Raw genomic sequence first — 57,671 nt, 5'->3', positions numbered from 1 at the left:
TTGCATTGAGCAAATCCGCATCATCCGGTCGGCTTTCAAGCTCGACCAGCTGTTCGGACAGTTGCTCTAGAATCTCGCCGGCCTCAACCAGGAAATCCTGAAGGATCTCTTCATCGGCGCCGAAGCTCATTAAGGGGGTGCTCCTACAGGTCTAAAAACCTAAAAAACCTAGAACTCTAAAAACCTAGGCTGGATAGCAAATCGTCCACATCGTCCTGACCGGACACAACGTCTTCTCTTTTATCGGCATGAATCTGCGGACCTTCACCCTGAGAGAGATGTTTTTGTGGATCTTTTTCAGCCAGCATCGCTTCATGGTCATGTTCGATACCCGCAAAGCGGTCGACATGGCTGGCCATGAGCACGAGCTTGAGCAGATTGCTTTCAACTTCGGTGACCAATTGGGTCACGCGCTTGATCACCTGACCGGTGAGGTCCTGGTAATCCTGAGCCAGCAGAATGTCGTTGAGGTTGCTCGACACGATGCGGTTGTCTTCACTGCTGCGGGTCAGGAAACCATCGACCCGCCTGGCCAGTTCACGGAACTCTTCAGCCCCGACTTCGCGACGCATGAACCGTCCCCAATCCGTGCTCAGCGCCTGAGCTTCATCGCTCAGGCTGTTGATCAGCGGCGTGGCGTTTTCCACCAGGTCCATGGTGCGGTTGGCCGCGGCCTCGGTCAGCTTGACCACATAACCCAGGCGCTCAGTGGCATCCGTGATCTGAGACACTTCCTCGGCTTGCGGCATGTGCGGGTCAATCTGAAAATTGACGATCGCGCTATGCAGCTCGCGAGTGAGCTTGCCCACTTCCTGGTACAGGCCGCGGTCACGGGTCTGGTTGAGCTCATGGATCAGTTGCACAGCGTCGCCGAACCTGCCTTTTTCAAGGCTCTCGACCAGTTCGACCGCGTGTTTTTTCAGGGTCGACTCAAAATCGCCCTGTGAAGATTCGTTTTGCTCCATAGCTCCCCCGTGGCGCAGTACATCAACCGATGCGTTCGAAAATCTTCTCGATTTTTTCTTTCAACGCCTGGGCTGTGAAGGGTTTGACCACATAGCCGTTAACACCGGCCTGGGCCGCCTCGATAATTTGCTCGCGCTTGGCTTCAGCGGTCACCATCAGCACCGGCAGGTGCTTGAGCTTTTCATCGGCGCGCACGTGACGCAGCAGATCGATACCGGTCATGCCAGGCATGTTCCAGTCCGTTACCAGAAAGTCGATGCTGCCGCTGTTGAGAACCGGAATGGCAGTGATGCCATCGTCAGCCTCGACCGTGTTGGTGAACCCAAGGTCACGCAACAGGTTTTTTATGATCCGCCGCATCGTTGAGAAGTCATCCACGATGAGGATTTTCATGTTCTTGTCCAATTCGACCTCCAAGCAGTCTTAAACGCGCCCAGCACCTGGACGCGCCATTTCAATCAATCCGGCAAAGCACTCAATGACTGTCTGGAGCACAACAGATCGAGACCGGCGCGGTTCAACACCACACCCGCTCCATTCGCAGTGTCCCCACACTGCCTTCAGCGCGCTCGCCACTCCCCCAAACGCCCCCGCAAACGGGCCGCGCACTGGCTGTGTAACTGGCTGACCCGCGATTCGCTGACCCCCAGGACCTCACCGATTTCCTTGAGATTCAACTCTTCGTCGTAGTACAGCGCCAACACCAGTCGCTCACGCTCCGGCAAATTGGCAATCGCGTCCGCCAGCGCCGCCTGGAAGCGTTCATCTTCCAGATCGCGTGACGGCTCGATATGAGCACTGGCGCCATCCTCATGCAGCCCTTCATGTTCGCCGTCCTGCAACAGATCGTCGAAACTGAATAACCGGCTGCCCAGGGTGTCGTTCAAAATCCCGTAATAATCGTCGAGACTCAATTGGAGTTCGGCCGCAACCTCGTGATCTTTAGCGTCACGGCCGGTTTTAGCTTCAATCGAGCGAATCGCGTCGCTGACCATGCGGGTATTGCGGTGAACCGAACGTGGCGCCCAGTCCCCCTTGCGCACTTCATCGAGCATCGCGCCGCGGATTCGAATGCCCGCGTACGTTTCGAAACTCGCGCCTTTGCTGGCGTCATATTTGGTGGATACTTCAAGCAGGCCGATCATCCCGGCCTGGATCAGATCTTCGACCTGGACGCTGGCGGGCAAACGCGCCAGCAAGTGGTAGGCAATGCGTTTGACCAGTGGCGCGTAACGCTCGATCAGCTCGTACTGCGCGTCACGCGCCGAACTCTTGTAGAGGTTGTAACCGCTGGCTGTCATAGCACGGGTCCTGCCGTTTGTTGCACGAGGCGCTCGACGAAAAATTCCAGATGCCCACGCGGGTTGGCCGGCAGCGGCCAGGTATCGACTTTCTGCGCAATGGCCTTGAACGCCAGGGCGCACTTGGAACGTGGAAAGGCTTCGTAAACGGCCCGCTGCTTCTGCACGGCCTTGCGCACGCTTTCGTCGTAAGGCACCGCGCCAACATATTGCAAGGCGACGTCGAGGAAGCGATCCGTGACCTTGGTCAACTTGGCGAACAGGTTGCGGCCTTCCTGCGGGCTCTGCGCCATGTTGGCCAGGACGCGGAAACGATTCATGCCGTAGTCGCGGTTAAGCAGTTTGATCAGTGCGTAGGCGTCAGTGATCGAGGTCGGTTCGTCGCACACCACCAGCAAGACTTCTTGCGCTGCGCGAACGAAACTGACCACTGAGTCACCAATACCCGCGGCGGTGTCGATCACCAATACGTCGAGATTGTCGCCGATGTCGCTGAAGGCCTGGATCAGGCCGGCATGCTGCGCCGGGCTCAAATGAACCATGCTCTGGGTGCCGGACGCGGCGGGGACGATGCGGATACCGCCAGGCCCTTGCAACAGCACGTCGCGCAGCTCACAGCGGCCTTCGATCACGTCGGCCAGTGTGCGTTTAGGTGTCAGCCCTAGCAGGACGTCGACATTCGCCAGCCCCAGATCGGCATCCAGCAGCATGACGCGCCGGCCGAGCTCAGCGAGAGCCAGGGACAAGTTCACTGACACGTTAGTCTTCCCGACGCCACCTTTGCCGCCGGTCACCGCGATCACCTGTACGGGATGCATGCTGCCCATGTTCTTTCTTTACCTTGTCTTACTTAGACGGAGGCCACATTACTGGCTGCGCGCTCACCAACTGAACAATGCGTGGCAGACCATCGATGTAGGTACAAAAATTATTCATTAATACCTCAGCCAACCCGCTTGGTCGGGCCGTGGTAAAGGTCAGCGAACATATCAGCCATGGCTTCTTCGCTGGGTTCTTCCTGCATTTGCACGCTAACGGCGCGGCTGACCAACTGATGACGACGCGGCAGATGCAAATCATCCGGGATCCGCGGGCCATCGGTCAGGTAAGCCACCGGCAATTCATGACTGATGGCCAGGCTCAACACCTCGCCCAAGCTTGCCGTTTCATCCAGTTTAGTCAGGATGCAGCCGGCAAGGCCGCAACGTTTGTAACTATGATAAGCGGCGGTTAGAACCTGTTTTTGGCTAGTGGTTGCCAAGACCAGATAATTTTTTGATTTGATCCCTCGTCCGGCCAGGCTTTCGAGCTGCATGCGCAGTGCCGGATCGCTGGCCTGCAGGCCGGCGGTATCGATCAGCACTACGCGTTTGCGCAGCAAGGGTTCCAGCGCCTGCACCAGCGATTGACCCGGGTCAACGTGGGTGACCGACACGTTGAGGATGCGGCCCAGGGTCTTGAGCTGTTCCTGAGCACCGATGCGATAGCTGTCCATACTGACCAGCGCGATGTTTTGCGCGCCGTACTTGAGCACGTAACGGGCCGCGAGCTTGGCCAGTGTGGTGGTCTTGCCCATACCCGCCGGGCCGACCATGGCAATCACGCCACCCTCTTCCAGTGGCTCGACTTCTGGAGTGGCGATCATCCGCGCCAGGTGCGCGAGCAACATGCGCCAGGCCTGACGAGGTTCTTCAATGTCGGTAATCAGCGCCAGCAGATCGCGCGACAACGGACCCGACAGACCGATGCGTTGCAGGCGACGCCAAAGGTTGGCCTGGGCCGGGCGGCTGCCTTGCAGCTGATTCCACGCTAAAGAGCCAAGCTGCACTTCCATCAGTTCGCGCAGGCTGTTGAGTTCGAAACGCATCGAGTCGAACGCACGCGGGTCAACGCCGGTCGTTGCCGCAGGCGCGGGTGTCGGGCGCCGGGGCTCGGCCAGGGTCGGCTCGGTCAACGGTTCGGCGGCGGTCAACGGCAGGCCGGCGAACAACTGGCGATTGGTGGTCTGGTCGCTCTCGCCATCGCCACGCAGGCTCAATTCGGCCTGGGCGGTGACGATCCGCGACTGGGTCTTGCGCAACTCGTCCTCGAGCTCCATGTTCGGAACACGCGGGGCCAGCGCCGACAATTTGTAATCCAGGGCAGCCGTCAGCTCAACACCGCCGGCGATCCGGCGATTGCCAATGATGGCGGCATCGGCGCCCAGCTCATCACGAACCAGTTTCATGGCCTGACGCATATCGGCGGCGAAAAAACGCTTAACTTGCATAAACCACTACCTCAGCCGTTGGGCCCTACTGTCGCAACGATGGTCACTTGCTTGTTGTCAGGGATTTCCTGGTAAGCCAACACATGCAAACCCGGGACTGCCAGTCGGCCGAATCGCGAGAGCATCGCGCGAACCGGACCGGCCACCAGCAGAATCACCGGTTGACCTTGCATCTCCTGACGCTGTGCCGCTTCGATCAGCGAGCGTTGCAGTTTCTCTGCCATGCTTGGCTCCAGCAGAACACCCTCTTCCGAGCCTTGTCCTGCCTTCTGAAGACTATTGAGCAATATTTGTTCCAACCTTGGTTCCAAGGTGATTACAGGCAGCTGCGACTCAGTGCCTACAATGCTTTGCACGATTGCGCGGGATACGCCGACGCGCACCGCGGCCACCAAAGCGGCAGTATCTTGACTCTTGGCGGCGTTGTTCGCGATGGCTTCGGCGATGCTGCGAATGTCCCGTACCGGCACTTGTTCGGCGAGCAATGCCTGCAAGACTTTGAGCAATTGCGACAGCGAAACCACCCCAGGCACCAGCTCTTCGGCCAGTTTCGGTGAGCTTTTGGCTAACAACTGCATGAGTTGCTGGACTTCTTCGTGGCCGATCAGCTCGCTGGAGTGCTTGTACAGAATCTGGTTCAAGTGCGTTGCCACTACCGTACTGGCATCGACCACGGTATAGCCGAGGGATTGCGCCTGGGCACGCTGGCTGATTTCGATCCAAACCGCCTCCAGACCAAAAGCCGGATCTTTGGCGGTGATGCCGTTGAGCGTGCCGTAGACCTGCCCCGGGTTGATCGCCAACTCGCGGTCCGGGTAAATCTCGGCCTCGGCCAGGATCACGCCCATCAAGGTCAGGCGGTAGGCGCTGGGCGCCAGGTCGAGGTTGTCACGGATATGCACCGTCGGCATCAGGAAGCCCAGGTCCTGGGAGAGCTTTTTACGCACACCCTTGATCCGCGCCAGCAACTGACCACCCTGATTGCGATCCACCAGCGGGATCAGGCGGTAACCGACTTCCAGGCCGATCATGTCGATCGGCGTCACGTCATCCCAGCCAAGCTCCTTGGTTTCCTGAGCCCGGGCTGGTGATGGCAACAGTTCCTGCTGACGCTTGACCTCTTGCAGGGCCTGAACCTTGACCGCGTTCTGCTTCTTCCAGAACAGGTAAGCGCCGCCGGCCGCCAAGGCTGCCATGCTCAGAAAGGAGAAGTGCGGCATGCCCGGCACCAGCCCCATCACCGCCATCAAACCAGCGGCCACCGCCAGGGCTTTCGGCGAGGCGAACATCTGACGATTGATCTGCTTGCCCATGTCTTCCGAGCCGGAAGCACGGGTCACCATGATCGCGGCGGCAGTCGACAACAGCAGTGATGGCAATTGCGCCACCAAACCGTCACCGATGGTCAACAGCGCATAAACCTTGCCGGCATCACCAAAGCTCATGCCGTGCTGGAAGATACCGACCGCCATGCCGCCGATCAGGTTGATGAACAGAATCAGCAGGCCGGCAATGGCGTCCCCACGCACGAACTTGCTGGCACCGTCCATCGAGCCGTAGAACTCGGCTTCCTGAGCCACTTCCATCCGGCGCAGTTTCGCCTGGTTCTGATCGATCAGACCGGCATTCAAATCAGCGTCGATCGCCATTTGTTTACCGGGCATCGCATCGAGGGTGAAACGCGCGCTCACTTCGGAAATCCGCCCGGCGCCCTTGGTCACCACGACGAAGTTGATGATCATCAAAATCGCGAAGACCACGATACCGACCACGTAGTTACCGCCGATCACCACTTCACCGAAGGCCTGGATCACCTTACCGGCGGCGGCATGGCCGTCCTGACCGTGGAGCATCACCACCCGCGTCGAGGCCACGTTCAGCGCCAGTCGCAGCAACGTCGCCACCAGCAGAATGGTCGGGAACACCGCAAAATCCAGCGGCCGCAGGGCGTACACACAGACCAGCAACACAACGATGGACAAGGCAATGTTGAAGGTGAAAAACACGTCCAGCAGGAACGGCGGCACCGGCAACATCATCATCGCCAGCATGACCAGCAGCAACAGCGGCACACCCAGATTGCCTCGACTGAGGTCGGCAACGTTTGTGCGTGCAGTGTTGATTAACTGAGAGCGATCCACCGGTTTTCCCCGTTCCTTTAAAGCAAACTTTTGACGCCTGAAGCAGGCGCAGGGCGGCTATTGCAAGAAGCCTTCCAACTTTTGCCGGGGGTTGAAATAGAGGTCTGTTTCGGGGATTTGTATTGCTTGAATCGACGCCTTCGCGGGCGGCGTTCCGACTTGCCCGCGAAGAGGCCGGCACTGTCAACGCACAATCAGGAATCGCGGCGCAGATCCGGCGGAATCGGCAGATCGTCCTGGAGCGGATCCGGGCGCTTGCCCTTGCCGGCGCGGTACTGGCGGATCTGGTAGACATAGGCCAATACCTGGGCGACCGCCAGATAGAGCCCGCCGGGAATTTCCTGCTCCAGCTCCGTGGAGTAGTAGATCGAACGCGCCAGCGCCGGCGATTCGAGCAGCAGCACCTTGTTGGCCACGGCGATTTCGCGGATCTTCAGGGCCAGGAAGTCGCTGCCCTTGGCGATCAGCATCGGCGCCCCGCCCTTTTCCGGATCGTACTTGAGGGCTACGGCGTAGTGAGTCGGGTTAGTAATGACCACGTCAGCCTCAGGAATGGCCGCCATCATCCGCCGCTGCGACATCTCGCGCTGCAACTGGCGAATGCGCTGCTTGACCTCCGGTTTACCGTCCTGATCCTTGTGTTCGTCGCGCACTTCCTGCTTGGTCATCAGCAGTTTGTTGCGGCTTTCCCACAACTGCACCGGCACGTCGACCGCAGCGATGATGATCAGCCCACAAGCCATCCACAACGTGCTCCAGCCAACCACTTGCAAGCTGTGAATGATCGCCATGTCCAACGGCTCATGGGCGATGCGCAGCAGATCGTCGATGTCCGACGACAAGACCGCCAACGCCACGAACAAGACGATGAAAAACTTCGCCAGAGCCTTGAGCAATTCAATTAAAGCCTTGGTCGAGAACATCCGTTTCAGGCCTGCGCCGGGGTTCATCCGACTGAACTTGGGCGCCATGGAGCCGGCCGCGAACAGCCAGCCACCGAGGGAGATCGGGCCGATCAACGAAGCCAACAGCAAAGTGATCATCACCGGTTGAATCGCCAACAGGGCAATCTGTCCCGAGTGCAGCAAGAAGGTGCCCATGTTGCGCTGATCCAGAATCACTTCCCGCGACAGCGTGAAGTTCATCCGCATCAGTTCCATCATGTCCTGCGCCAATGCACCACCGAAAATCAGCAGCGCACCGGCGCCGGCGAGCATGACCGCCAGGGTATTGAGCTCCTTGGAGCGCGCAATCTCACCCTTCTCACGGGAGTCCTTTTTGCGTTTCTCGGTGGGGTCTTCTGTTTTGTCCTGACCGCTTTCGCTCTCAGCCATAACTCAGCGCGCCCGTGCCAGTTCGCGTAACAACTGCAAAGCCTCGGAGGCCAGCGGTTGGTACTGATTGAGAATGTCCGCCAGACCGACCCAGACAATGATCAGCCCGAGCACCAGGGTCAGCGGAAAGCCGATCGAGAAGATGTTCAACTGCGGCGCTGCCCGGGTCATCACGCCAAACGCAATGTTGACCACCAGCAACGCAGTGATCGCCGGCAACACCAGCAACAGCGCCGCACCGAACACCCAGCCAAGCTTGCCGGCCAATTCCCAGAAATGATTAACCATCAACCCGCCACCGACGGGCAGCGTGGTGAAGCTCTCGGTAAGGACTTCGAACACCACCAGATGGCCGTTCATCGACAGGAACAGCAGCGTTACCAGCATGGTAAAAAACTGCCCGATCACTGCCACCGACACCCCGTTCGTAGGGTCGATCATCGAGGCGAAACCCATACCCATCTGGATCGCGACAATTTGCCCGGCGACCACGAACGCCTGGAAGAACAACTGCAAGGAGAAACCCAACACCGCGCCAATAATGATTTGCTCGGCGATCAGCAGCAGCGCGCTCAGGTCCAGCGCATTGACCGGCGGCATCGGCGGCAGGCCGGGAGCGATCACGAAGGTGATCGCCAGGGCGAAGTACAGACGCACGCGCTGGGGCACCAGTGTCGTGCCGAAAATCGGCATGACCATCAGCAACGAACCGATGCGAAACAACGGCAACATGAACGTCGCCACCCAAGTGCTGATCTGGGTGTCGGTCAGCTGAAGCAGCGACGACATGGCTTAGCCGATGACCATCGGGATGCTGTGGTACAGCTGGATGATGTATTCCATGAACGTCTGCACCATCCACGGGCCGGCAACGATCAGCGTCACCAGCATCACCAATAGGCGCGGCAGGAAGCTCAGGGTCTGTTCGTTGATCTGGGTCGCCGCCTGGAACATCGCCACCAACAGCCCCACCAGCAAGCTCGGAATCACCAGCACGGCAACCATCATGGTGGTCAGCCACAGCGCTTCGCGAAAGATATCTACGGCAACTTCCGGCGTCATGGTGAAACGCCGCCGAAGCTGCTGGCCAAGGTGCCGATGATCAACGCCCAACCATCCACCAGCACGAACAGCATGATCTTGAACGGTAGGGAAATAATCAGCGGCGAGAGCATCATCATCCCCATGGCCATCAGCACACTGGCCACGACTAGGTCGATAATCAGGAACGGGATGAAGATCATGAAGCCGATCTGGAACGCGGTTTTCAGCTCAGAGGTGACGAACGCCGGCACCAGAATCGTCAGTGGCGCCTGATCAGGCGAAGTGATGTCGGTGCGTTTGGACAAGCGCATGAACAGCTCCAGATCGCTGCTGCGAGTCTGCGCCAGCATGAAGTCCTTGATCGGCACCTGAGCCTTGGCCACGGCATCCTGAGCGGTGAGTTTCTCCGCCAGATAGGGTTGCAAGGCATCCTGATTCACGCGATCGAACACCGGCGCCATGATGAACATGGTGAGGAACAGCGCCATGCCGGTGAGGATCTGGTTCGACGGTGTCTGCTGCAAGCCCAGGGCCTGACGCAGGATCGAGAAAAACGATGATGATCCGGGTGAAGCTGGTCATCAGCATGACGAACGCCGGAATAAAACTCAGCGCGGTCATGATCAGCAAAATTTGCAGACTGACCGAGTATTCCTGAGCGCCTTCGGCGTTAGTGCCCAAGGTAATCGCCGGGATCGACAACGGATCGGCGGCGAACGCCAGCGGCGCGACCAGCAGCAGGGCCAGGGTCAAGACGATGCGTAACGCACCCATTACTTCTTATCCTTCTGATCCTTGCCGAGCATCCTCAACAGATGCTGGGCAAATTCCGGGGTCGCTTTCTCGGTAGTGGCGGACACCGGCACCGGCTCCTTGAGCACATGCAACGCAGTGATGGTGCCAGGGCTAAGGCCGAGCAGAATCTGTTCATTACCGACCTGCACCAGCATCAAACGGTCACGAGGCCCGAGCGCGCGGGAACCGATCAGCTCGATCACCTGCCCCTTGCCGGCCGGCCCGGCCTGCTGGACCCGGCGCAGCAGCCAGGCAAGGAAAAAGATCAACCCCAGCACCAGCAGCAAGCCGAACACCAATTGCGTCAATTGCCCGGCCACACCACTGCTGAGCGCCGGCGCAGCAGCCGCTGTCGCAGCTGTCGCCACCTGCTCGGCCGCCAACACGCTGCACGGCAAGATCAGCGCTAACCCCAGCACAAAACCCAGAACCTTTTTCACTCAGCGCAGCTTCTTGATGCGTTCGCTTGGGCTGATCACGTCGGTCAGGCGGATGCCGAACTTTTCGTTGACCACCACCACTTCACCATGGGCGATGAGTGTGCCGTTGACCAGCACGTCCAGCGGCTCGCCGGCCAGACGATCGAGCTCGATCACCGAACCCTGGTTGAGTTGCAGCAGGTTGCGGATGTTGATGTCGGTGCTGCCGACTTCCATGGAAATCGACACCGGGATATCAAGGATCACGTCCAGGTTCGGACCGTCCAGCGTCACCGGATCGTTGTTGCGCGGCACGCTGCCGAACTCTTCCATCGGCAGACGGCTGGACGGCGAATCGCTGGTGTCGGCGGCCAGCAAGGCATCGATATCGTCCTGCCCGGCGTCACCGGTTTCTTCCAGGGCCGCAGCCCATTCATCGGCCAGCGCCTGGTCGTCCTGGGCGTTCATATCGTCGTTCATCATTTGTCCTCGGCGGGCACCTGCTCAATCACGAGCAGTCAATTAAAAGGGGGTTGGAGCGCCGGTCAGCGACGCTCGATCGGCTCGATCACCTGCAACGCGAGGTTGCCTTTGTGCGAGCCCATCTTGACCTTGAAGGCCGGCACGCCATTGGCGCGCATGATCATTTCTTCCGGCATCTCGACCGGGATTACATCCCCCGGCTGCATGTGCAGGATGTCGCGCAGGCGCAACTGACGGCGGGCCACGGTGGCACCGATCGGTACGTCGACGTCCAGCACGTCCTGGCGCAAGGCGTTGATCCAACGCTCGTCCTGATCATCGAGGTCGGACTGGAAGCCGGCGTCGAGCATTTCGCGCACCGGCTCGATCATCGAGTACGGCATGGTCACGTGCAGGTCGCCGCCACCGCCATCAAGCTCGATGTGGAATGTCGACACCACAATGGCTTCGCTCGGACCGACGATGTTGGCCATGGCCGGGTTCACTTCGGAGTTGATGTACTCGAAGTTCACTTCCATGATCGCCTGCCAGGCTTCCTTCAAATCGACGAAGGCCTGTTCCAGCACCATGCGCACCACACGCAGTTCGGTGGGGGTGAATTCACGCCCTTCGATCTTCGCGTGACGGCCGTCGCCGCCGAAGAAGTTGTCCACCAGTTTGAACACCAGTTTGGCGTCGAGGATGAACAGCGCCGTACCGCGCAGCGGCTTGATCTTGACCAGGTTGAGGCTGGTTGGCACGTACAGCGAATGCACGTATTCGCCGAACTTCATCACTTGCACGCCACCGACGGCAACGTCTGCCGAACGGCGCAGCATGTTGAACATGCTGATGCGGGTGTAGCGAGCGAAACGCTCGTTGATCATTTCCAGAGTCGGCATGCGTCCACGGACGATGCGATCCTGGCTGGTCAGGTCATAACTCTTGATGCTGCCGGCTTCGGCGGCGTTATCGGTCTGTACCAGACCATCGTCGACACCATGCAACAGCGCATCGATCTCATCTTGGGACAGCAGGTCTTGCACGGCCATGTCGTGTTCCTACTGCAGTACGAAATTAGTGAAAAGCAACTGTTCGATCACCACTTTGCCGAGCTCTTTCTGCGCCACTTCCTGGACGCTGGCCGTGGCTTTCTGACGCAACATCTCCTGGCCGACCGGCGTCGCCAGCGTGGCGAAATCCTGAGCGGAAAACAGCATCACCAGGTTATTGCGGATCACCGGCATGTGGACTTTGAGCGCTTCCAGATCGGCCTGATTGCGGCCCTGCAGGGTGATGCTCACCTGCATGTAGCGCTGACGGCCGCTCTGGTTGTAGTTGGCCACGAAGGCCGGCGCCATGGCTTCGAAGATCGCCGGCTGCTTGCCGACTACAACGGCTTCAGTGGCAGCGGCAGGCTTGCTCTGGGTGCCGTGCATGAAGTACCAGGTCGCGCCCACGGACACGCCGATCGCCAGCAGCAGGGCCACGACAATCACAATGATCAGCTTGATTTTGCCTTTGGTTGCGGGGTCTTTTACTACTGCTTCGCTCTTCGCCATGCCAATAATCCGTCACTATTCGGGTTTTCACAGTCGCACGGCAAGGCAAGAGCAAGTGTTATGCCAGAAGTGTCCGAGGGAAAAATGGATGGCGGCGAGCAGGCACCTGAAATCAAAAGATCGCAGCCTTCGGCCGCTCCTACAGTTGGATGGTGTACACCCTGTAGGAGCCGCCGAAGCAGACTGTGTGAAAACGCAGTAATCGCGGCCCAAGCAAACGCCACGGCTTGTTCGGGGCGTTTGCTCTTTGCGGGAAGCAGACGAAAAAAGGCTATTCAGCCCATTAACGCCATCAGTTGACGTGCTCCCAGCACATTAATCACTCTTTTGAGGTTGTAGGCGTTTATCGCCAGCGCCATTTCCGCTCTCGCGCCTTCCACTGGGCAATGCGCTTGTCCAGCTTTTCCTCCTGGAGCTTGAGCTGTTTGAGATTCAGATGCCGTCGTGCAGACGCCACCGTCCGAAATTTACTGCCATCGATGGCAACCAGGTCGCCCGCAATCAAACCGACCGCGCGGCAGAATTGGACAAAGGCCCGGCACGTGGCAATGAACGCGGTTTTGTTGTCCCGACGAAAGTCGGCAATGGTTTTAAAGTCGAGCTTGAGTCGATTGATCAGCCACATGACTTCGACGTTGCGTTGGCACTCGGCTTCAAGTCGGCGCGAGGAGCGAATCCGCTGGAAATAGCCGTAGAGATACAGTTTGAGCTGGTCGGCAGGATCGTAAGAGGGACGTCCTGTGCCTTTGGGAGTTGCCCTGCCGAAGCCCAATTGAACAAGATCCAGTCCTGCGACATAGGCGTCAATCACGCGAACGAGATGATCTTCAGGTATTAAATCTTCCAGAGAAACCGGGAATAGACTGGTCTGGTTTCGTGGTTCACCTTGGATATACGCCACAGCAAAAATGCCCCGTATCTTTCAATGATGGGGCATTTTCTTGAATCGCTGCGCAAATGGCTAGGTTTTCACACAGTCTGGAAGCCTGCGATCTTTTGAGCGGCGCCCTGATTTATCAGGCGTAATAATCGACGGCGCTGGAGCCAATCACACTGGTGGTGTTGGCGGCTACTTCAGCGACAGTCGCAGGGAGTTCTTCATCGGCAGCGTCGAGGCGACCGCCACTGGCGTTGCTACGCCCACCCTGCCCCTGTTGAGCCTGTTCCTGCCCCTGCCCCTGCCAGCCCCGGGATTGATCAGAAACGTTGACGTCGACCTGCCCCATGCCTTGCTGCGCGAACAGATCACGCAGGCGATGCATTTGCCCATCGAGCGCTTCTCGAACGCTGGGGTGAGCACTCATGAAGGTCACCTGGGTCTGCTGATCGGGAACCATGTTCACCCGAATATCGAGGCGTCCCAGCTCGGCCGGTTGCAATTGAATGTCGGCCGCCTTGAGGTTGGCACTGGACAGGTACATGACCCGGTTGACCACTTCCTCGGTCCAACCGCTCTGATGCATGGCGATTGGCTGATTCACCGGCAATGCGTTGGCAGTTTTCGGCGTTGCCGCCTGGGTCAAAGCTGCCAGACGATTGGCGAAGTCATCGACACGGGTATCGCTGCTAGCAGATTTGAGATCCTTGAGGCCGTCATCGATCAGGCCACTGAAAGCCTTTTCGCCGTCCTGACTGGTGCTGTCCTGGTCGGCTTGCACATCGAACATGCTCGCCATGCCCACGGCAAAGTTCTGTGCCGGGGTCAGCTCGCCGTCGACGTGAGCCTGGGTCGGCGCCGCTTTTGGCTGAGCCTGGCTGGCGGCCGAAACATGCCCGCCCTGCTCCATGGCCAAGCGCACGGCCGGCAGCGCATCGAGAGGATCGGCTTCGGGATCGAAATCAGGATCGACGGTCGCAACGGGCTGCGTCGCTGTCGCGGTAACAGCGGCTGCGACGGGTGCTTCGACGGCTGACTGCACAGTGGCGACAACGGGTGGAGTTTCCGGCACGGGGGCTGACAGCACCGGCAGCACCACTTGCATCAACGCCGGATCGAGGGCTGGATCGACAGGCGCGGTATCGACTACCTGCGTCGCCGTCTCGGCCGCATCCGGCGCGTCATCGCTGGCCGTCTTGTCATCAGCCTGCGCCGGTTTATCGGCGGGCAAGGATTTGCCGCTATCGGCAACCGGCGGTTCCGGGGCGGCAGACTTGTCGTTGCTCACGTCCTTTATGTCGGCGCTGTCCGGCGCTTTGTCGCGAGCAGCTTTAGCCGATCCGTCCGCCACGGCCGAGGGCTTGTTCTGGGACTGATTGGCGTAGACCCGAGCGAAGCTGGACGCCTTGTCCCCAGCCTCAGCCGTCAGCGCCGGCGCATTGGCGGACGCAGCTTGAGCCTTGGCCTGTGTGGCGGCCTGAAGAAGAATGTTGGGGGTAACGGGCATAGAACGGTCTCCGCTGCACTGGGATCGTAGGTACAGTTGAGCAAGTTGTCTGCAAGGGTCGAGCCAGCTTTGCTCGCTGGCCGCTAAAAGCGCCGGACGGTTGATTTATTCAGCAAGGGAACGCTGGCGTTCCGCTTCGTAGAGCGGTCGGACAATTGCGAACTCGCCATCAATTTCTCCGACCAGCGCTTCAATGCCTTCGAGGCTTTTTTGCTTTGCGCGCTGCTCCAACTCATTACACAGCTCGGCCAGCCGGGTAGCGCCCATGTTGCTGCAACTGCCTTTGAAGCTGTGCGCAGCGGCGCCCAACTGATCGGCGTTGTCAGCCTTCTGCAGCAGACTCAAACGCGCTTCGGAATCGGCGAGAAAGGTATCAAGCAATTCTGGATACCCGTCCTCCATAACTTCCTGCAACGCGCTCAGCACGTCACGGTCCAGATGTGTGTCAGCCACTTGTTCACTCCTTGATCAAGAATGCCCGGGATCAGGCCAGAGCCTCCCAGAAGAACTCTACGTGAGCACTGCGCCCATTATCGGTCCAGCGCGCATGATGGCTCAACTGACGGATCAAACTGACGCCACGTCCCGACAGGCGGACACCATCGACGGGACGCTCCATCACCCGCGCCACATCGAAGCCCTTGCCACTGTCTTCGACCTGGATCGTCAAACAACCACCCTCATCTTTTGGCATCACCTGCAAATGCACCCGAACATAGCCGTCCCGCAAATCGTCCAGACGTGCATTGCGCTGCTGATAATAGCGCGCAAAACCCGATGCATCGCGTTTCAGGCTCGAATCCAGACCCAGCACGCCATGCTCCAGGGCGTTGGAATAAAGCTCAGCCAGCACACTGTAGAGCGCGCCACTCTGAGCCCGCAGACCATGCACTTCAAGCAGCAACTGCAACAAGTACGGCAGCGGATTGAAGCGCTTGAGGGTGGCGGCGCGGAACTCGAAACTCACCGACCAGTCCAGCGGGCTGGACTGGCCGCTGTCGGAATACACCGGCGCTGGCGCACTCAGTTGCGCAGCCTTCAGCAGACTGACCTCAACCATGCTCACGTCATCGCGAGCCTCGCCGCGAAAATCCCGCAGGGCCTGTTCAATCTCCTCGAACAGCGCATCAGGCTGACGATTGGCTGCAAACACCTGCTCCAATCGCTCCACCCCAAACAATTGTTCATTGGCATCGCAGGTATCGATCACTCCGTCGGACAACAGAAAGACCCGATCCCCGATAGCCATCGGGAACACCTCGGTACGGTCATCGAAGGTTGGCGGGCTCAGCACGCCCAACGGCAAGTGCCGCGCCGCCAGAGTGATACGTTCGCCGCTGGCGGTACTGTGTAAATAGCCGTCCGGCATCCCACCGTTCCAGACCTCCACCGATCCTCGCTGAAAGCTCAGGCACAGCAAGGTCGCACAGCAGAACATGTCCACCGGCAGGATACGTTTGAGCTTGGCGTTCATCTCGCGCAGGGTTTCGGACAAGCCGTAGCCCTTGGCCGTCATGCCGTAGAAGACTTCGGCCAGGGGCATGGCGCCAACAGCGGCCGGCAAACCGTGGCCAGTGAAATCGCCAAGCAGCACGTGCATGTCGCCGGCCGGGGTGAACGCGGCCAGCAACAGATCGCCATTGAACAGCGCATAGGGCGATTGCAGGTAACGGATATTGGGGGCATTCAGGCAACCGGAATGGGCGACCTTGTCGAACACGGCTTTGGCCACCCGTTGTTCATTGAGCAGGTAATCGTGGTGCCTGGCGATCAGGTCGCGCTGCTCCAGCACCGTGGCTTGCAAGCGTCGCAAGCGGTCCATCGCCTTGATCTTGGCGGCGAGGATCACCTGGTTGTAAGGCTTTGCCAGAAAATCGTCGCCCCCGGCCTCCAGACAACGAGCCAAGGCTTCGCTTTCGGTCAGCGACGTCAAAAAGATGATCGGCACCAGGGTTTCGCCGGCCAGCGCCTTGATTTGTTGTGCAGCCTCGAAGCCGTCCATCACCGGCATCATGGCGTCCATCAGCACCAGATGCGGTCGCTGCGAGCGGAACGCTTCGACCGCCTCGGCGCCGTTGGCAGCCGTTAGCACCTCATGACCCTGACGACGGACGATAGTCGACAGCAGCAGGCGATCGGCCGCGCTGTCTTCAGCGATCAGAATCGTCAGCGGCTCGAGCGGCTGCATGGCGATCAACTGATGTCGAACAGTTTGTCGAAGTTGGAGATGGCGAGGATTTTCTTCACATCGGTGCTGCTGTTGACGACGCGAATATCGGAATTGTCGCCACCGGCGTGATCACGCAGCAAGAGCAACATGCCCAACGCAGAGCTATCGAGATAAGTGGCTTTCTTCAGGTCCACCACAATGGACTCGGGCTTACTGTTGAGTCGCTCGTAGGACTCGCGAAACTCCTGATGCCGACCGAAATCGAATCGCCCCTCGATCGAAATCGTCAGCTTTTTCCCATCCTGAGATACTTCTGTAACGACTGACATTTCACGGCTTCCTTGTCATTGACGAACGTACGTGTAGAAGGTTTAGCACCTGATGGGGGCTGGAGCAAGGCTGAACAATTGTACGGTTAGTAAAATCGCCTTCGCGGGCTACCTGATTCAATACGGATCATGACGCGGCAACCGTTGGGACAGTTCATCCAGCAACTTCTGCTCGCGCTTGTCTTCCAGTTGCCGCGCCTCATCCCTGTAGCGCTGAACCAGCTTGCGCAAGCCTTCGACCCGGGCAAACGCCTGCTGCCAAGTCTCCCGAGCCTTGTTCAGGTTGTTCTGATGCCAGGCCAGACTTTGTCGCTGCTGATCGATGGCCGTGCCCAGTTGCGCCAGGAAACCTTGATACCCCAGCAGCCATTGACCCGACACGCCGCCGCTGCCGCGCACGATCCATTGCTCTTGATAATCGAGATGAAAGGCTTCGAGGTCGGCCAGTTTGCTTTCCGCCAGGCGCACCTGACCCTGGAAGTGCCCCAGGCGCTGGACGGCGGTTTTCTCGGCCTTTTCAGCCATTTCCACCACCGGTGCCAGGCGCGCTGCGCGACTCAGGGCCATGGCCGATTAACCGCCTGGCGCTGGCGCGAATACCGACGCAAGATGGCCTTCGCTGGCGCCCATGCTGATGTTGTCGTTCAAGCCCTGGCGCAGGTACATCGTCATAGCCGGTTGCAGATTGATCGCGGTGTCGGTTTCCCGGTCTCCGCCGGGCACATAGGCGCCGACGCTGATCAGGTCGCGACTCTGCTGATAGCGCGACCAGTATTGCTTGAACATCTGCGCGTGGTTCATGTGCTTGACGCCGACCACCGACGGCATGACCCGGCTGATGGACGCTTCGATATCGATGGCCGGGTAATGCCCTTCCTCGGCCAAGCGCCGGGACAGCACGATGTGCCCGTCGAGCACGCCCCGCGCCGAGTCGGCGATCGGGTCTTGCTGGTCATCGCCTTCGGACAATACGGTGTAAAACGCAGTGATCGAACCGCCACCCTTTTCGGCGTTACCGGCCCGTTCCACCAGTTTCGGCAGCTTGGCGAATACCGACGGCGGATAGCCCTTGGTCGCTGGCGGTTCGCCGATGGCCAAGGCGATTTCCCGCTGGGCCTGGGCGAACCGGGTCAGGGAATCCATGAGCAACAGGACATTCTTGCCCTTGTCGCGAAAATACTCGGCGATCCGTGTGCAGTACATAGCCGCGCGCAGACGCATCAGCGGCGCATCATCCGCTGGCGACGCCACCACCACCGAACGCTTGAGCCCTTCTTCACCGAGGATGTGCTCGATGAATTCTTTAACTTCACGACCCCGCTCACCGATCAGCCCGACGACGATGATGTCGGCCTCGGTGAAGCGGGTCATCATGCCCAGCAGCACACTCTTGCCCACGCCAGTACCGGCAAACAACCCGAGCCGCTGACCGCGACCGACCGTCAACAAACCGTTGATGCAGCGAATACCGACGTCCAGCGGCTGGCTGATCGGGTCACGCTTGAGCGGGTTGATGGTCGGACCGTCCATCGGCACCCAGTCTTCAGCCTTCATCCCGCCCTTGCCATCCAGCGCACGACCGGCGCCATCGAGGACCCGCCCGAGCATGCTCATACCCATGGGCAGACGACCGGTATCGGCCAAGGGAACCACCCGGGCGCCGGGGGCGATGCCGGCGACGCTGCCGACCGGCATCAGAAAAACCTTACTGCCAGAGAAGCCCATGACCTCGGCCTCGACTTGCATCGGATGATAGCTGTCATCGTTGATGACCATGCAACGGCTGCCCATGGCCGCGCGCAAGCCTTCGGCTTCGAGTGTCAGGCCGACCATACGCAGGAGGCGACCTTCGAGGATCGGCGCGCCAGCCAGCTCTGTGGCCTCGGCGTAGCTACCGAGGCGCTTGGCGAAGCTGGTGCGATCAAGGCGCATCGGGTTCGTCCTGGTCCGGGAGGACAGCAGACTTTTCGTCGACCGGCAGTTCCAGGCTCAGGTCCGGCGCGGCTGGGTGCAGCGCTTGATCGTGCAATTGATCGAACAGCTTGGCCATGACTTGGGTCACACGGGTTTCGATGGTGGCGTCAATCCGACTGTGCTCGGTTTCGACCCGACAACCGCCTGGCAACAAAGACGCGTCCTCGACAATGCGCCAGGTTTCTTCATGGCGCTCGCGCAGGGCTTTGACCTGTTCGAAATCCTGCGGATTGATGTATAGCCGCACATTGTCCGCGCCCAGCGGCAAAAGCTTGAGGGCTTCACGCATGACGAGTTCGATCTGCGCCGAGTCGATCGCCAGTTCGCGCTGAATCACTTGTTTGGTGATGTGCTGCACAAGGTCGACCAGCGACTTTTCAATCTGGGTGTCCTGCTCGGCAATCGGCTCGAACAGGTTGGCCATCAGTTGTTCCAGGCCAGCAATCTTGGCCGTCAGGGCCACTTCGGCTTCCTGACGGACCTTGAGCGTGGCGCTGTGAAAACCTTCTTTCTCGCCAACGGCGAAGCCTTCGTTGTAGGCCTCCTGGCGAATGCTTTCGAGCTCTTCGAGGGTCAGTGGCTGGACTTCCTCCAGCGGCACTTCTTCCATTTCCGGCGGTTCGGGCTCCGGTTCCGGCTCGGGCTCCGGCACAAACGGGTCGAAACTGGGCAGTGACCAGACGTCAAAACCACTGACGTCCTTGCCACGGATCAGGTCGGTATTGGACTCATCATGTTTGGACGACATAGTGACCTTAGATCATCTCTTCGCCGCCCTTCCCGCCGAGAACGATTTCTCCGGCTTCGGCCATACGGCGGGCAATGGTGAGGATTTCTTTCTGCGCGGTTTCCACGTCGCTGACGCGCACCGGGCCTTTGGCCTCGAGGTCGTCGCGCAACAGTTCGGCCGCCCGTTTGGACATGTTCTTGAAGATCTTTTCCTTGACGCCTTCGTCCGAGCCCTTGAGGGCGAGCACCAGGACGTCCGAGGACACTTCGCGCAACAGCGCCTGAATGCCGCGGTCGTCGACATCGGACAGGTTGTTGAACACGAACATGAGGTCTTCGATCTGACCGGACAGGTCTTCGTCGACTTCGCGGATCGAGTCCATCAACTGACCTTCGATCGAGCTGTCGAGGAAGTTCATGATGTCGGCCGCGCGCTTGATGCCACCCAGGGTGGTGCGCGAGGCATTCGAGTTGCCGGAGAACTGCTTCTCGAGAATCTGGTTGAGTTCTTTCAGGGCCGCTGGCTGCACGGTGTTCAGCGAAGACACGCGCAGGATGATGTCCAACCGGACCTTGTGATCGAAATTACCCAGCACTTCACCGGCCTGATCCGGGTCGAGGTACGCCACCACGATTGCCTGGATCTGCGGGTGCTCGTAACGGATCACATCGGCAACCGCGCGCGGTTCCATCCACTTCAGGCTGTCGAGGCCACTGGTGTTGCCGCCCAGCAGGATCCGGTCGATCAGGCCGTTGGCCTTGTCTTCGCCCAGCGCCTGGGTGAGCATGTTGCGCACATAGTCATCGGAGCCGACGCCCAGGCTGGTCTGGTCGCCGACGATGTCGACGAACTCGCTCATGACCTGCTCGACCTGCTCGCGGTGTACGTTACCCATCTGGGCCATGGCCACACCCACACGCTGGACCTCTTTAGGCCCCATGTGGCGCAGCACTTGCGCGGCGTCGGTAGGACCCAGGGACAGCAGCAGGATCGCGGCTTTATCAACCCGGGACAGTTTGGCGACAGCGGCTCGGTTATCACTCATCTGCGTTAATCCACTCTTTCACGACCTGGGCCACGCGACCCGGATCTTCTGCCACCAGACTCTTGATTGCGTTCAACTGTGCGTCATAGCCTTCGCTCGGGCTCGGCAGCAGGATGCTGGTCGGGCCACCGAGGCTGACGCGGTCGTTGGCCAGCTCGCCGTCCAGGCCACCGATGCCACCAAGCTCCATGTCGCCGCCAAAGCCAGCGAGCTGCTTGCCTTTGCCGCCACCGGTGATGTTGTTGAGTACCGGCCGCAGCACGCCGAATACCAGCACCAGGATGAACAACACACCCAGCACTTGCTTGACGATGTCCCAGAACCAAGGTTGGGAGTAGAACGGAATATCGGCGATCACTTCCCCGCGCTCGGCGGAGAACGGCATGTTGATCACGCTGACGCTGTCACCACGGCTGGCATCGAAACCGACCGCGTCCTGTACCAGACGGGTGAAGCGCGCCAATTCGTCGGCGCTCCACGGCGCACGAGTGGTTTCACCGTTGGCCGCGTTGACCTTGACCTGATCATCCACCACCACCGACACCGACAGGCGATTCAAACGGCCCTGTTGTTGTTTGGTATGGCTGATGGAACGGTCGAGTTCGAAGTTCTTGGTGGATTGTTGACGCTTGTCGGCCGGGTACGGCGCCAGCATCGGCTGGCCGGTGGCCGGGTCCATGATTTGCTGACCGTTGGCGTCGAGCAATGGCTGGCCTGGCTGCACCATGCCGGCCGACGCGGTGGCGCCGCCGGTGGTTTGCGGCGCCGAGGCTGGCGATGGCGGCTGGTTGCTCAGAGCACCCGGCACACCTTGCGGGCCATTGCTGGCGGTACGTTGCTCGTTGACCGACTGCTCACTGCGCAATGCCGGCTGGTCCGGGTTGAACTGCTCGGAAGTCGACTCGACGGCACTGAAATCCACATCAGCCGAGACTTCGGCTTTATAGCGGTCATTGCCCAACACCGGTTGCAGGATGTTGTGCACACGCTGAGTCAGCATGCTTTCCATGCGACGGCTGTAATCGAACTGCTTGCCGGCCATGGTCAGTTCGGAATTTTCCGCCTGATCCGACAGCAGATTGCCCTTCTGGTCGACCACCGTGATCTGCGACTTGCTCAGTTCGGGAACGCTGGTCGCCACCAGATTGATGATGGCGACGACCTGGCCTGGCTCCAGCGAGCGACCGGAATAGAGTTCAACCAGCACCGAAGCGCTGGGTTTGCGCTCGTCACGCACGAACACCGAGCTTTTCGGAATCGCCAGGTGCACGCGGGCACCCTTGACGTTGTTCAGGCTGGAAATGGTCCGGGCCAGTTCGCCTTCGAGGCCGCGACGATAGCGGGTCGCTTCCATGAACTGACTGGTGCCCAGCCCCTGCTCCTTGTCGAGAATTTCAAAACCGATATTGCCATCGCTGGGAGTGACACCAGCGGCCGCGAGCTTGAGCCGCGCACGAGACAGGTCATCGGCCTTGACCAGCAAGGCACCGGAGTTCGGTTCAACGTTATAGGGGATGTCGGCGGCGGCCAGGGTTTCCATGACCTGCTTGGCATCCATACCGGCAAGGCTGCCGTACAGAGGCCGGTAGTCCGGCTGTTGCGACCACAACACCACGGCAAAACCAATCGCCACGCTCGCGGCCAGGCCAACCAACAGGCCCACCTGACGCAACATGGTCATCTCGGAGAGGTTTTCCAGAAAGGACAACCCGAACAGCGGCGGTTTGCCGTCTATTGGAGTGGCCTTGGCCGGCACATTATCGGCGACTGCTTCTGCCATGACTCAATCTCGTCCTTAAACCGGCATCTGCATGATGTCTTGGTAAGCCTGAACCAGCTTGTTACGTACTTGGGTCAGCGCCTGAAAAGACACGCTGGCCTTCTGTGAGGAAATCATCACGTCCGTCAAGTCGACGCCGCTTTTACCGATCTCGAAGGCGCTGGCCAACTGATTGGACGCCTGCTGGGTGTCGTTCACTTTATTGACGGCCTGACCGAGCATGTCGGAAAAGCTGCTGCCACCCAATTCAGGGACGGCGGCAGTCGATTTCGGCGCAGACATGGCATCCATTTGCATGGAACGCATATCCAGCATCAACCGATTGAATTCAATACCTTGGCTCATGGCTTCTCTCTTTGACGAGTCTACGTCTTTGACGACCCGCAATTTTTTGACACTCACTCGGCGGGTAGTGAGGTGTTAGCAACAAGGGTGCCAGCTCGGTGGCCGCGCTAAACAAAAGCCCATTCCGGGCTTTGCCTTAACAGTGAATCAGCGCACCCACATTTGGATCTGTGTTGCTTGCGTCAACTTTCACGTAGCGAACAAATACGCTTCCACGTCCATTCCGGCGTCGCGCATCTGCGCCAGCTTGTAACGCAAGGTGCGCGGGCTGATGCCCAGTCGCTCGGCAGCTTCTTTGCGACGGCCGCGCTCGGAGCGCAAGGTGTCAATAATCATCTGGAATTCACGGCGCCGCAGATCCTCGCCGAGGGCGCCCGCCGATTCGGCTTCGACTTCCACTGCGCGCACGGGTGTCGGCGCCAATGTCGGCAGCGGCGCACACGCCACAGGCCCGGCCAGGCAGAAATCCTGCGGCTGGATCAAGCCGCCCTGCTGCAGAATCAAGGCACGCTGGATCGCATTATCCAGTTCACGCACGTTGCCCGGCCACGGATAGCCGATCAGGCACGCCTGCGCCTCAGGCGAGAGCCTCGCCGCGGCATGCTTCATTTTATTGACGTGTTTGGCCAGCAGCCGCTCGGCCAGCGGCAGGATGTCGGCGGTGCGCTCGCGCAGCGGACGCCAGGCCAACGGGAACACCGAGAGACGATAGTAAAGGTCTTCACGAAAACGCCCCGCCGCCACTTCAGAGGCCAGGTCACGGTTAGTGGTGGCGACCACTCGAATGTCCAGTGCGATCGGCTTGCGCCCACCCACTCGTTCGACTTCACGCTCCTGCAATACGCGCAGTAATTTGGCCTGAAGGCCGAGGGGCATTTCGGAGATTTCATCGAGCAGGATTGTGCCGCCATCGGCCTGTTCGAACTTGCCGGCCTGCCCCGCAATGGCACCGGTGAACGAACCTTTTTCGTGACCGAACAAGGTGGCTTCGAGCATGTTGTCCGGGATCGCTGCGCAGTTGATCGCAATGAACGGCTGACTGGCGCGACGGGAGTGCTGATGGATGTAACGCGCCAGCACTTCCTTGCCGGTCCCGGATTCACCAGAGATCAACACCGTGGAATCACTGCGCGCCACTCGCGCGGCCAATTCGAGCAATTGCGCACTGGCCGGTTCGAACGCCACGGGTCCCTCGCTCTCGCTCTCGCCGAGACTACCCAACGCATGACGCGCCACCAGATCGAGCAAGGCTTTGGGCTCGAACGGTTTGACCAGATAATCCGCCGCGCCCTGACGCATCGCGTCGACCGCTCGCTCGACAGCACCGTGAGCGGTCATCAGTAACACCGGCAGCTGGGGTTGGCGAGTCCGCAGCAACCCAAGCAGTTGGTGCCCATCCATGCCCGGCATGTTGACGTCACTGATCACCAGATTGAACGCCTCGGCGCCGACAGCTTCCAGCGCCTCTTCCGCCGAACCGACCGCCCTGTAATCGTGCCCGGCAAGCAGCAGCGTATCGGCCAATGCCTCCCGTAGTGCGCGATCATCCTCGACCAGTAAAACCTTGATCGCCATGTTGTTCACTTCGCTCCCTGAGCGCTGCGCTGTTCACCCGAAAAAAGCGGCAAGATCACCTGCGCACAAGTGCCGCGACCCGGCCGCGAGCGCAACTGCAATTCCCCCTGATGAGCACGGGCCACTGCCTTGACCACGGTCAGGCCCAGGCCGGTGCCAGTGGTTTTGGTGGTAAAAAACGGCTCACCCAAACGCGCCAGTACCTTCGTGTCGATGCCACTGCCACTGTCGCTGACGCACAGTCGCAAGTTGTTGCCGCGGGTATACAGGTGAACCTTCAAACGGACACCGCCAGCACTCGCCTGAATGGCATTCTCGATCAGATTCAGAATCGCCCCGACCAAGGTGTCGCGATTGCACAACAACTCACCGGCATGACTGTCGCACTGCCAGCGAATCGGCAAGTCCTGAACCTGGGTAAGCGCTGCCGCTTGCAGCGACTGCATCAGCATCCTGGGGGTCAAGCGATCGGTCAACGGCAGCTCGCCACGAGCGAACACCAGCATGTCGCGAACCTGGTGTTCCAGCTCATGCAAACGCTCTTTCAGGCGGCCGGCAAAACGCTGCTGCGTGGCCACCGGCAACGCCTGCTCGGTCAGATGACTGGCATAGAGCAACGCAGCGGACAACGGCGTGCGAATCTGATGAGCCAACGACGCTACCATACGACCGAGAGACGAGAGGCGCTCATGACGAGCCAGTTGATCTTGCAGATGACGGGTTTCAGTCAGGTCATTGAGCAGCACCAACTGACCGGGCTCAGCATCCAGCGAGCGCGTGGCGATCGACAAACGCCGACCGTCCTTGAGAGAGATTTCGTGACCATCGTCTTCGCGCGGCGCAAAGCATCGAGCAATCACATGACGCCACAGCTCGCCTTCGAGGGGCAGGCCGAGCAGTTCAGTCGCGGCGGGATTGGCTTCGCGTACGATGCCTTGGGCATCGATGACGATGACGCCGCCGGGCAACAGATCGAGGAGATTTTGCAGACGGTTGGCCAGGCGTTCTTTTTCCGCCAGCTCCTGCATGCGCTGAGCACTGACCACTGCCAGCTCGCCTTTGAGCTCGGTGACCCGGGCTTCGAGCATGCTGTAGGAATCGGTCAACTGGCTCGACATCTGGCTGAACAGGGCAAACGCCTGCTCGAGGCCAAGCCGGCTTGCCTGCTCTACGGACGATGATTGCCCCGAAGTGTCAGGGACAGGAGACATCTGGGCGGCGTGGGGCATCGTGCTCTCTCGCGTGGTTGACCGTCAGTTAAACGGACCGTTACGAGGGATGTAGCAATACCCGTGCCTAAAAAAAACTGCCTATAAATGAAAGAGTTGAAAAACAGGCGTCAATCATCCGCCTGTTCATCACCGTCACGACGACTCATGCCGTACTTGCGCATCTTCTCCACCAGCGTGGTGCGACGAATACGCAGCCGTTCGGCCGCCCGCGCCACGATGCCATTGGCATCATCCAGCGCCTGCTGAATCAGTCCTTGTTCCAGACTGCCGAGGTAGTCCTTCAAGTCCAGGCCTTCCGGCGGCAGCATAGCGTTGGCGGTGAAGTCCGGGGTATGACCGTTAATGGCCACCCGCTCCTCAAGATCGCTGCGCAAGCTGTCAACCAGTTGCTCGTCCTCGTCGTCGACGTAGCGGAATTTCTTCGGCAGCTCGACCACGCCGATCACCCCGTACGGGTGCATGATCGCCATGCGCTCCACCAGGTTGGCCAGTTCGCGGACGTTACCCGGCCAGCCGTGACGGCACAGCGACATGATCGCCGCCGAGTTGAAACGGATCGAACCACGCTTCTCGTGCTCCATGCGCGAAATCAATTCGTTCATCAGCAGCGGAATGTCTTCGACACGCTCACGCAGCGGCGCCATCTCGATCGGGAACACGTTCAGGCGATAGTAGAGGTCTTCGCGGAAAGTGCCGATCTCGATCATGCTTTCGAGATTCTTGTGGGTCGCGGCAATGATCCGCACATCGACGCTTTGGGTCTTGTTGCTGCCCACGCGTTCGAAGGTGCGCTCCTGCAAGACGCGCAGCAGCTTGACTTGCATCGGCAGCGGCATGTCGCCGATTTCGTCGAGGAACAAGGTACCGCCGTTGGCCAGCTCAAAACGCCCGGCGCGACTGGTGATCGCCCCGGTGAACGCGCCCTTCTCGTGACCGAACAGCTCACTTTCCAGCAGCTCGGCAGGGATCGCCCCGCAATTGACCGGTACAAACGGCGCTTCGCGGCGCTTGGAATGGTAGTGCAGATTACGCGCGACCACTTCCTTGCCGGTCCCGGATTCGCCGAGGATCAGCACGCTGGCGTCAGTATCGGCGACTTGCTGCATCATCTGCCGGACGTGCTGAATAGCCCGGCTGGTGCCGACGAGGCTGCGGAAAAGATTGGGCTCACGGTGACGACCGCGTTCACGGGCCTGGTCATACATCTCGCGATAGACTTGGGCACGGTGCAACGAATCGAGCAGTTTGCTGTAGCTGGGTGGCATTTCGAGGGTCGAAAGCACTCGACGACGCTGGTCTTCCGGCAAGTCAATGGAAGAATTATCGCCCATTAACAAAACGGGAAGGAACTCATCCCAGGTTGAGAGTGTCTTTAACAGGCCCAAAAGTGCACCAGGAGCATTTACCGTCCCGATGAGGACACAGATTACTTCACGACTTGATGACAAAGAGCCGACCGCCTGCTGCCAGTCATGGCTGCCACAGGGTAAATTTTCTTCGCCAAGAAAATTTAAAATCACCGCCAAATCGCGGCGACGGACGCTATCGTCATCAATCAGCAGAATTTTGGTTTCACGCCACATGCAATAGCAACTTCCCTAGTCAACTCAATGCCCAAAATGAGGGGCAAGCTAGACGCTTGCAGACACGTTGTGCCTGTAGACGCTTGAAATCTGGAACCAGCCACTAGTTAAGTCAAAAAACCGCGCACAGTCAAATTTATGGCGCACATGTTTGGATTAACTGAGGATTAATTAACCAAACAGATGGTAAACCTTTGCCGCACTCTGCGCTTGTTGGATCTGCGACATCTCGTCAACTATCGCTTGCCGCTCTCCCGTCGCCGCCTCCAGAAGCTGTTTATACACGCCCAGCAACTCCTCAAGGTTATCGCGCAACGCGAGCTCGTCCACCGAAGCTTCACTCAAGGCGTCTTCCATGCAGGAACGGCAAGCCAGGTCCAACTCGCCAATGGCTTCCCAATTGCGCTCGGCCAATGCCCCGACGAGGGCCGCGCGGGTTTGTTCGATTCGCTGCAAGACAAGACTCATGAGTGATCTCCTTAAAACTGCGGACCCGGCGCGGCAATCGCATCCCAACCGTCTTTCACCGTGCGAAGCAAATCGGCGACTTCGTCGAGAATTTTTGGATCGGTCTTGATGTTGGCTTCAGCCAGACGCTTCATCATATAGGTGTAGAGGTTATCCAACTCAGTCACCGAATCAGCCTGGTTTTCCAGATCCAGACCTTCACGCAGACCACCGATAATGCCGATGGCCTTGCCGATCAGAACGCCTTTATTCGGAATGTCCTTACGCTCCATCGCACCTTTAGCTTGGGCGATACGATCCAGGCCGCCTTCCATCAGCATCTGCACCAAACGATGCGGGCTGGCTTCGGAAGTTTGCGCCTGAGCGCCAATCTTCTGGTATTGGCGAAGGGCTAACATTGGATTCATGTTGTACCTCATCAGAAATCTGTGGTCCGTATAACGAATGTATCGACGACGCGTCAAAAAACTTTAGATTTAAAAACAAAAAGCCCGGAGCGTTGAAACGCTGCCGGGCTTTTGGCACTGCGAGTGTTAGGAGTTCCTCTGCTGTGCGGTTATCGCCTCGAACATCGAGGTGATGTTACTGGCTGTCGCTTTCAGCTTACCGACAAGCGTATCCATGTCGTTGTACTTTTTGGTCAGCACCGCGGTCAGGGTCTCTATTCGGCGATCCAGGGCGCCCTGGTCATTGGTCAACTTGGTCTTTGTCTTGTTCAGACTTGTTGTGCGCTGTTCCAGAACACCGCCGGCATCGGTGAACGGTGCAATGACCTTCGTCATGCGCGCCAACAGACCATTGTTGCTGCCAGCATCACCGACAAACATCTTCTGGACTTCACCGCCCAGCTTCTTGTCGTTCATGGCGCTGGTGAATTTGCTGCTGTCGAAGCTGAGAGCACCGGTTTTTTGATCGGTGGTAATACCCAGCTGCGCCAGAACAGTCAGTTTGTCACCCGCCCCCGTTTCCGCCAGAGGACCGCGTATAGCCGAGAGAATCGAACGCGGCAATGCGTCGCCGGTCAACGCAGCCGCAACGGTCAGATTGCCGTCATCGTCGAGCGAAGGCTTGGTCAATGCCGTGATGCCATTGGCCAGAGCGTTGTAAGCATCGACGAACTTCTGGATCGAAGCTTTCAGACCATCGTTGTTGCTGGCCACAGTGACGGTCGAAGTACCGGTCGCCACCAAGTTCAAGGTCAGCCCGGAAACGGCCTTGTCTACCGTGTTGCTCTTGCTGGTCAGTGCCATGCCATCGATGGAGAATTTAGCATCAATGGCCACAGCACCGATCGAACCAGCGGAGGTGGGCGTCATTGCCGGGCCGCCGCTTTCGCCAACGACAGTGCTGCCGTCGATAGTCAGTTCCGAACTGCCGCTGACGGAGCCAACGGAAATGTCAGAACCCGCACCGGTCGTGGTCGAGCCAAGCACCAGACGCGAACCGAAGGAGTCGGTGACGATGTTGGCACTGATACCGGCACCCTTGAGCGAGGTATCGGCATTGATCGAATCGCGAACCGATTGCAGCGTCGCCCCGGGCTTGATGTCGAGGTTGTAGGTGCTGGTACCCTGCGTGATGATCAACGTATCCGCAGTGATCGGGCTGGTCGTACCGCCGGCGAACGCAGCGCTGGTGACTTTCGAAGACGTGGCCAGATTATCCACTTTCACGACGTAGTTGCCGTTTACCGCCGAGTTGTTGGCAGTGACGCCGACGATCTTCACATCGGAGGAAGTGGCTGCAAAACCCGGAAATTGCGGGGTCGTCGTGCTACCCAGATCCTTCATGGCCTTATTGAAGGCAGCCATCAACGACTTCAAGGTACCAATGCCGGAAATGCTCGCGGTATTGGTCGCAGTCCCACGGTCAATCTGACCTTGCTTGGCGGCTTTGTCAGCGTTCACCAAGGCTTTGACGATAGCACCGGTATCAAGGCCGGAGCCTAAACCCGTGCCCGGTAGAATTGGACTTGCCATGTGAAACTCCCTTCAGTGTGTCGCCGGCCTTTTGACCACTACAACGCCCAAAAGAACATAGCAACAAAATTCGTGCCAGCTGTCAGACTTTTGCGCTGAACAACAGGCTGCTTGCATCATTCAAACTGTTCGCCAATTTCAGGACTTCTTCGTTGGGGATTTGACGAATCACCTCACCAGAGTCACTGGCAATCACTTTGACCACAACTTTGCCTGAAGGCTCATCAATCGAGAACTCCAGGTTGCGCTTGACCGACTGAACAAACTGTTCGATTTCCTGAACGGCCATCTTCAGTTTTTCCTGCTCGGCCTGCCTGCTTTTACTTTCTTCCTTGACGGCAACCACTGGCGCAGTTTCCGCTAGAGGCTTTTCCGCAGGCTTATCGGCAACAGTCGTCGCCTGCTGGGCCGCAGGATAAGACAAGTTCAGCTTCACGCTCATATCCATGTCCATCACCTCTCAAAGTAAAAAGCGAGAGAGCGCAACAAGCGCACTCCCCCGCCAAAACTCATCAGCTATTACTGAAGCAATTTCAGTACAGCGGATGGCAGTTGGTTGGCCTGAGCCAGAATTGAGGTGGAAGCTTGTTGCAGGGTTTGTTGCTTGGTCAGCTGAGCAGTTTCAGAAGCGAAGTCGGTATCTTGTACGCGACCCAGTGCAGCACTGGCGTTTTCGTTGATGTTCTGCAGGTTGGAGATGGTGCTGGTCAGACGGTTTTGTGCAGCACCGAGGTCAGCACGGCTGGAGTTGATCTTGGCCAGAGCGGCGTCGATTTTGGTCAGCGCGTTGTTCATCGAAGCTTCGGCGGTAGCCGAGTTGTTACCAGTGATCTGAACGGTAGCCGAGTCAACCGACAGGGTAGCTGCGTCGAAGCCGCTGTCCAGGGTCAGGGTGATCTGGTTGGCACCGCCGGTGTTGGAACCAACCTGGAAGGTCATGGTGCCAGCGGTGCCGTCGATCAGGTTCTTGCCGTTCAGGTTGGTCGACTTGGCGATACGAGTCAGCTCGTCCGACATCGAAGCGAATTCTTTGTTCAGAGCAGCACGGTCAGCAGTGCCGTTCGAGTCGTTTCGCGATTGAACAGCCAGTTCACGCATACGCTGCAGAATGTTGGTCGATTCTTGCATCGCGCCTTCAGCGGTCTGAGCGATCGAGATACCGTCGTTGGCGTTTTTGATAGCCATGGTCTGACCGCGGATCTGCGAAGTCATACGGGTAGCGATTTGCAGGCCGGCGGCGTCGTCTTTAGCGCTGTTGATTTTCAGGCCGGAAGACAGACGAGTCATCGAAGTCGACAGAGAGTCGGAAGCGCGGTTCAGGTTTTTCTGAACGTTCAACGATGTAACGTTAGTGTTTACTGTTAAAGCCATGACGAATTCCTCGTTGGTTGGGTACTGCGGCTTCCGGCCCTGGCAACCGCCGGGTATGGCCTAGAGAACCTTCGTAATAGTTATCGTCGGGATTGCAACTTGCTTTAGGGGATTTTGAAAAATATTTGCCATCACGTTGCCACCCCTCGTAAATCAAGGGGGGGGCAGCGCTCAGACAAGCAAAAAAATGACGTCAGGGAAATGCCGGTGACAGATTGGCGAGGACTCGCCTGCATCGGCAGAAGATAAATTGTTTAAATGGACAGACTATCGCGCAGCAACCGGACCAGTTCATATTCCAGGTAGTCCGCCAGCGCCAACCAATTCTGCGCCTCCTGACACCCGAGTATCTGGCTGAGCAACAGCACCCACTGCTGCTGAACAACCTGCGGTGTGAGATCAAAGGACGGTTGCACGGCACCGATCAGCTCGATCATCGCCAGCCCGGCTTCTACATCACGCCCCAAACGGAACAATGCCGCGCATTGCTCTGAGTCGACGACAAAGGAATCAAGCCCACTCATGACGCCAGCTCCGGATGAAAAGCCGTGCCGGCGATCATCGCCCCTGCCCGGCTGCTGTTATAGAAGCGCACCTGAGGATGCCCTGCGATAAAGCGCTCCAGCTCACATAGGTAACTGCGGAAGTTGAGCTGGGTCTTGATGCGTTGACCGTTACCATCCAGCACCCAGTGTTTGGCGGCGCACAGTTGTGGCCCCAGGTCGCCATCGTTCCAGCCCGCGTGGGTCTTATTGTTGGGAAAGGCGAAGTCGGCACCGAACAGGGTGATCTGCGCCGCGCCCATCTTCACCGCCAGGTCCACTGCAGGATGAATCACACTGCCGCCGACATACAGTTCGCCCTTGGGCCATTGCTGACGCAACTGTTGATAGATCGGGCTGGCGGAGTAACTGGCATAGCGCGGCCCTTGCCAGGCCGCCAGCACCTGAGGGTCGACCATGGGCATATAGGCCAGGGTAATATCGGCGGTGCCTTCGGACGGCAGGTGGCATACCGAAATACGCTGGTCGATGCTGACCACCACATCAGGGCGGACCCCGTGATCGAGCAGCGGTCGGTAGGCCGTATCGACACAAATGAACAACGGTCGCTCGGCCTGATTGCGAATTGCGCGCAAGGTCTCGAAGTGCTGCTCAAGGCTCGGGCCCGTGGCAATGACGAATACCTCCTGTCCTTTACGCGAACCGAACAACTCGATCACATCGCGATCGGTCTGCACCAGCTCCTGGCTAGCCTGCAAGCGCTCGATGATGTCGGGAGCCTGAGGGTCGAACTCACGATTGTTAAAGGTCAGGTGAGTTTCGCTGATCAGCCGATCGCGGATCTTGGCATTGAAGTCATCGGCCAACACCAGCTCGGACGGCAAGGCAAAGAACGGCAAACAAATTTCAACCAAATCACCGGCGTAGTGCAGCTCAACCCGCGAATCGCTGAGCCACGGCTGCTGATCGAGCAATTGCAAGACCAGCGCAAACACGGCGCCATTGAGGATATGTACATGCAGCTGAATCAGCTCCGAACGCTGCAGCAGTTCCAGTTGTAGATCACCCAGCCCTGTGCCGTAAACGTGCAGCACCGGACTGTCGACCGGCAGGCTTTCGGCCTGAAGCTGAGCTTCGCGGGTGCGGTCGTGGCGACTGGTCAGTTGAATGCCGTTAATGCTCAGGGTCGAGCCCAGTCCCTCGACCAGATCAGCCTGCAACAGACTTGCGTCTTCAACCAGCAAGCGCGCAGACAGCAACGGCCAGCGGCGCTGTATGACCTCGGCGTTGCGCTCAAAGAACTCGCTCATGGAGCCTCGCTTTTCATTCGGGCAAAAAAATAGCGCTCAAGGTTACACCTTGAACGCTTTTTTTGTGCCTGGCTTTCTTGACTAAAGAGCCGAGATTCAAGGGCGATAGATGATCGCCGAACCCCAAGACAGCCCCACCCCGAAACCACTCAGCGCCACACGCTTCCACTTGGAATCGAGCACGTGTTTTTCCAGCAGCAATGGAATGCTCGACGACACGGTGTTACCGGTCTCGACCATGTCCTTGAGGAACTTCTCGGGCTCGCCCTCGAAGCGTCGCGCCACGGCGTCGACAATCGCCGCGCTGCCCTGGTGAATGCAGAAAGCATCGATATCGTCGGCCGTCAGGTCCGAGTCAGCGAGCAGCTCATGCAAATGCGCCGGCACTTTGAGCAGTGCGAAGTTGAACACCTGACGGCCGTTCATGAAGAACACGCCGTCGGAAACCTTCAGGTGTGGCGCGCCGGAACCGTCCGTGCCGAACTTGGCCTTGCCCAACTGCCATGGCGCGTCTTCGCCCATCCAGGTGGCAGTGGCGGCATCGCCGAAGAGCATGGTGGTGTTGCGGTCTTCGGGGTCGACGATCTTGGAGTACGGATCGGCGGTCACCAGCAGGCCATTCTTCAGGCCCGCGGCTTCCATGAAGCCCTTGATGGCGTAGATGCCGTAGACGTAACCGGAGCAGCCCAGGGAAATATCGAACGCGGCCACGGTGGTCGGCAGGCCCAGTTTGTCCTGAACGATGGCGGCGGTGTGCGGCAGGCCTTCTTCGTCGCCGTTCTGGGTCACGACGATCAGCACGTCGATGGCTTCTCGCTTCAGCTCGGGATTGTTGGCGAACAGCGCGTTGACTGCTTCGACACACAGGTCCGAGGTTTCTTGCCCGGCGTCTTTGCGCGGCAGGAAGGCGGAACCGATCTTGCCCAGGATGAACTCTTCATCCTTTTCGAATTTTGCACCTTGTGCGTAATTGTCCACGCCGGCTACAGGAACGTAGCTCGCAATGCTCTTTATGCCAATCATTACGGCTTCCCAATAATAAACAGCCCAATACCACCGCTCGCAAGGATTCGAGGGGCGCCGACAAACAAGGAATAACGTCGCCCTCAAGGGGTGACCACGGGGAAGAATAAAAGGCCATCACTGGGCTAAAAGCAGGCCAGGCGCCATCTCCCCGATCAATACAATACAGTGAAGATGCGCGTTATGACTCGCAGGTCACGCTAATTTGCCAAATCAGCCCCGCAAGCGATCATTCGACCAACGACCAGTCCAGCGCTGTTCCGCGCTTGATAGCCTGGCGGGCGCGGCGTCCCATAAGGGTTTCAGCGTGTTTGGGCGCCAGTCCAAAGCCAGGCCGGATGGCCCGCAGATTGGCGACAGTGAAAAGCTCCCCGGCAACCATGTCTTGAGTGACATACAGCGACCGGCGGTAGACCAGAGACTTACGCTCAGCCTCTGTCACGCCATAATGCACCTGGCCCATGGCCTGCCAGGCGCGTTCGGTTTCGATCACCAGGCTGGCGAGTTCGGCCGGTTCCAGGGAGAAACTGGCGTCCACGCCACCGGCGGCACGATCAAGGGTGAAATGTTTTTCTACTACCGTCGCTCCCAACGCTACAGCGGCGACAGACACCCCGACGCCCATCGAGTGATCGGACAAACCGACTTCACAGCCAAACAACTCCCGCAGATGAGGAATCGTACGCACATTGCTGTTGGCCGGCGTCGCCGGGTACGTGCTGGTGCACTTGAGCAACACCAGGTCCTTGCAACCGGCCTCACGGGCGGCGCGCACGGTTTCATCGAGCTCGGCGATGCTGGCCATGCCGGTGGAGATGATCAACGGCTTGCCGGTGGCAGCCACCCGCCGGATCAACGACAGATCGGTGTTCTCGAAACTGGCGATCTTGTAGGCCGGCACGTCGAGGCTTTCGAGGAAGTCCACCGCCGTGTCATCGAACGGCGTGGAGAACGCCAGCATGCCCAGTTCTTTAGCCCGGGCGAAGATCGGCGCGTGCCATTCCCACGGCGTGTGAGCCTTCTCGTACAGCGCGTACAACGAAGAACCGGCCCACAGGCTGTTGGGATCATTGATGAAGAACTCGCCTTCGGACAGATCCAGCGTCATGGTCTCGGCGGTATAGGTTTGCAGCTTCAAGGCATGCGCGCCGGCCTTGGCCGCGGCTTCGACGATGTGCAGCGCCACGGCCAGCGACTGGTTATGGTTGCCGCTCATCTCGGCAATGATGAACGGCGGCGCATCGGCACCGATCGAGCGGTTGCCTATTTTGAAACTGGTCATGGGTGATCCTTTAAAACGCGTGTGAACGTACAAGCACTCTGAGTGAAACCTGCCTCGCGGAATACTTTCAGCGAGGCTTGGTTGCCCGGCAGCACCTGAGCGGTGATGGCTTCCAGTCGTGGCCAATGAGCGGTGATGAAAGCCTCGCCCCGCACCAGCAGCGCTAGGCCCCAGCCCAGGCCGAATCGGCCTTCGAACAAATAAATCGACACTTCGGCCCGCGCATCGTCGAGGTCATAACGCAGCACACCGACCGGGCCGTCATCTGCCTCGGCGATCAACATCAACCGTTGTGGATTGCTCAGGCTCGTCGCCAGCCAAGCCTGATGCCATTGCCAGTCGATGACGTGCGTATCCGGCGACCAGCGCCGAACCGCTTCGGCATTGCGCCCGTCGAACAACAGTTGCGCATCATCCTGTGTGGCCTGACGAATCTGCAGTACCGCCCCCGCCAGCGCCGCCGCCACCCGCTGCGCCCCACGGCCATCGACCAACTGCCGCGAACGTTCGGCCAGACTTTGACGAAGTGCCTGATTGCCCACGACAAAACCGATGGCCTGATGCAACTGCTCGACGCTGACCCGCTCGCGGCTACCCAGGAACACATGAGCACCCGAGGTCGCCATCACCTCACCGTTGGCCTGCTGATTATTGGAGACCGCAATGCAGATCGTCGGCAGCCCCAAGGCCGCCCGCTCCCAACTGGTACCGCCACCGGCACCGATGAACAGATCAGCCTCAGTCATCAGCCGGTAGAAGTCGCTGACAAAACTGTGCAGGCGCCAGTTCGGACGATACGCCGCCAGCGCCTGCATCTGCTCCCAGGCCGGGTTGTCGGCACCCGCCACGAAATCGACCTCCAGCTCATGGAGGTCCGCCAGTGCCAACATCGCGTGGTGGGTCTGCATGGCCGCATCGAAGCCGCCGAAGTTCACCAGCACTCGCCTGGCCCGAGGTTTGATCTCAATCGCCGGGCAGCAGAACTCATCGCGCAGCAGGGCAAAACGTGGGCCTAGTAAAGTCTGGCAGTCGGGCGTCAGCAACGAGGCATAGGCCTCTGGCGTGCCCGACAGATTTTGATTGAGCAGCAGATCGACGCTGTATTGCCGAGTAGCCAGGTCATCCACCGCCGCAATCCTGGGTGCCCATCGGCGCGCGGCAGTCTGCCAATGATGGTCGAGTCCATAGTGGTCGACGATGATCCAGTCGAAAGTTGGATGACTTTCCAAGGCTTGCCCCAGCGCCGCAATGTCCGCCTGCCACGGCAGCATTGACTCGATGGCCTGCTGCGGGTCTTCATCGGGATAGCGCTCCGGCAGCGCGAAGGTCTCGAAATCCTCAGCCTGCAGACTGTCCAGCCGATGCCCCGGCAACAGACGACAGGCGAAAGCAACGTGTGTGCCCTGTTTGCGCAACACCCTGGCCAGGGTCAGGCAACGGGCAATGTGGCCGCTGCCAATGGTCGGCGACGCATCAGCGCGGATCAGCACTCTCATTGCAGTTCCCCGCCGGCCTTGAGCGCGGCGTAGAGGTATTCGGCGCGCTTCCAGTCTTCAAGGGTGTCGATGTCCTGCACCAGATGCCGCGGCAGAATCACCGGCAGGCTTGCCGGCGAGAACAGCACATCGCCCCGCAACCAGGCTTCGCTGCGCCCCCAATAGAACTGGCCGGCATCTTGAAAAGCCTCGGGCAAGTCCTGGGAACGGGTATCGCGAAATTCCGGGTAGAGCGAGGTCAAGGCGCCCTGCTCGTCGAGGGTCAAGGCCCGTTGTACCGGGAAGCCAAAACCGGCGACTGAAAACGCGAAAGACTTGCCCGGATGCTGCACCAGCAACTCATGCCCCTGACGCAGATAACGCGCCTGCAACAGGGGCGCCGTCGCGTAGACGCAGCAGGCATAGTCGAACGCCGGCAATTGCTTCAAGGCATGCACAATCACCGCGGCGGTCCCGGTGAAATCGTCGGCAAGTGTCGCGGGCCGCATGAACGGCACCTGAGCGCCATGGGCCCGTGCGACCTCGGCGATTTCTTCATCGTCAGTGCTGACGATCACCCGGTCGAACAGATTCGATTCCAGCGCCGTGCGAATCGAACGGACGATCATCGGCATGCCATTGAATGGCTTGAGGTTCTTGCGCGGGATTCGTTTGCTGCCGCCACGGGCCGGAATGATCGCAACACTGCTCAGAGTCACTACTCCTCAAGTCACTATTCTTCAAGGATCAGTCGTCGCAATTGCTCGACTACATAATCCTGTTGTTCATCGCTCAGCAGAGGAAACAGCGGCAGGCTGATGGCCTCGGCGTAATAACGTTCGGCCTGGGGGAAATCCCCCTCGGCAAAACCCAGGTCGCGATAATACGGCTGCAAGTGCAGCGGAATATAGTGCAAGTTCACACCGACCCCGGCCGCCCGCAAGCCTTCGAATACCTGTCGATGGCTGAGGGTGATCCGTTCCGCCTGCAAGCGCACCACGTACAAATGCCACGCTGACTCGGCCTCCGGCTGCGCGTAGGGCAAGGTTAGCGGCAGATACGCCAGCAACCGGTCATAACGCGCCGCCAGCTCACGCCGACGCTCGATGAAGCCATCGAGCTTGTTCAGCTGCGACAGACCAAGGGCTGCTTGCAGGTCGGTGATGCGGTAATTGAAGCCCAGTTCTACTTGCTGGTAGTACCAGGGGCCGTGGCTGGGTTCGGTCATCTGCACGGGATCACGGGTCATGCCGTGGCTGCGCAGGCGCTGCAAGCGCTCGGCCAGTTCCGGTCGATTGGTCAGCACCATGCCGCCTTCGGCACTGGTGATGATCTTCACCGGGTGGAAACTGAACACCGTCATCGCCGCGAATTCGCCACAACCCACCGGACGCCCGGCGTAGAACGCACCGACGGCGTGGGAGGCATCTTCGATCACCGTAAAACCATAGCGCTCGGCCAGTTCGGCGATCATGCGCATGTCGCAGCTCTGTCCGGAGAACGCCACCGCCACCAACACTTTCGGTAGTTTGCCGTCGCGCTCGGCGATTTCAAGTTTCGACGCCAAGGTGTAAGCGTCAAGGTTCCAGGTCAGCGGATCGATATCAACGAAGTCGACCTCGGCGCCGCAGTAGCGACCGCAGTTGGCCGAGGCCAGGAAAGTGTTCGGCGTGGTCCACAAGCGATCGCCGGGCCCGAGGCCGGCGGCGAGGCAGGCAATGTGCAACGCCGCCGTGGCATTGCACACCGCCACCGCGAAATCGGCCTGGCAACGCTCGGCCATGGCCTGTTCGAAACGCTCGATGGTCGGCCCTTGCGTCAGCCAGTCTGACTGCAACACGGCAACCACCGCGTCGATGTCGGCCTGATCGAGGCTTTGCCGACCGTAGGGAATCATGCCGACAGCTCCGCGTGCAGGTCAGCGATTTGCCCGACCGAGAGGAAGTGCGGGTTGGTGTCGGAGCGGTACTCGAAATCTTCGCTCACCGAACGGCCCTGCTCGCCCAGTTTGTCGACGGCAAAATCCACGTCGACGCTGGTGAAACGAATCGACGGCTGAATGGTGTAGTGATCCTCGAATTCCAGGGTCATGCGCGCGTCATCCAGCGGCACCATCAACTCATGGAGTTTTTCCCCCGGCCGAATGCCAACATTTTTGTGCGGCAAATGTTCAGCCATGCCCCGCGCCAGATCGACGATGCGAATCGACGGAATCTTCGGCACAAATACTTCACCGCCGTGCATGCGGGCGAAACTGTCGAGCACAAACTTCACACCGTGATCGAGGGTGATCCAGAAACGTGTCATGCGCTCGTCGGTGATCGGCAGCTCTTTGGCGCCCTCGCCTATCAGTTTGCTGAAGAACGGCACCACCGACCCGCGCGACCCGGCAACGTTGCCGTAGCGCACCACGGCAAAGCGAGTCTGCTGTTCGCCGGCAATGTTGTTGGCGGCCACAAACAGTTTGTCCGACAGCAGCTTGGTCGCGCCGTACAGGTTGATTGGGCTGGCAGCCTTGTCGGTGGACAGCGCGACGACTTTCTTCACGCCGTTGTCGATGGCCGCGGCAATGATATTTTCTGCGCCGTTGACGTTGGTGCGGATGCATTCGGTGGGGTTGTATTCCGCCGCCGGCACTTGTTTCAGGGCCGCGGCATGCACGACGTAATCGATGCCGCGCATGGCCTGACGCAAACGCTCGGCGTCGCGCACATCACCGATGAAATAACGCATGCACGGCGCGTTGAACGTCTGCTGCATCTCGTACTGCTTGAGCTCATCGCGGGAAAACACCACCACGCGCTTGGGCTGGTATTGCTCCAGCAGCCGGCGGATGAAATTGCGCCCGAACGAGCCGGTGCCGCCGGAGATGAAAATCGATTTACCGTTGAACATGCCTTGAGTCCTTTTACCTGTCAGCCAGGCTTATGCGAGCAACTGCGCCCAGTTCACGCGGGTCGGTTCACTGAGAGTAAAGCCCTTGCCGGTCAAGGCCAGGTTCTGGTTGTAGGCTGAGTCCTGTTCGAAGCGCGATTGCCACTTGTCGCGCAAAGCGACACGAGCCTGGACTGCCTCAGGCAGCACGCCCGGATGCAACAGTTGCGCTTGGGGTGTCCAGACAGTCAGATAACCCGCATCGGCGACTTTCAGGCACAGGTCGATGTCGCCAAAAGCTTCGTCGAAATGCTCTTCGTCCAGCCCCCCCACCGCGTCGAACACGTCCTTGCGAATCATCAGACAGGCACCGGACACCGCCGAGTAGTTCTGCTCGACCTGATGGCCGTTCATGTAGCCCTTGGCGTCCTTACGTTCATCGACAAAGACCGAGCCGATATCGCCATTCAAACCCAGGACCAAGCCGGCCTGCGTGGTGACGCCATGCATGTCCATCAGTTTCGCGCCAACGATGCCGACTTCAGGACGCTGGGCCTGGTTGAGCATGGCGTCGAGCCAATTGGCATTGACCACTTCGGATTCCGCCGACAGTAATACCAGGTAGTTCCCCTTGGCCTGGGCACAGGCCAAATTGTTCAGCGCCGAGGCACTCAGGCGCTGACCGCTGCGCATTACACGAAGGCGATCGCCCTTGCCTTCAAGGCTGCTCAACCAGGTTGCGAGTTCTTCGGATTGGCTGTGGTTGTCGGCAATCAGCACTTCGTGACGCTGATAACGGGTGCGCTGCAGCACACTGACCAGCGCGCGTTGCAGCGACTCAAGGTTGTCCTGGCTCTGGAGGATGATCGACACCAGCGGCCGTTCGGCGTGTTGATAGTCGATCTGGTAAGTCAGCGGCAGTGCCGAGCTGACCTGAGCGCGATAGCCGCGCGCCGCCAGAGAGCGGGTCAGCACCTGACGCTCCTGAGCGCTGGATTCTTCTGCCGGGGCATTGCAAATCAGCAAGGGTTCGGCCAGATGCGCCAGCCCTGCCAGGCCACCGTCCTCGATCAGGCGCAGCAACAGATCGAACTCCAGCGCCTGGGGGTACTCGGTCGAGAAACCTTTGGCCTGAGCCAACACATCACGCTGGATCAACCAGTGGCGCGCCATCAACGACGGCACGGTTTGCAGCAGGTCGAGGTTGACCCCAGGGCGGAATACATCCGCCAGAGCGCCGCAGGCCTGACGCTGAATCTCGTCCATTGCCACTGCACGAACGCCCTCGGCACCGGCCAGCTCAAGGCTGGCGCGCAGCAAACCGCTGGCAGTGAACTGATCACCGGCCTCGGCCAGCAACAGCCAATCGGCGGTGGACTGGGTGACGATCTGGTTGATGCGCTCCACATAATTGCTTGTGCTGACTTTGACAAAATGCACGGTATCGCGCACGGACGTGGTTGCCGGTAATTCACCGGTAGTGAACACCACCAGGTTGAATGCCTTGCAATGGCCACCGACCAAACTGTCGAAGGTCGCCTGCAACTTGACCCTGTCGGCGTCCAGATCCAGCAACAGAATGCCGAACTGAGGACCGCCATTATGCTTGGCCAACTGTGCAGCGATCGCCTTGAGCTGTGTGGCCTGCGGGTTGCGCGCTTCGAGCCAGTTCAGCAACCGGCCGGACGGCATGTTCTCGAACAGTCGGCGGTCTTGCTGACCTGGTAAAGCGTTCAGTCGCTCGGCCCAGGCTTGCAGCTTGAGGCCTTCTTCCGGCTCTTCGCTGTCCTTCAACGACTCCGCCAGGCGCTTGACCACGGCCCGGTTGAACAGGTTCAGGCTCAAGGCCTCCCACAACCGGCTACGCACAGTGCGGTCGGTGTCATTGGGGTGAACTTGCATCAACTCATGCTGCTTGAGCAGAATGCCTTCCAGTTCCTGAAGTTGCAGGCGCCCGGCAGGCATGGCATGCAGCAGGAATTCGAGCTCGGTCAGCAGGTCGAACACCGGTTTGTTGTAGAACGGCATTTCGACGAATTGCTCGGGGCCGAACGAGCGAATCGGCTCTTCCCCCGCCTCGCGCCAGGCCGAGCGAATAATCAGGGTGCCTTTGAGCGAGCGACCTTCGATCAGGCAATCGGCCATGGCGGTAAAACTGTCCAGGGCGATCTGCTTGGCCTGGACCGGCCCCTTGTCGCTGAGTGGCGTCGGGATCGAGGCCAGGAATTCGGCAAACTGCTCGCGCTCGGCAACGCTTTTGGCGTCTTTGAAAGTCAGCACCGTCAACACGTTGGTGTTGTGGTCCGAGGCGCCATAGTTCATTTCCCGCACAGCAAACGGAATCGGCAGGATCCGTGCCTTCGCGCAGGCCAGCAGGTAGAAGGCATGGCCGATTTCCTGCCATTCGAAACTGGTGCCAGGTGGCAGCAGGCTGTACCACTGTTGCAGCAGATCGGTACGGGTGACCGCATAGAACGGCGGCAGGAAATTATCCATGAACCGCACGACACGGTCTTCGGCCTGCTCCGAGTTGTAATCCTCATGAACCTTGCGGTCGCGGCGGAAGTAGTTCACTTCAGTAGCACGGGCCAGGTACATGATCCCGTAGCCATGGCACAGGCCGTAGTCGGGATTGGCTTCGAGAAACTCCACCGATTCGTTCAGTGCGCGGTGCAGCAGGAAGTCGTCATCGGCGGCGAACACCATGTATGGCGTGGTGACCTGATTGACGCCGTAGGTGAGTTTATCCTGCAGCCCCTTGTAGGTGTATTGCGGCAAGTGGCGATAGTCGACCGCCGGGAAGTCCCGGGTCATGTTCTCATCACCCTCAAGGGAGGAGTCCAGAACCAGAACCGTGCAGGGAAAGCTGCTGTAGTACTGCAAGGTGCGCCGCAGGAACGCGTTCCGGTTGTGGGAAATCACCACCACCGTAAACCGCTCGTTCAGCGGTGTAACGTTGTTTTGAGCACTGTTTTTAACCTGCATCTTTCTATCCCCACAACCGGCCAATCGCCAAGAACCTGAAACCACTTTTGATTAACGAACGCGACGCAGATAGCCGTCCGGCGCCACGGTGATCAGCAGTTTATTTTGCATCTGCTGATCGATCTCGAAGTCCTTGTTTTCTTCCAGGTACTTCCATACGGCAGTTTTCGGGTTGTCGCCCGGGCCCCATGGGCGATCCGGGAAGAAATCGGCCGGCATGTCTTCAACCACGGTGTCCATCACCACGCAGTAGCTGTCCACCGACACCAGCGGTGCGTACAGGCGCAATTCTTCCAGCACGTGATCGTGGGTATGGTTGGAGTCCAGTACCAGGATGACCTTTTTGCCTTCGGCAATGGCACGTACTTGCGCGGCGATCGCAGGATCAATGCTCGAACCTTCGATCATCTTGATGCGCTTGCTCATCGGATGGCTTTCGATGGCTTCGCGGTTGTGCGCACGAATGTCGAGGTCGATGCCCAGCACTTCACCGTGGCCTTGCAGCTCCAGCAAGGAGGCGTAGTAGATGATCGAACCGCCGTGAGCGATGCCACACTCGATGACCAGATCCGGTTTGACCTGCCAGATGATTTCTTGCATGGCCATCATGTCTTGGGGCAGCTGGATGATCGGACGTCCCATCCACGAGAAGTGGTAGCTGTATTTGTGCTTCGCCGATTCGTTGAAGAAATCCCGGGCCAGGCCGGTGAGTTTCTGGTCGTCACCTTGCTGGGCGATCTGTTCCCGGCATTCGGCTTCGAAGGCTTTGTTGATGCTGTTGTCGGTCATTTCAAAATTCTCAATGGTCACTGGAACGAAGCGCTGTCGACGGCGTGATAGACGTAGCGTCCACCGGTCATCCGCTTGATTTCTTCGAGGTAATTGGAGTTCATCACAAACAGGTTGGCGCCTTCGGGCAAGGCATCCATGGCCTCTTGCGGCGAGGACACGCGCACGCCGCTCAGGGGCAAATATCGGCCCTGTTTGGCCGGGTTGATATCCACCACGCGATCCACTGCCACACCCGCGCGCTGCAGAAACAGCGAATAAATCACGCCTTTGGACGACGCGCCCCAGATTGCCGAACCCTGCTCGGGCGCGGCCTGGATGATCTGCACGGCGCGGTCGAGGCTGGCGGTGAAATGTTCCGACAGCGTCAGCAACGACGGTGCCTCGGCCGGCATACGGCGCAACGTCGACAAGTCCGCAACGATGTACAGGTATTGACCACCGAAAAGGTGCCCCGCCTCGTGCACCGTTTCAAACATTGCGCGCAAATCCTCAAGGCGGAAGTAATTCACGTGTTCGTAGAAAACATCGAACCAAGCGTTGTGCTCGACAATCCAGTCGAAGCACGGCACCTCGATGTAAATCTGCCCGCCATGGTTGGCACTGGCAATTTCAGCCAGGAAACTGACCGGATCGCTGATATGTTCCAGCACATGGCGCAGGACAATCGCGTCGGCGGCCAGCCCCAGTTCCCGGGTGAAGGGGGCCTTGATCACTTCGGTATTGTCCCCTTCATAGGACGGGTCGATCCCGGTGATGGCATAGCCGAGCCCCCGAAGCATCTCCAGGAAGTAGCCTTTGCCACAGCCGACTTCGATGAGGCTTTTACCCTTGAAATGCCGGGCCAGGATTGCTTCGACATGATTCAAGTGCCGCTGGAACTGCACCGAATGAGCCTGTTCGTTTTGATAATCGACGTCGTAGCTGAGTTTGCTGGCGTCAAAGGCCTGATTGGAGATCAGTCCGCTCTGACTGTCTTGCACCAGCACGATATCCGCGCTGCCAGACGCCTGGGCCTGTTCGGCCGTAGTAAAGGTGCGGTTCTGCAGCACCGGCAGCCCGATCGCCCGATAGAGTTCATGCTGCATGTTCTTCACCCGTCAGTTGCGAAATCCGCTGGGCAACGCCCCAAAACGCCATAGGTTCATGGGCGGAATAACCGTAGTGCCCAAGATTCAGGACGATGGAGGATTGGCGCTGGCGCACACGCTGTTCGACCAGGGCCCGCACGGATACAGGCCGGCCACTGCAACAGTTGATCACGCCACCAACATCGCGATGGGTGATCAGCGAGGCCAGTTGAGAGGCAGCCGCCGTGATTTCCAGGTAGTCGCGCAACTGATCGCCCATCGACATATTGAACTGGATGTCACCGGCATCGATGGCCCGGTCAAGACTGGCCAGCAAGCTGTTGGGGTTCTGCCCCTCGCCATGCAGGTAAAACAGGCGTGCCCACTGCAAAGTAAACGTGTGCTCACGCTGCAAGGCTTCAAGGAACAGACGCAAGGTGTGTTTGGCCAGGCCATAAGGTGTACAAGGTCGAGCGGTCACCGACTCGTCCAGCGGGCCGCTTTGCAGCCCGTACTCGAAACAGGTCCCGGTAACCAGCACCTGGCTGACACCCGCGGCGATTACCCGTTTGAGAAACCCGTAATCCAGCGGCAGGTTTTGCTCGAAATGGAACAGCGCCTGATAGTTCGGCAGGCCGGCCCACGCCAGATGCGCGATGGCATCCACGCCGCGGGTCAGGCTTTCCACATTCAGATCCGGCGCATGCAAATCCACCGCGACAAACTCGACATCAGCGAACCATGGCATCGCACGTGCCGCTTCAAGACTGCGCGACACCGCACGCACCTTGAAGCCTTTGGCGAGCAGGGCACTGACCAGATGCCGACCGACAAAACCGGTAGCGCCAGTGACCAACACGGTCGTGGTGGGGCCTGTCACAGTTCAACCCCGGTGAAATCCTTGTCCAGCAATGGATGGCTCGCATCCTTGGGCGACAAGTTCTTGACGGGCAATGGCCACGGGATCGACAACGCCGGATCGCTGACCGAAAGGCCGGCCTCATGATCCGGCGCATAGTCCGCGTCCGTCAGATAAAGCACTTCCGAATCGTCGCTCAGGGATTGAAAGCCATGGGCAAAACCTGCCGGGATCAACAGACTGCGCCCATCGTCGGCCCGCAACTCTTCTGCATGCCACTGCAAATACGTCGGTGACTGGGGCCGCAGATCCACCACCACGTCCCACACCGCACCGCGTACGCAGGTGATCAGCTTGGACTCTGCATAGCCGGCTTTCTGGTAATGCAGGCCCCGCACACTGCCCTTTTCGACCGTGCGCGAATGGTTGATCTGACGGATGGCAAACGGGCGGCCCTGCGACATCAGACGGGTCTGGCAAAACAGTCGGGCAAACCGGCCACGGTCGTCGCAGAACACTTTTTGCCGGATCAGATACAACCCCTCAAGCTCCAGTGCCTGGAGCGTGAAATCAGTCATGACCGTTCCCTATAGAGATTCAATTGATTCAAGGTCACCGTGCGCATGTCATCGCCGTTCTGCCACGCCAAGTGCCAATCGAGGGTCTGGATCAGGCACTGCTGCAACGACCAGCGCGGCTGCCAGGCCAACCGTTGCCGGGCGCGGCTGCTGTCCAGGCGCAACAGACCGGCCTCATGCAAATCACTCGGTTCGATGCGCAAGCCGCGCGCTTGCGGCCAGCGGCTGGCGAGCAGCTCGACCACTTCGCCGACGCTGCACATATCAGCTTCGCTCGGGCCGAAGTTCCACGCGCCGGCAAATGCCGGGCCTTGCTCATAGAGGCCAGCGGCCAATTGCAGATAACCGGCCAGCGGCTCCAGGGCGTGCTGCCAAGGGCGCACGGCTTGCGGGTAGCGCAGGGTCACAGGCTTGTCTGCGGACCAGGCCTTGAGCACATCAGGAATCAAGCGCTCCGGCGCGAAGTCCCCACCGCCCAGCACGTTACCGGCGCGCGCAGTGGCCAACGCCAGACCGTGTTCGGCGTACTTGTCCACCGGGAAAAACGACGCGGCGTAAGACTGTGCCAACAATTCACAGCAAGCCTTGCTGCTGCTGTAAGGGTCGTGACCGCCCAGCGCTTCGTCCTCGCGGTACGGCCACAGCCACTCCTTGTTGGCGTAGACCTTGTCGGTGGTCACCAGCACGCAGGCGCGCACACCGCCGACCTGGCGGATCGCTTCGAGCAGGTTGAGAGTGCCCATGACATTGCTGGAATAGGTGCCGAGCGGATCGCGATAGCCTTCGCGCACCAGTGGTTGGGCCGCCAGGTGCAGGACGATTTCCGGCTGCACTTCGGTCATCAATTCCAGTAAGGCGCCGAGATCACGCAGGTCGCCGCGCTGATCGTTGATGCCCTCATGCACTCGGGCCAATTCGAACAGGCTCGGTTCGGTGGACGGATCGAGCGAAAACCCGCAGACCTCGGCACCGAGACTTTGCAGCCACAACGTCAGCCAGCTGCCCTTGAAACCCGTATGGCCGGTCAGCAGAACCCGTTTGCCACGCCAGAACTCCGGACTCAGGCCCATTGCTTCCATGGGGCCTCCCCACTCTGCCACAACGCTTCGAGGTGGTTCTTGTCACGCAGGGTGTCCATCGGATGCCAGAAGCCTTCATGCTCGAAGGCCTTCAATTGTTCATCCTGGGCCAGACGAGCCAAGGGCTCGGCTTCCCAAGTGGTGTCATCACCGCCGATGTACGACAGCACTTTCGGTGAAAGCACAAAGAAACCGCCATTGATCCAGCCACCGTCGCCACGGGGCTTCTCGGTGAAACCGAGCACCTGATCGCCGTGACGCTCCAGGGCGCCGTAACGGCCCGGCGGTTGTACGGCAGTAACGGTCGCCAGACGACCGTGGGCGCTGTGGTAGTCCACCAGTTGACGGATATTGATATCGGAGACGCCGTCGCCGTAGGTAAAACAGAAGGCGTCTTCATCCTTGAGGTAACGGCCGGCGCGCAGCAAGCGGCCACCGGTCATGGTTTCCTCGCCGGTGTCGATGAGCGTGACGCTCCACGGCTCGCTGTAGTTCTGATGCACGTCCATGCGGTTGTTGCGCATGTCGAAGGTGACGTCGGAAGTGTGCAGGAAGTAATTGGCGAAGAAGTCCTTGATCGCATAGCCCTTGTAGCCAAGGCAGATCACGAAGTCATGAATCCCGTGGGCGGAGTACTGTTTCATGATGTGCCAAAGAATTGGCTTGCCGCCGATCTCGATCATCGGCTTGGGCTTGAGGTGCGACTCTTCGCTGATCCGCGTGCCGAGACCACCTGCCAGAATTACTGCCTTCATCGCTGTCCTCTTGCTCTTCGCGCGTTCCGGCAACCCCGCAAGGGTCGCGAACCGCCAGATGCACATCATTTACCCGCAGCCATTGAGCCGTTCACGCCATTGGGGTGAAGGTTTTATGGCGATATTCAGGTGACTTGCAGGAAGTGAGCCAATTGCGCAGGACAAAAAAGACGCAGCCTTGGGCAACGGCTACAGGTGTCGATACATTCCTGTGGGAGCTGCCAAAGACTGCGATTTTTTGATGCTTAGCGGGTAATCACGGAATCAGTCCGGCAACCAGCCCCACAACCAGTGATTGAGGTTGTCGCCGCGCAGCATGAAATCTCGATGCACCGCTTCACGCAGTTCATCGCCCATGCGGTAACTCGCATCCGGGTCGGCCAGGTGCATGCGGATAGCTTGCAGCCATTCGTCCGCGCTGTTGCTGTAGACCTTGGTGCACGGCAAGTGGCCGCGATAGGCCTCGGTATCGGTGCAGATCACCGGGTACCCGCAGGCGCCGTACTCCAGCAAGCGCAGGTTGCTTTTGCAGTCGTTGAAGATATGGAATTCCAGCGGTGCCAGCGCCAGGTCGAGGTTCAGGCTGGCCAGTTTGAATGGATAGCTCTGCAAGCCGATGGTGGAGTGAAACTCGTGGACATACGGACGCAAGGCGTCAGGGCACATGCCGAAGAACACCCACTCCACTTCGTTCGCCAGTTCGCGAACCACGTCGGCAATGATCTCCAGGTCACCGGTATGGCTGGTGCCACCCCCCCAGCCCACCCGCGGCTTGCTGGAGGTACGGCGGCGGCTGGTCAGTGTCGCCCATGGGTCCGGCGATAGCATGTTCGGCACCACGCGGATCTCGCTGTGCATGCTCGACAAGGCATCAGCCAGCGGCTGAGTGGTGACCACTACGCGATCGCATAGGCCAATGCCTTCACGCAGCATCTGCTCAGTGTTGACGGGCTTGTTGCGGGCGTGGGTGTTTTTCTTCGGCGCACTGACGATGTAGTCGTCGAGTTCGAAAATTCGTAGCGCACTGGAGTACTTTTTCATCCGCAGAATGTCACCCGCGGCGCCTTCGCTGTAACGTCCTTGCAGAATGATCGTGTCTGGAGACAGACGCTCGATCTCCACGGTCGACGGCGACTCATAGGCCACCCGCGCGATCACCCGACTGGCCGCTTCGAGTTCGGCCAACGGCGCGGTCACCCGGTAGTGACCGACGGCGGTGCTGTTGACTGGCAGACCGAGAATCAACGGCAATGCGCGGGTGCAGAACGGGTTCCAGTTATTGCGCAGCGACGGCTCCAGGCTGAAGCTTGAAACCCCAAGGCTGAGCGCCGGACTGTAGGCCGGATCCTTGGCGATCTTCGGCAGCCATTTGCGATAGAAGATTTCCTGTTCATGCTCTCGCAGCGCCCATGTCGAAGGCGGCGTCGGCGATACATCTTGCGGCACCCACACCACGCTGGCGTAAGGCGTCCAGACCACTAGATAACCATCCTTGCTCGCCCGCAAACACAAGTCGACGTCGCTGAGACCTTGGGTGAAGGTCGCCTCATCGAACTGCTCGAGCTCATCGAACACTTGTTTGCGCACCATCAGGCAGTGACTGCTTACCGCGCTCCAGTTCTGGGTTACTTGCAAACGCTGCATGTAGCCACGAGAGCCAGCCGCCTCGCCATGAAATGGCGAGCCGAACGGCCCGGCCAGGCCAAGAATCAACCCGGCACTGACGATCGAGCCCTCGGGACTGAGGATGCGGGCACCGACCACCCCCACTTCGGGGCGCTGGGCGTGATTGAGCAATTCATCCAGCCAGTCGCTGTCGCAGATCACTGTTTGCGCGCTGAGCAGCAGCAAGTACTCGCCATGCGCCAGGCTCGCGGCGAAATTGCGAATCGCCGCATCGTTGGCGTCACCGGCGTAACGCAGCACTCGCAGCATCGCGGCGCCCAACTGCGCCATCGCCGCCAGCCAGTCGAGCATCGCCGGGTCGTCCGTACCGCTGTCAACGATCAGGATTTCGTATTGGCTATAAGCCGTGCGCTCGATCAAGCTTTCGATGCAACGCTGCAAGGCGTACAGCGAATCACCGGTCTGGACGATGATCGACACCAACGGACGCGCCCCATGGAGGTAGTCGATGCGGTTGATCAACGGCAACTCTTCCTGCCGGATCGCGTGCGCCACACCAATACGATCCAGGTGTGCGCTGACCATCCTGGCATTGCTCTCGATCACTTCGGGCAACGACAGCCAGGCGGCGAAAGAGTGACTCGACTCAACCTGGATTTCGGCGATGTGCTCGATGGTTTGCGGCCCGGCCTCTTCCACCAGACGCCATAACAGATCGTGCGGCGCCAGCTCACCGTGAGCCGAATCGAAACCGCCCAGCGCCATGAAGCGCTGCCGCTCGAAGGCCAGGGTTCGACCGACATAGGGATAGGCGCGCATCAGATCGAGGTTGAAATCGGGTTTGAACACCGGGTCGACCGACTCGCCATCGACCAGCGCGCCCTCGTCGCTGTAGGCACAGAGAATGCCCGCCGAACCCGTAATGCGTTCGGCCAGGATCAGCAGAGCCGACTCGCGCAAGGTGTCGCCAGCCTGCAGCAGATAAAACCAGTGAGCGCCTTCCAGCTGCGGTACCACCGCGTTGAGCTGTTGTGCCCAATCCGCCTGGAACGGCAACTGCACCACACAATCGTCGGTCGCACACACGGCATCAGACAACACCAGTACTGCCTGAGGCGCGTACAGTTGCTGGCTAATGCTCTGCAACGTAGTCTTGAGCGCCGCACCGTCAGCAGTGCTGTCGATCACGATCGGCACGATCTGCGGACGGAACGTCCAGCTGTCGAGGCGTTGCGGCATGAGCCGCTGCTCGACATCGGAGAACCTGCGGATCGCCAGCCATTCGCGATAGAAATCGGCGTAGCTTTCGCTCTCCGCGCCCACCCGGCCATTCACCACCGTGTTTCGGTTGCCCAGAATGCGCACCACGCACAACTCTTCCCAGGCGTGGGGCTGGTCGGTGATTTTGGCCAGTTCGATGTAGCGTACCCAACCCGATGCCGGCGCCGATTCACCCCTACGCGCCGCAAGCATCTGCGAAAGCCAGCTCCACTCCACCGCTGCGGCCTTGACCATTTCCGGGGTTTTGCTCAGACGCTCCGGGTACAAACGTTCGGTGCTCAGCACAGTGCTCAGCGACACCAGATTGCCGCGACGCATCAAGCACACGAACAAGGCGAAATCGAGCATGGCGACGAAACCGGCGCCTTCCTGAATCAGCGCCGGCAACAGCTCCAATACATCGGCGCGACGCATCAGGGTCGAACTGAAGTTGCCGAGGAAATTCTTCGGCGTACCTTCGAAGATCGCCAGCATGTCATCGCCCTTGAGCAAGGCGTCGTTCGGCGCGAACCGGCAGTTGTCGACCCGTGGCGGCAGAATGAAATTACCGGCATCACTGAGCATCCGCAGGGCAAACACCACATTCACATCCGCGTGATCGATCAACACCTGCGCTTGCAATGCAATGCTCGGTGAAAACAGACGGTCGTCGTCGCACAGCACTTTGATGAACTCGCCCCGGGCTTCTTCGACGCAACGCAATACGTTCTTCTGCAAGCCCAGACGCTGCGGGTTACGCAAGTAGCGAACCGGGTGAGCCGGCTCATTGAAGGCCTCGACAATGCCGCGGATCTCGTCGCTGGACGAATCGTCACAGACAACGATCTCGATGTGCTCGTAGGTCTGGGCGAGCGCACTTTCCAATGCCTGGCTGAAGAAGCGCGGGTTGAAGGCTGGGATGACGATACTGACGAGGGGGCGTTGATTCACGGCAGGAAACTCTCGAGCGGCGGGCCTCTACCCTTTCAGGCAGAGGCCCCGGAACCGCTTGCAAAAAGACGGTTGGCAGCTCGGCAGACGCAGGCTCAGACCTTGTTGAACAGGCCCAGCTGAGCAATCTTGCTGAAAGCCAGTTGCGAGGCCTGCAACATGGTTTGTTGCAAGGTCAGACGGGTCATCACTTCAGCCGAATCGGAATCACGAATCGAGGATTGGGTCTGGGCATTGGCCAGTTTCAAGCTCTGGTTGGTATCGCTCTGGGTATCCAGGGCAGCACCGCGACCACCGACAGAGCTCAAGGCGCTGGACAGCTGATCAGTGCCACTGGCCAGGTTGGCGATACCGGAAGCCAGTGACGCTTGCAGTTTCTGAGTAGCGATCGCGTTGCCATTGGTCGGTGTATTCAGAGCGGTTTTCAACTGGCTCACGGTGTCCAGGATGTTCTGGGTTTCGTGAGTGTTGACCGCGATGCTGAACTGATCATTGGTAGCCGGCGCACCGGTCAGGGTGAAGCTCACACCCGATGCGGTGGCGACGCTGCCGGCCATGGTTCCGGCAGACACTGGCTTACTGTTGGCCGTCAAAGGCGCTGCGTACAGTTCGAAGGCGGTGGCGCTGGTGAACTTGAGGATCGCCGAACCGGTAGGGAAACTGGCGTGGTAATTCGCCGGGTTGGTGATGCTGCTGGTGGTGACCTGCGCCGTCGAAGGGTTGCCCGGGCTAGCGGTTGCGGTGAAGGTGTCCGGCTTGGCCGCCAGGGTAAAGGTGTGGCCAGGCAGCACGGTAGCCGCCGTATCACCGACGCCAAGATTGATATTCAGGGTCAGCTCGACACCACGGAAAGTGACGGCCTGGCCGGCCCGGCTGGCAGGATCGAACGCGCCGCCCTGACTGGCTTCGGCAGTCACATCGTTCCCGCCCGAGTCAGTGATTTTCAGCTGGGTGCCGCTGACGAAGTCCACGGTATAGGGCTCGCCACTACGGAACTTGCTGTTGTAGGTCACGCCCGACGACACCTGGCCATTGGACAGGGTCACGCGACCGTCATCGGTCACTGGCGCGGTCATGGTGACCTGGCTCCGGCTGGTATTGATCGCCTGCTGGAACGCATCCCAACCGGTGCTGTTGGTGGCCATCGACATGGTGTCGCCAATCGCCAGGTCGAGCGTTACCTGGTCACCGTTGTAGCTGTAGGTGCCATCGTTGTTACGTGTGAACGGCACGGTATCGCCCTTGGAACCGGCGAAGATGTATTTACCGTTCTCGTCTTTGCTGTTCATCAGGCTCAGCAGCTGCTCTTCGATCTGCCCCAGCTCCGACGCGTTGGCCTGGCGGTCGGCATCCGTGTAACCGGCGTTACCGGCGCTGACGGCCAATTCCTTGGCGCGCTGCAATACGTTGCCGATGCTGTTCATCACCGCCTCAGTGGTACCAAGGGTCCCCTTGATGGTGGTGGCGTTAGCCTCATATTGATCGAGCATCGAAGCCTGTTGACCCAATTGCAGCAAACGCGAAGCGCCGACCGGATCATCGGCCGCGGTGTTGACGCGAACCAGGCTGCTGGCCTCCTCGCTGCTCTTGACCACGTTGGCGAAGTTCTTCTGATAGTTGGCGGCAGAGGACTCGTAAAACTGGGCGGTAGAAATGCGCATGGGCTACGACTCCTTAAAGACTGTTGATCAGTGTGCTGAAGATTTCCTGCGCAGCCTTGATGATCTGCGAAGACGCGGTGTAGTACTGCTGATATTTGACCAGGTTGCCGGTCTCCTCATCGAGGTCGACACCCGATAGCGAATCGCGAGCGCCTTTGGCGTTGGCCAGAATCGCGTCGGTGGCAGCGCTGTCGAGCTTGCCCTGAGCGGCCTTGGCGCCTACGCCCTCGACCAGTTTGCCGTAGGCGTCGTTCAGGGAAATGCCTTTACTGGCCGAACCGGTGTCTACCGTCTGCTTGGTCTGCAAGCCGGCCAGTGCGGTACCGTTGCGGTTGTCCAGCGTCCCCGGCTGACTGAGCGTGACGTTGATCGCGGTACCGTTACCTGGCGAACCGGCTACGGTCATGTCGAAGGTCGCGGTACGCTGCACAACTGGCGGTCCCGGATCATTGATCGCGGCGCCGCTGGCGTCGACCAGAGGAATGGTCAGGCTCAGCGTGTTGTTCTGGCCCGGCACGATGGTGCCGCTGCTGAGCGGGTTACCCTTGGCATCAAGCATTTGGTAAGTCTGGGTCGTACCACCCGTGGCACCGAACACGATTTTGACCGGCGTCGAGTTCTTCAGCCCGTTCTGAATGGCCAGCGTGGTGGCCGAGTCGTAGATATCGAACTTCGTGGTCAGGGTCGGTTGACCGCTGGCCGGAATCGTCAACGTGCCGCTTCCGCCCGGCGCAATGGCCGCGCCCAACGGTGCCGCGATGGCCAGACGTTTGGAGTCGGTCATCTCGGTCTTGATGTTGGTCGCCGCGTTGCGGGTCGGGGTGATCTTGAAGGTGTCGCCGGCGGCTGCGGTGCCACCGGTGAGCTTAATGGAGAAACCATCGATCACCGGCGGCGGCGTGATCAGCGTGCTGGATGCGCCCACGGCGGTGCCTTCAGGCAGACGCTGCACGGTGTAGTCAGTGGTGGTGGTGAACGTGACCTTGTAATCGTTGATGGTCAGCTTGCCGCTGTCCTCGATGGTCACATCGAAATTGCCCGAGCCTGCGCTGTTGCCGACGGTAGCGATACTGCGTTGGGCCATTTGCGCGGCACTGTTGATGCTGTTGAACAGGTTCGAGCCGAAGTCACCGTTCTTGTCGATGCCTTGGGCCTGAAGGGTGTTCATCTGATCGGCAACGACCAGCGCCACGCGACCCAGCTCGTTCATGGCCGGGTCCAGCACAGTGCTGCGATAACGCAGCAAGCCGCCCATCTCACCACCGGTCACGACCGAGGTGATGTCGATGGTGCTCGAGCCGCGATTGAGTTGAATGGCCGAACGCGACGGGTCGGTTTTGCTCGGCACCACTTCCAGCTTGCTGGCGGTGCTGCCCATGACCAGCGGCTGACCGCTGCCCAGGTAAATATCGAGGCTGCCGTTACGCTCGATCACTTGCGCACCGGTGAAGGTGGACAACTGGTGCACGGTCTCGTTGCGCGCATCGAGCAAGTCGTTGGGCTGGCCGCCAGCGTTGGAAATTTCGGAAATTTTCTGGTTCAACTGGGCCACGGTGGCGGCCAGTTTATTGACCTGATCGGCCATGTCCGCCAGGTTGCCGTTGACGTTGGCGTTCTGCTGCGTCAACTGGCTGGAGATCGAGTTGAACCGATTGCTCAGGGCTTGCGCATCGCTGAGCAGCAGTTGACGGGAAGCATCGTCGCCCGGCTTGGCGTTGACGTTTTGTACCGAAGCAAAGAACTTGGTCAGGGCGCCATTGAGTCCGGTGCCGCTGTCCGACAACAAGGCATCGAGCGGGCTGATCTGCCCGGCGTAAGCCGCCGAGTCGCTGTTGAGCGAGGTGGAGGTTTGCAGTTGCGCATCGAGGTAGCTGTTGTACACCCGGCGCACATCGGCCAGGGTCGTACCGGTGCCGATGTAGACATTTCCGAACGGGTTCGAGGCCTTGGTGCCCTGCACGGTTTGCTGGCGTGAGTACCCGGCGGTGTCGGCGTTGGCAATGTTATTGCCGGTAGTCATCAGCGCGGTTTGGCTAGCGGATAAACCCGACATCCCGATATTGAGCAAACTCATGGTTCAAACCTTATACCTTGTGCCTATAAAGGCGTGGTGGAAGCGCCCGCCGCAGCGTAGTTTTGATAACTCGTCATCTGCTTGGCTATCTGCGAAATCTTGCTTGCGTAATCCGGGTCGGTTGCATACCCGGCTTTTTGCAACTCGCGTACAAACTGTTCTGGGTTATCGGCCGACTTCAGCACATCTTGATAGCGATTATTGCTTTGCAGCAGCGTCACAAGGTCATGGAAGCTGTCTTTGTAAGAGCCGTAGGAACGGAACTCGGCTGTCTCCTTGACCTTCTCGCCATTTCTGAATTCGCTGGTGATCGCCCGCGCCGAATCGCCCTGCCAGTTACCGCTGGCCTTGATGCCGAACAGGTTGTGGCTGCTGCTGCCATCCTGGGCGCGCATGACCGATTTGCCCCAACCGGTTTCCAGGGCAGCCTGAGCCACCAGGTAACGCGGATCGACGCCGATGCGGTCGGCGGCTTCCTTCGCCAGCGGCAGCATGGTGTCGACGAATTCGTCGGCCGAGCTGAAGGCTTTCTTCGCTGGCGCCAGGGGTATTTGAGCCATGGCGCGACCATAAATCTGCAAGCGCCCGCTGGCGGTCGTGTCCGTTTGCGAAGTCAGCCAATCGCCGTTGTACAGGGAACCGGAACCGGTTTTGTTGCTTTGCGGGACCTGGAGGCTGTTCTGCGCGGGCGTCGCCGTGGTCGATGTCGATACCGATGCAGAAGGCACCAGCCCGGCGAGCAGACGGTCCGCCAGTTTTGGTGGCAACGCCAGACGCCGCTGATTGATCAGCGCCATGTCATTGCGATGAGCGCCATCACCCGCGCTTGCCGGCGACTTCACCGAGCGCGAAGCCCACAACGGGCGCTCACCATTGAGACGCGACAACGGCCCGTTAGTAGCGACCGTACCGGCGGCAATCGGTGTTTCCACCGCGGCTTTCGCGGCAGCCTGCTTGGCGGCAGACGCTGCCGCCGCCTCCCCTGGCGCCATGGGTTTGTTCTTCGACATCTGGCGCATCAGCACGTCCGCCAGACCAATACCACCGCCTTCGCGGGACATGGAAACGGCCAACTGCTGGTCGTACATTTCCTGGTATTGCTTGGCTGCCGGCGTGTTGAGCGGATTGTCCTGACCCAGCGCTTCGGTGGCCGAGCGCATGGACTTGAGCATTTCACCGAGGAACAGCGACTCGAATTCCTGCGCCACTTTGCGCATGTTCGCATCGCTGTTCTTGTCACCGACCTTGAGCTGGTTCAGGCGGTTCAGGTCCGAGTAAGAACCTGAGTCACTGCTACTGACCAGACCGCTTTTGCGCATATCCATGGTCGCCGTCCTCAGATCACGATCAGGTCGGCTTGCAATGCGCCGGCCTGTTTCAGCGCTTCGAGAATCGCCATCAAGTCACCCGGCGCCGCGCCGACCTGGTTCACCGCACGAACGATTTCGTCGAGAGTGGTGCCCGGGCCGAATTTGAACATCGGCTTGGCTTCCTGCTGGGCGTTGACCCGCGAGCGCGGCACGACCGCTGTCTGCCCGTTGGACAGAGGGCCGGGCTGGCTGACGATCGGGTCTTCGGTGATGGTCACGGTCAGGCTGCCGTGGGTCACGGCAGCCGGAGAAACCTTGACGTTCTGGCCGATCACGATGGTACCGGTGCGCGAATTGATGATGACTTTCGCCACCGCCTGACCCGGGTCGACTTCGAGGTTTTCCAGGATCGACAAATAGTCGACCCGCTGGCTCGGATCGAGTGGCGCCGTCACGCGGATCGAGCCACCGTCAATGGCCTGGGCCACACCAGGGCCGAGCATGTCGTTGATCTTGTCGACGATGCGCTTGGCAGTGGTGAAGTCCGAACGATTGAGGTTCAGGGTCAGGCTGTTGCCCTGATTGAAACCGCTTGGCACCGCACGCTCGACCGACGCACCACCCGGGATGCGACCGGCCGATGGAACGTTGACGGTAATCTTCGAACCGTCACGACCTTCGGCATCGAAACCGCCAACCACCAGGTTGCCCTGAGCGATGGCGTAGACGTTGCCATCGATACCTTTGAGCGGCGTCAACAGCAAGGTACCGCCGCGCAGGCTTTTGGAGTTACCGATGGACGCTACGGTGATGTCCACCTGCTGACCCGGCTTGGCGAACGCCGGCAAGTCGGCACTGATCGATACCGCCGCGACGTTTTTCAACTGCACGTTGCCAGAGCCTGCCGGCACCTTGATGCCGAACTGCGAAAGCATGTTGTTGAAGGTCT

Annotated in this window: 52 protein-coding genes and 2 pseudogenes (2 of these 54 only partly in view); all 54 read right to left on the bottom strand. The window is 59.4% G+C overall.

The window, feature by feature from the left end; all coding sequences use genetic code 11:
• On the bottom strand, positions 1 to 130 hold the start of the coding sequence (locus tag LOY56_RS07065; protein ID WP_258620722.1) for a chemotaxis protein CheA. Its footprint begins 2,123 nt before the window's first position; only the first 130 of its 2,253 coding nucleotides appear in the window; its start codon is at positions 128 to 130; its stop codon lies beyond the left edge, outside the window.
• A gap of 46 nt (positions 131 to 176) precedes the next feature.
• On the bottom strand, positions 177 to 965 hold the full coding sequence (locus LOY56_RS07060; RefSeq protein ID WP_258620721.1) for a protein phosphatase CheZ: 789 nt from the start codon (positions 963 to 965) through the stop codon (positions 177 to 179).
• A 22-nt stretch (positions 966 to 987) separates the two neighbouring features.
• The gene (locus LOY56_RS07055; protein WP_008006721.1) at positions 988 to 1,359 is read right to left on the bottom strand and encodes a chemotaxis response regulator CheY; all 372 of its coding nucleotides are present in this window, start codon (positions 1,357 to 1,359) and stop codon (positions 988 to 990) included.
• Between the two features lie 167 nt (positions 1,360 to 1,526).
• Positions 1,527 to 2,267 (bottom strand): RNA polymerase sigma factor FliA, encoded by a 741-nt coding sequence (gene fliA, locus LOY56_RS07050; RefSeq protein ID WP_258620720.1) that lies wholly within the window; start codon positions 2,265 to 2,267, stop codon positions 1,527 to 1,529.
• Positions 2,264 to 3,094: a flagellar synthesis regulator FleN gene (gene fleN, locus LOY56_RS07045; RefSeq protein ID WP_003222917.1), complete on the bottom strand. Its 831-nt coding sequence runs from the start codon at positions 3,092 to 3,094 to the stop codon at positions 2,264 to 2,266. Before fleN ends, fliA begins: the two co-directional genes overlap by 4 nt.
• Positions 3,095 to 3,210: 116 nt before the next feature.
• On the bottom strand, positions 3,211 to 4,536 hold the full coding sequence (flhF, locus tag LOY56_RS07040) for a flagellar biosynthesis protein FlhF (protein ID WP_258620719.1): 1,326 nt from the start codon (positions 4,534 to 4,536) through the stop codon (positions 3,211 to 3,213).
• Positions 4,537 to 4,547: 11 nt separating this feature from the next.
• Positions 4,548 to 6,677 carry a flagellar biosynthesis protein FlhA gene (gene flhA, locus LOY56_RS07035; RefSeq protein WP_258620718.1) on the bottom strand — a complete coding sequence of 710 codons (2,130 nt, stop codon included), beginning with the start codon at positions 6,675 to 6,677 and terminating at the stop codon, positions 4,548 to 4,550.
• A 194-nt stretch (positions 6,678 to 6,871) separates the two neighbouring features.
• Positions 6,872 to 8,011 (bottom strand): flagellar biosynthesis protein FlhB, encoded by a 1,140-nt coding sequence (gene flhB / locus LOY56_RS07030; RefSeq protein WP_258620716.1) that lies wholly within the window; start codon positions 8,009 to 8,011, stop codon positions 6,872 to 6,874.
• 3 nt (positions 8,012 to 8,014) lie between these two features.
• A complete protein-coding gene (fliR, locus tag LOY56_RS07025; protein ID WP_258620714.1) occupies positions 8,015 to 8,800 on the bottom strand; it encodes a flagellar biosynthetic protein FliR in 786 nt (261 codons plus the stop codon).
• Positions 8,801 to 8,803: 3 nt separating this feature from the next.
• On the bottom strand, positions 8,804 to 9,073 hold the full coding sequence (fliQ, locus tag LOY56_RS07020) for a flagellar biosynthesis protein FliQ (protein WP_258620712.1): 270 nt from the start codon (positions 9,071 to 9,073) through the stop codon (positions 8,804 to 8,806).
• Positions 9,070 to 9,829, bottom strand: a pseudogene (fliP, locus tag LOY56_RS07015) (flagellar type III secretion system pore protein FliP). The gene fliQ and the pseudogene fliP overlap by 4 nt, the downstream one beginning before the upstream one ends.
• Complete coding sequence (gene fliO / locus LOY56_RS07010) at positions 9,829 to 10,290, bottom strand: flagellar biosynthetic protein FliO (protein WP_258620710.1); 462 nt, start codon at positions 10,288 to 10,290, stop codon at positions 9,829 to 9,831. Before fliO ends, fliP begins: the two are co-directional and overlap by 1 nt.
• The gene (gene fliN / locus LOY56_RS07005) at positions 10,291 to 10,749 is read right to left on the bottom strand and encodes a flagellar motor switch protein FliN (RefSeq protein WP_408980376.1); all 459 of its coding nucleotides are present in this window, start codon (positions 10,747 to 10,749) and stop codon (positions 10,291 to 10,293) included.
• A 65-nt stretch (positions 10,750 to 10,814) separates the two neighbouring features.
• Complete coding sequence (gene fliM, locus LOY56_RS07000) at positions 10,815 to 11,783, bottom strand: flagellar motor switch protein FliM (RefSeq protein WP_258620707.1); 969 nt, start codon at positions 11,781 to 11,783, stop codon at positions 10,815 to 10,817.
• A gap of 9 nt (positions 11,784 to 11,792) precedes the next feature.
• Complete coding sequence (gene fliL / locus LOY56_RS06995; protein ID WP_258620705.1) at positions 11,793 to 12,293, bottom strand: flagellar basal body-associated protein FliL; 501 nt, start codon at positions 12,291 to 12,293, stop codon at positions 11,793 to 11,795.
• A gap of 370 nt (positions 12,294 to 12,663) precedes the next feature.
• A pseudogene (locus LOY56_RS06990) lies at positions 12,664 to 13,194 on the bottom strand (transposase); the annotation flags it as partial.
• Between the two features lie 115 nt (positions 13,195 to 13,309).
• Positions 13,310 to 14,677, bottom strand: coding sequence for a flagellar hook-length control protein FliK (locus LOY56_RS06985; RefSeq protein ID WP_258620703.1), 1,368 nt, complete (start codon positions 14,675 to 14,677; stop codon positions 13,310 to 13,312).
• A gap of 105 nt (positions 14,678 to 14,782) precedes the next feature.
• Positions 14,783 to 15,130, bottom strand: a complete 348-nt coding sequence (locus LOY56_RS06980; RefSeq protein ID WP_258620702.1) for an Hpt domain-containing protein — start codon at positions 15,128 to 15,130, stop codon at positions 14,783 to 14,785.
• 31 nt (positions 15,131 to 15,161) lie between these two features.
• Entirely contained in the window at positions 15,162 to 16,865 is a 1,704-nt protein-coding gene (locus LOY56_RS06975; protein WP_258620701.1) for a fused response regulator/phosphatase, read from the bottom strand.
• 5 nt (positions 16,866 to 16,870) lie between these two features.
• Positions 16,871 to 17,176, bottom strand: coding sequence for an STAS domain-containing protein (locus tag LOY56_RS06970; protein ID WP_258620700.1), 306 nt, complete (start codon positions 17,174 to 17,176; stop codon positions 16,871 to 16,873).
• A 117-nt stretch (positions 17,177 to 17,293) separates the two neighbouring features.
• Complete coding sequence (gene fliJ / locus LOY56_RS06965) at positions 17,294 to 17,743, bottom strand: flagellar export protein FliJ (RefSeq protein WP_258620699.1); 450 nt, start codon at positions 17,741 to 17,743, stop codon at positions 17,294 to 17,296.
• 6 nt (positions 17,744 to 17,749) lie between these two features.
• The gene (fliI, locus tag LOY56_RS06960) at positions 17,750 to 19,108 is read right to left on the bottom strand and encodes a flagellar protein export ATPase FliI (RefSeq protein WP_258620698.1); all 1,359 of its coding nucleotides are present in this window, start codon (positions 19,106 to 19,108) and stop codon (positions 17,750 to 17,752) included.
• Positions 19,098 to 19,898, bottom strand: coding sequence for a flagellar assembly protein FliH (gene fliH, locus LOY56_RS06955; protein ID WP_258620697.1), 801 nt, complete (start codon positions 19,896 to 19,898; stop codon positions 19,098 to 19,100). Before fliH ends, fliI begins: the two co-directional genes overlap by 11 nt.
• A gap of 7 nt (positions 19,899 to 19,905) precedes the next feature.
• Positions 19,906 to 20,925 (bottom strand): flagellar motor switch protein FliG, encoded by a 1,020-nt coding sequence (fliG, locus tag LOY56_RS06950; RefSeq protein ID WP_258620695.1) that lies wholly within the window; start codon positions 20,923 to 20,925, stop codon positions 19,906 to 19,908.
• A complete protein-coding gene (gene fliF / locus LOY56_RS06945) occupies positions 20,918 to 22,705 on the bottom strand; it encodes a flagellar basal-body MS-ring/collar protein FliF (RefSeq protein WP_258620693.1) in 1,788 nt (595 codons plus the stop codon). The genes fliG and fliF overlap by 8 nt, the downstream gene beginning before the upstream one ends.
• A gap of 15 nt (positions 22,706 to 22,720) precedes the next feature.
• A complete protein-coding gene (gene fliE / locus LOY56_RS06940) occupies positions 22,721 to 23,050 on the bottom strand; it encodes a flagellar hook-basal body complex protein FliE (protein ID WP_008072611.1) in 330 nt (109 codons plus the stop codon).
• 189 nt (positions 23,051 to 23,239) lie between these two features.
• A complete protein-coding gene (locus LOY56_RS06935) occupies positions 23,240 to 24,625 on the bottom strand; it encodes a sigma-54 dependent transcriptional regulator (protein ID WP_258620692.1) in 1,386 nt (461 codons plus the stop codon).
• A gap of 5 nt (positions 24,626 to 24,630) precedes the next feature.
• Positions 24,631 to 25,836, bottom strand: a complete 1,206-nt coding sequence (locus tag LOY56_RS06930; RefSeq protein ID WP_258622579.1) for a PAS domain-containing sensor histidine kinase — start codon at positions 25,834 to 25,836, stop codon at positions 24,631 to 24,633.
• A gap of 128 nt (positions 25,837 to 25,964) precedes the next feature.
• Entirely contained in the window at positions 25,965 to 27,440 is a 1,476-nt protein-coding gene (locus tag LOY56_RS06925; RefSeq protein WP_258620691.1) for a sigma-54 dependent transcriptional regulator, read from the bottom strand.
• Positions 27,441 to 27,611: 171 nt separating this feature from the next.
• A complete protein-coding gene (locus LOY56_RS06920; RefSeq protein ID WP_258620690.1) occupies positions 27,612 to 27,908 on the bottom strand; it encodes a flagellar protein FliT in 297 nt (98 codons plus the stop codon).
• An 11-nt stretch (positions 27,909 to 27,919) separates the two neighbouring features.
• Positions 27,920 to 28,315: a flagellar export chaperone FliS gene (gene fliS, locus LOY56_RS06915; protein WP_008072603.1), complete on the bottom strand. Its 396-nt coding sequence runs from the start codon at positions 28,313 to 28,315 to the stop codon at positions 27,920 to 27,922.
• A gap of 126 nt (positions 28,316 to 28,441) precedes the next feature.
• Entirely contained in the window at positions 28,442 to 29,887 is a 1,446-nt protein-coding gene (fliD, locus tag LOY56_RS06910; protein ID WP_258620689.1) for a flagellar filament capping protein FliD, read from the bottom strand.
• 82 nt (positions 29,888 to 29,969) lie between these two features.
• The gene (locus LOY56_RS06905; RefSeq protein WP_258620688.1) at positions 29,970 to 30,335 is read right to left on the bottom strand and encodes a flagellar protein FlaG; all 366 of its coding nucleotides are present in this window, start codon (positions 30,333 to 30,335) and stop codon (positions 29,970 to 29,972) included.
• A 71-nt stretch (positions 30,336 to 30,406) separates the two neighbouring features.
• The gene (locus tag LOY56_RS06900; RefSeq protein ID WP_258620687.1) at positions 30,407 to 31,258 is read right to left on the bottom strand and encodes a flagellin domain-containing protein; all 852 of its coding nucleotides are present in this window, start codon (positions 31,256 to 31,258) and stop codon (positions 30,407 to 30,409) included.
• A gap of 254 nt (positions 31,259 to 31,512) precedes the next feature.
• A complete protein-coding gene (locus LOY56_RS06895; RefSeq protein WP_258620686.1) occupies positions 31,513 to 31,782 on the bottom strand; it encodes a hypothetical protein in 270 nt (89 codons plus the stop codon).
• A complete protein-coding gene (locus tag LOY56_RS06890; RefSeq protein ID WP_258620685.1) occupies positions 31,779 to 33,071 on the bottom strand; it encodes a motility associated factor glycosyltransferase family protein in 1,293 nt (430 codons plus the stop codon). Before LOY56_RS06890 ends, LOY56_RS06895 begins: the two co-directional genes overlap by 4 nt.
• A 96-nt stretch (positions 33,072 to 33,167) precedes the next feature.
• Positions 33,168 to 34,094, bottom strand: a complete 927-nt coding sequence (locus LOY56_RS06885; RefSeq protein WP_258620684.1) for a ketoacyl-ACP synthase III — start codon at positions 34,092 to 34,094, stop codon at positions 33,168 to 33,170.
• A gap of 229 nt (positions 34,095 to 34,323) precedes the next feature.
• Positions 34,324 to 35,376 (bottom strand): pseudaminic acid synthase, encoded by a 1,053-nt coding sequence (gene pseI / locus LOY56_RS06880; RefSeq protein ID WP_258620683.1) that lies wholly within the window; start codon positions 35,374 to 35,376, stop codon positions 34,324 to 34,326.
• Positions 35,373 to 36,872 carry a UDP-2,4-diacetamido-2,4,6-trideoxy-beta-L-altropyranose hydrolase gene (gene pseG, locus LOY56_RS06875; protein WP_258620682.1) on the bottom strand — a complete coding sequence of 500 codons (1,500 nt, stop codon included), beginning with the start codon at positions 36,870 to 36,872 and terminating at the stop codon, positions 35,373 to 35,375. The genes pseI and pseG overlap by 4 nt, the downstream gene beginning before the upstream one ends.
• Positions 36,869 to 37,564: a pseudaminic acid cytidylyltransferase gene (gene pseF, locus LOY56_RS06870; RefSeq protein WP_258622578.1), complete on the bottom strand. Its 696-nt coding sequence runs from the start codon at positions 37,562 to 37,564 to the stop codon at positions 36,869 to 36,871. Before pseF ends, pseG begins: the two co-directional genes overlap by 4 nt.
• A 20-nt stretch (positions 37,565 to 37,584) precedes the next feature.
• On the bottom strand, positions 37,585 to 38,748 hold the full coding sequence (gene pseC / locus LOY56_RS06865; RefSeq protein WP_258620681.1) for a UDP-4-amino-4,6-dideoxy-N-acetyl-beta-L-altrosamine transaminase: 1,164 nt from the start codon (positions 38,746 to 38,748) through the stop codon (positions 37,585 to 37,587).
• Positions 38,745 to 39,746, bottom strand: a complete 1,002-nt coding sequence (gene pseB, locus LOY56_RS06860) for a UDP-N-acetylglucosamine 4,6-dehydratase (inverting) (RefSeq protein ID WP_258620680.1) — start codon at positions 39,744 to 39,746, stop codon at positions 38,745 to 38,747. The genes pseC and pseB overlap by 4 nt, the downstream gene beginning before the upstream one ends.
• A gap of 30 nt (positions 39,747 to 39,776) precedes the next feature.
• On the bottom strand, positions 39,777 to 42,710 hold the full coding sequence (locus LOY56_RS06855; RefSeq protein WP_258620679.1) for a TIGR00180 family glycosyltransferase: 2,934 nt from the start codon (positions 42,708 to 42,710) through the stop codon (positions 39,777 to 39,779).
• Between the two features lie 51 nt (positions 42,711 to 42,761).
• Positions 42,762 to 43,499, bottom strand: a complete 738-nt coding sequence (locus tag LOY56_RS06850) for a cephalosporin hydroxylase family protein (RefSeq protein WP_258620678.1) — start codon at positions 43,497 to 43,499, stop codon at positions 42,762 to 42,764.
• A gap of 17 nt (positions 43,500 to 43,516) precedes the next feature.
• The gene (locus LOY56_RS06845) at positions 43,517 to 44,587 is read right to left on the bottom strand and encodes a class I SAM-dependent methyltransferase (RefSeq protein ID WP_258620677.1); all 1,071 of its coding nucleotides are present in this window, start codon (positions 44,585 to 44,587) and stop codon (positions 43,517 to 43,519) included.
• Positions 44,577 to 45,449: an NAD(P)-dependent oxidoreductase gene (locus LOY56_RS06840; RefSeq protein ID WP_258620676.1), complete on the bottom strand. Its 873-nt coding sequence runs from the start codon at positions 45,447 to 45,449 to the stop codon at positions 44,577 to 44,579. Before LOY56_RS06840 ends, LOY56_RS06845 begins: the two co-directional genes overlap by 11 nt.
• The gene (gene rfbC, locus LOY56_RS06835; RefSeq protein WP_258620675.1) at positions 45,446 to 46,006 is read right to left on the bottom strand and encodes a dTDP-4-dehydrorhamnose 3,5-epimerase; all 561 of its coding nucleotides are present in this window, start codon (positions 46,004 to 46,006) and stop codon (positions 45,446 to 45,448) included. The genes LOY56_RS06840 and rfbC overlap by 4 nt, the downstream gene beginning before the upstream one ends.
• Positions 46,003 to 47,085 carry a CDP-glucose 4,6-dehydratase gene (gene rfbG / locus LOY56_RS06830; protein WP_258620674.1) on the bottom strand — a complete coding sequence of 361 codons (1,083 nt, stop codon included), beginning with the start codon at positions 47,083 to 47,085 and terminating at the stop codon, positions 46,003 to 46,005. Before rfbG ends, rfbC begins: the two co-directional genes overlap by 4 nt.
• Entirely contained in the window at positions 47,067 to 47,840 is a 774-nt protein-coding gene (gene rfbF, locus LOY56_RS06825; RefSeq protein ID WP_223487785.1) for a glucose-1-phosphate cytidylyltransferase, read from the bottom strand. The genes rfbG and rfbF overlap by 19 nt, the downstream gene beginning before the upstream one ends.
• 264 nt (positions 47,841 to 48,104) lie before the next feature.
• Positions 48,105 to 51,677, bottom strand: a complete 3,573-nt coding sequence (locus LOY56_RS06820; RefSeq protein ID WP_258620672.1) for a glycosyltransferase — start codon at positions 51,675 to 51,677, stop codon at positions 48,105 to 48,107.
• A gap of 95 nt (positions 51,678 to 51,772) precedes the next feature.
• Positions 51,773 to 53,338, bottom strand: coding sequence for a flagellar hook-associated protein 3 (locus LOY56_RS06815; protein WP_258620670.1), 1,566 nt, complete (start codon positions 53,336 to 53,338; stop codon positions 51,773 to 51,775).
• A 13-nt stretch (positions 53,339 to 53,351) separates the two neighbouring features.
• Entirely contained in the window at positions 53,352 to 55,412 is a 2,061-nt protein-coding gene (gene flgK, locus LOY56_RS06810; RefSeq protein WP_258620668.1) for a flagellar hook-associated protein FlgK, read from the bottom strand.
• Between the two features lie 23 nt (positions 55,413 to 55,435).
• A complete protein-coding gene (gene flgJ, locus LOY56_RS06805) occupies positions 55,436 to 56,737 on the bottom strand; it encodes a flagellar assembly peptidoglycan hydrolase FlgJ (protein WP_258620667.1) in 1,302 nt (433 codons plus the stop codon).
• Positions 56,738 to 56,748: 11 nt separating this feature from the next.
• Positions 56,749 to 57,671, bottom strand: the 3' portion of a protein-coding gene (locus LOY56_RS06800) for a flagellar basal body P-ring protein FlgI (RefSeq protein WP_258620666.1). 187 nt of this gene lie beyond the right edge of the window; the window shows 923 of its 1,110 coding nt (coding positions 188-1,110); its start codon lies off the right edge, out of view; it ends in the stop codon at positions 56,749 to 56,751.

This window comes from Pseudomonas sp. B21-048 (assembly GCF_024748615.1).
Classification (GTDB): Bacteria; Pseudomonadota; Gammaproteobacteria; order Pseudomonadales; family Pseudomonadaceae; genus Aquipseudomonas.
Note: the sequence above shows the minus strand (reverse complement) of the source record. Positions and strands in the feature narration are given on the sequence as shown.

What these genes read in the sequence shown, in the direction of transcription:
- LOY56_RS07060 (WP_258620721.1), bottom strand. Translation starts at nt 965, where the DNA reads ATGGAGCAAAACGAATCTTCACAGGGCGATTTTGAGTCGACCCTGAAA.
- LOY56_RS07055 (WP_008006721.1), bottom strand. Translation starts at nt 1,359, where the DNA reads ATGAAAATCCTCATCGTGGATGACTTCTCAACGATGCGGCGGATCATA.
- fliA (WP_258620720.1), bottom strand. Translation starts at nt 2,267, where the DNA reads ATGACAGCCAGCGGTTACAACCTCTACAAGAGTTCGGCGCGTGACGCG.
- fleN (WP_003222917.1), bottom strand. Translation starts at nt 3,094, where the DNA reads ATGGGCAGCATGCATCCCGTACAGGTGATCGCGGTGACCGGCGGCAAA.
- flhF (WP_258620719.1), bottom strand. Translation starts at nt 4,536, where the DNA reads ATGCAAGTTAAGCGTTTTTTCGCCGCCGATATGCGTCAGGCCATGAAA.
- flhB (WP_258620716.1), bottom strand. Translation starts at nt 8,011, where the DNA reads ATGGCTGAGAGCGAAAGCGGTCAGGACAAAACAGAAGACCCCACCGAG.
- fliR (WP_258620714.1), bottom strand. Translation starts at nt 8,800, where the DNA reads ATGTCGTCGCTGCTTCAGCTGACCGACACCCAGATCAGCACTTGGGTG.
- fliQ (WP_258620712.1), bottom strand. Translation starts at nt 9,073, where the DNA reads ATGACGCCGGAAGTTGCCGTAGATATCTTTCGCGAAGCGCTGTGGCTG.
- fliN (WP_408980376.1), bottom strand. Translation starts at nt 10,749, where the DNA reads ATGAACGACGATATGAACGCCCAGGACGACCAGGCGCTGGCCGATGAA.
- fliM (WP_258620707.1), bottom strand. Translation starts at nt 11,783, where the DNA reads ATGGCCGTGCAAGACCTGCTGTCCCAAGATGAGATCGATGCGCTGTTG.
- fliL (WP_258620705.1), bottom strand. Translation starts at nt 12,293, where the DNA reads ATGGCGAAGAGCGAAGCAGTAGTAAAAGACCCCGCAACCAAAGGCAAA.
- LOY56_RS06985 (WP_258620703.1), bottom strand. Translation starts at nt 14,677, where the DNA reads ATGCCCGTTACCCCCAACATTCTTCTTCAGGCCGCCACACAGGCCAAG.
- LOY56_RS06975 (WP_258620701.1), bottom strand. Translation starts at nt 16,865, where the DNA reads ATGCAGCCGCTCGAGCCGCTGACGATTCTGATCGCTGAAGACAGCGCG.
- LOY56_RS06970 (WP_258620700.1), bottom strand. Translation starts at nt 17,176, where the DNA reads ATGTCAGTCGTTACAGAAGTATCTCAGGATGGGAAAAAGCTGACGATT.
- fliJ (WP_258620699.1), bottom strand. Translation starts at nt 17,743, where the DNA reads ATGGCCCTGAGTCGCGCAGCGCGCCTGGCACCGGTGGTGGAAATGGCT.
- fliI (WP_258620698.1), bottom strand. Translation starts at nt 19,108, where the DNA reads ATGCGCCTTGATCGCACCAGCTTCGCCAAGCGCCTCGGTAGCTACGCC.
- fliH (WP_258620697.1), bottom strand. Translation starts at nt 19,898, where the DNA reads ATGTCGTCCAAACATGATGAGTCCAATACCGACCTGATCCGTGGCAAG.
- fliG (WP_258620695.1), bottom strand. Translation starts at nt 20,925, where the DNA reads ATGAGTGATAACCGAGCCGCTGTCGCCAAACTGTCCCGGGTTGATAAA.
- fliF (WP_258620693.1), bottom strand. Translation starts at nt 22,705, where the DNA reads ATGGCAGAAGCAGTCGCCGATAATGTGCCGGCCAAGGCCACTCCAATA.
- fliE (WP_008072611.1), bottom strand. Translation starts at nt 23,050, where the DNA reads ATGAGCCAAGGTATTGAATTCAATCGGTTGATGCTGGATATGCGTTCC.
- LOY56_RS06935 (WP_258620692.1), bottom strand. Translation starts at nt 24,625, where the DNA reads ATGGCGATCAAGGTTTTACTGGTCGAGGATGATCGCGCACTACGGGAG.
- LOY56_RS06930 (WP_258622579.1), bottom strand. Translation starts at nt 25,836, where the DNA reads ATGTCTCCTGTCCCTGACACTTCGGGGCAATCATCGTCCGTAGAGCAG.
- LOY56_RS06925 (WP_258620691.1), bottom strand. Translation starts at nt 27,440, where the DNA reads ATGTGGCGTGAAACCAAAATTCTGCTGATTGATGACGATAGCGTCCGT.
- LOY56_RS06920 (WP_258620690.1), bottom strand. Translation starts at nt 27,908, where the DNA reads ATGAGTCTTGTCTTGCAGCGAATCGAACAAACCCGCGCGGCCCTCGTC.
- fliS (WP_008072603.1), bottom strand. Translation starts at nt 28,315, where the DNA reads ATGAATCCAATGTTAGCCCTTCGCCAATACCAGAAGATTGGCGCTCAG.
- fliD (WP_258620689.1), bottom strand. Translation starts at nt 29,887, where the DNA reads ATGGCAAGTCCAATTCTACCGGGCACGGGTTTAGGCTCCGGCCTTGAT.
- LOY56_RS06905 (WP_258620688.1), bottom strand. Translation starts at nt 30,335, where the DNA reads ATGGATATGAGCGTGAAGCTGAACTTGTCTTATCCTGCGGCCCAGCAG.
- LOY56_RS06900 (WP_258620687.1), bottom strand. Translation starts at nt 31,258, where the DNA reads ATGGCTTTAACAGTAAACACTAACGTTACATCGTTGAACGTTCAGAAA.
- LOY56_RS06895 (WP_258620686.1), bottom strand. Translation starts at nt 31,782, where the DNA reads ATGAGTGGGCTTGATTCCTTTGTCGTCGACTCAGAGCAATGCGCGGCA.
- LOY56_RS06890 (WP_258620685.1), bottom strand. Translation starts at nt 33,071, where the DNA reads ATGAGCGAGTTCTTTGAGCGCAACGCCGAGGTCATACAGCGCCGCTGG.
- LOY56_RS06885 (WP_258620684.1), bottom strand. Translation starts at nt 34,094, where the DNA reads ATGATTGGCATAAAGAGCATTGCGAGCTACGTTCCTGTAGCCGGCGTG.
- pseI (WP_258620683.1), bottom strand. Translation starts at nt 35,376, where the DNA reads ATGACCAGTTTCAAAATAGGCAACCGCTCGATCGGTGCCGATGCGCCG.
- pseG (WP_258620682.1), bottom strand. Translation starts at nt 36,872, where the DNA reads ATGAGAGTGCTGATCCGCGCTGATGCGTCGCCGACCATTGGCAGCGGC.
- pseC (WP_258620681.1), bottom strand. Translation starts at nt 38,748, where the DNA reads ATGATTCCCTACGGTCGGCAAAGCCTCGATCAGGCCGACATCGACGCG.
- pseB (WP_258620680.1), bottom strand. Translation starts at nt 39,746, where the DNA reads ATGTTCAACGGTAAATCGATTTTCATCTCCGGCGGCACCGGCTCGTTC.
- LOY56_RS06855 (WP_258620679.1), bottom strand. Translation starts at nt 42,710, where the DNA reads ATGCAGGTTAAAAACAGTGCTCAAAACAACGTTACACCGCTGAACGAG.
- LOY56_RS06850 (WP_258620678.1), bottom strand. Translation starts at nt 43,499, where the DNA reads ATGACCGACAACAGCATCAACAAAGCCTTCGAAGCCGAATGCCGGGAA.
- LOY56_RS06845 (WP_258620677.1), bottom strand. Translation starts at nt 44,587, where the DNA reads ATGCAGCATGAACTCTATCGGGCGATCGGGCTGCCGGTGCTGCAGAAC.
- rfbC (WP_258620675.1), bottom strand. Translation starts at nt 46,006, where the DNA reads ATGACTGATTTCACGCTCCAGGCACTGGAGCTTGAGGGGTTGTATCTG.
- rfbG (WP_258620674.1), bottom strand. Translation starts at nt 47,085, where the DNA reads ATGGAAGCAATGGGCCTGAGTCCGGAGTTCTGGCGTGGCAAACGGGTT.
- rfbF (WP_223487785.1), bottom strand. Translation starts at nt 47,840, where the DNA reads ATGAAGGCAGTAATTCTGGCAGGTGGTCTCGGCACGCGGATCAGCGAA.
- LOY56_RS06815 (WP_258620670.1), bottom strand. Translation starts at nt 53,338, where the DNA reads ATGCGCATTTCTACCGCCCAGTTTTACGAGTCCTCTGCCGCCAACTAT.
- flgK (WP_258620668.1), bottom strand. Translation starts at nt 55,412, where the DNA reads ATGAGTTTGCTCAATATCGGGATGTCGGGTTTATCCGCTAGCCAAACC.
- flgJ (WP_258620667.1), bottom strand. Translation starts at nt 56,737, where the DNA reads ATGGATATGCGCAAAAGCGGTCTGGTCAGTAGCAGTGACTCAGGTTCT.